General features: G+C 67.0%; 49 protein-coding genes and 1 tRNA gene (2 of these 50 only partly in view). 24 read left to right on the top strand and 26 right to left on the bottom strand.

Annotated features, from left to right (window positions below; genetic code table 11):
• Positions 1 to 2,287, bottom strand: partial view of a DNA polymerase III subunit alpha gene (gene dnaE / locus LCM32_RS09765; RefSeq protein ID WP_224820858.1) — the 5' portion only. The gene continues 1,223 nt to the left of window position 1, outside the view; only the first 2,287 of its 3,510 coding nucleotides appear in the window; its start codon is at positions 2,285 to 2,287; its stop codon lies off the left edge, out of view.
• A gap of 127 nt (positions 2,288 to 2,414) precedes the next feature.
• Here dnaE and LCM32_RS09770 point away from each other — a divergent pair, with 127 nt between their 5' ends.
• Positions 2,415 to 2,567, top strand: a complete 153-nt coding sequence (locus tag LCM32_RS09770) for a hypothetical protein (RefSeq protein WP_224820859.1) — start codon at positions 2,415 to 2,417, stop codon at positions 2,565 to 2,567.
• Between the two features lie 60 nt (positions 2,568 to 2,627).
• On the opposite strand, the gene LCM32_RS09775 is transcribed toward LCM32_RS09770, so the two are convergent.
• A complete protein-coding gene (locus LCM32_RS09775; protein ID WP_224820860.1) occupies positions 2,628 to 2,846 on the bottom strand; it encodes a SlyX family protein in 219 nt (72 codons plus the stop codon).
• A 257-nt stretch (positions 2,847 to 3,103) separates the two neighbouring features.
• Between LCM32_RS09775 and hisS the strand changes: the two genes are divergently transcribed.
• The 3 genes from hisS to hisG are packed head-to-tail and all read left to right on the top strand — an operon-like array spanning position 3,104 to position 6,396.
• Positions 3,104 to 4,603 carry a histidine--tRNA ligase gene (hisS, locus tag LCM32_RS09780; protein ID WP_224820861.1) on the top strand — a complete coding sequence of 500 codons (1,500 nt, stop codon included), beginning with the start codon at positions 3,104 to 3,106 and terminating at the stop codon, positions 4,601 to 4,603.
• Between the two features lie 12 nt (positions 4,604 to 4,615).
• On the top strand, positions 4,616 to 5,704 hold the full coding sequence (locus LCM32_RS09785) for an ATP phosphoribosyltransferase regulatory subunit (protein ID WP_224820940.1): 1,089 nt from the start codon (positions 4,616 to 4,618) through the stop codon (positions 5,702 to 5,704).
• Positions 5,701 to 6,396, top strand: a complete 696-nt coding sequence (hisG, locus tag LCM32_RS09790; RefSeq protein ID WP_224820862.1) for an ATP phosphoribosyltransferase — start codon at positions 5,701 to 5,703, stop codon at positions 6,394 to 6,396. Before LCM32_RS09785 ends, hisG begins: the two co-directional genes overlap by 4 nt.
• Positions 6,397 to 6,889: 493 nt before the next feature.
• Here hisG and LCM32_RS09795 read toward each other — a convergent pair whose 3' ends face one another.
• Complete coding sequence (locus LCM32_RS09795; RefSeq protein WP_224820863.1) at positions 6,890 to 7,978, bottom strand: Hint domain-containing protein; 1,089 nt, start codon at positions 7,976 to 7,978, stop codon at positions 6,890 to 6,892.
• 557 nt (positions 7,979 to 8,535) lie between these two features.
• On the opposite strand from LCM32_RS09795, the gene LCM32_RS09800 reads away from it, so the two are divergent.
• From LCM32_RS09800 to LCM32_RS09820, 5 genes are all read left to right on the top strand, one after another.
• Complete coding sequence (locus LCM32_RS09800; protein ID WP_224820864.1) at positions 8,536 to 9,294, top strand: tyrosine-protein phosphatase; 759 nt, start codon at positions 8,536 to 8,538, stop codon at positions 9,292 to 9,294.
• Between the two features lie 405 nt (positions 9,295 to 9,699).
• Complete coding sequence (locus LCM32_RS09805) at positions 9,700 to 11,052, top strand: ABC transporter substrate-binding protein (protein WP_224820865.1); 1,353 nt, start codon at positions 9,700 to 9,702, stop codon at positions 11,050 to 11,052.
• A gap of 70 nt (positions 11,053 to 11,122) precedes the next feature.
• Positions 11,123 to 12,358: a carbohydrate ABC transporter permease gene (locus LCM32_RS09810; protein WP_224820866.1), complete on the top strand. Its 1,236-nt coding sequence runs from the start codon at positions 11,123 to 11,125 to the stop codon at positions 12,356 to 12,358.
• Between the two features lie 115 nt (positions 12,359 to 12,473).
• Positions 12,474 to 13,688 (top strand): carbohydrate ABC transporter permease, encoded by a 1,215-nt coding sequence (locus LCM32_RS09815; RefSeq protein WP_224820867.1) that lies wholly within the window; start codon positions 12,474 to 12,476, stop codon positions 13,686 to 13,688.
• A gap of 3 nt (positions 13,689 to 13,691) precedes the next feature.
• Positions 13,692 to 14,738, top strand: a complete 1,047-nt coding sequence (locus LCM32_RS09820; RefSeq protein ID WP_224820868.1) for an ABC transporter ATP-binding protein — start codon at positions 13,692 to 13,694, stop codon at positions 14,736 to 14,738.
• Positions 14,739 to 14,859: 121 nt separating this feature from the next.
• Here the strand turns inward: LCM32_RS09820 and LCM32_RS09825 are convergent, their stop codons facing one another.
• The 7 genes from LCM32_RS09825 to LCM32_RS09855 form a co-directional block, all read right to left on the bottom strand.
• Positions 14,860 to 15,795 (bottom strand): AEC family transporter, encoded by a 936-nt coding sequence (locus LCM32_RS09825; protein ID WP_224820869.1) that lies wholly within the window; start codon positions 15,793 to 15,795, stop codon positions 14,860 to 14,862.
• A gap of 9 nt (positions 15,796 to 15,804) precedes the next feature.
• Positions 15,805 to 16,605, bottom strand: coding sequence for an MBL fold metallo-hydrolase (locus LCM32_RS09830; RefSeq protein WP_224820870.1), 801 nt, complete (start codon positions 16,603 to 16,605; stop codon positions 15,805 to 15,807).
• The gene (locus tag LCM32_RS09835; protein WP_224820871.1) at positions 16,605 to 17,411 is read right to left on the bottom strand and encodes a TatD family hydrolase; all 807 of its coding nucleotides are present in this window, start codon (positions 17,409 to 17,411) and stop codon (positions 16,605 to 16,607) included. The genes LCM32_RS09830 and LCM32_RS09835 overlap by 1 nt, the downstream gene beginning before the upstream one ends.
• 151 nt (positions 17,412 to 17,562) lie before the next feature.
• On the bottom strand, positions 17,563 to 18,687 hold the full coding sequence (locus tag LCM32_RS09840) for a DNA polymerase III subunit delta' (RefSeq protein ID WP_224820872.1): 1,125 nt from the start codon (positions 18,685 to 18,687) through the stop codon (positions 17,563 to 17,565).
• Positions 18,684 to 19,319 carry a dTMP kinase gene (tmk, locus tag LCM32_RS09845; protein ID WP_224820873.1) on the bottom strand — a complete coding sequence of 212 codons (636 nt, stop codon included), beginning with the start codon at positions 19,317 to 19,319 and terminating at the stop codon, positions 18,684 to 18,686. The genes LCM32_RS09840 and tmk overlap by 4 nt, the downstream gene beginning before the upstream one ends.
• Before the next feature lie 41 nt (positions 19,320 to 19,360).
• Positions 19,361 to 20,479: a D-alanyl-D-alanine carboxypeptidase family protein gene (locus LCM32_RS09850; RefSeq protein ID WP_224820941.1), complete on the bottom strand. Its 1,119-nt coding sequence runs from the start codon at positions 20,477 to 20,479 to the stop codon at positions 19,361 to 19,363.
• 171 nt (positions 20,480 to 20,650) lie between these two features.
• On the bottom strand, positions 20,651 to 21,622 hold the full coding sequence (locus LCM32_RS09855) for an SPOR domain-containing protein (RefSeq protein WP_224820874.1): 972 nt from the start codon (positions 21,620 to 21,622) through the stop codon (positions 20,651 to 20,653).
• 239 nt (positions 21,623 to 21,861) lie between these two features.
• Between LCM32_RS09855 and LCM32_RS09860 the strand changes: the two genes are divergently transcribed.
• The 7 genes from LCM32_RS09860 (at position 21,862) to LCM32_RS09890 (ending at position 27,735) form a co-directional block, all read left to right on the top strand.
• Positions 21,862 to 21,951, top strand: a tRNA-Ser gene (locus tag LCM32_RS09860).
• 333 nt (positions 21,952 to 22,284) lie between these two features.
• Entirely contained in the window at positions 22,285 to 24,738 is a 2,454-nt protein-coding gene (locus LCM32_RS09865) for a heavy metal translocating P-type ATPase (RefSeq protein WP_224820875.1), read from the top strand.
• A 39-nt stretch (positions 24,739 to 24,777) separates the two neighbouring features.
• Positions 24,778 to 24,942 (top strand): hypothetical protein, encoded by a 165-nt coding sequence (locus tag LCM32_RS09870; RefSeq protein WP_224820876.1) that lies wholly within the window; start codon positions 24,778 to 24,780, stop codon positions 24,940 to 24,942.
• A 48-nt stretch (positions 24,943 to 24,990) separates the two neighbouring features.
• Positions 24,991 to 25,308, top strand: a complete 318-nt coding sequence (locus LCM32_RS09875; protein WP_224820877.1) for a hypothetical protein — start codon at positions 24,991 to 24,993, stop codon at positions 25,306 to 25,308.
• 81 nt (positions 25,309 to 25,389) lie between these two features.
• A complete protein-coding gene (locus LCM32_RS09880) occupies positions 25,390 to 25,830 on the top strand; it encodes a c-type cytochrome (RefSeq protein ID WP_224820878.1) in 441 nt (146 codons plus the stop codon).
• Position 25,831: 1 nt separating this feature from the next.
• Positions 25,832 to 27,268: a multicopper oxidase family protein gene (locus LCM32_RS09885; RefSeq protein WP_224820879.1), complete on the top strand. Its 1,437-nt coding sequence runs from the start codon at positions 25,832 to 25,834 to the stop codon at positions 27,266 to 27,268.
• Between the two features lie 35 nt (positions 27,269 to 27,303).
• Complete coding sequence (locus LCM32_RS09890) at positions 27,304 to 27,735, top strand: c-type cytochrome (RefSeq protein WP_224820880.1); 432 nt, start codon at positions 27,304 to 27,306, stop codon at positions 27,733 to 27,735.
• Between the two features lie 325 nt (positions 27,736 to 28,060).
• On the opposite strand, the gene LCM32_RS09895 is transcribed toward LCM32_RS09890, so the two are convergent.
• The 5 genes from LCM32_RS09895 to LCM32_RS09915 all read right to left on the bottom strand — a co-directional run bounded on the left by LCM32_RS09895 (position 28,061) and on the right by LCM32_RS09915 (position 31,817).
• Complete coding sequence (locus LCM32_RS09895) at positions 28,061 to 28,363, bottom strand: copper-binding protein (protein ID WP_224820881.1); 303 nt, start codon at positions 28,361 to 28,363, stop codon at positions 28,061 to 28,063.
• Positions 28,364 to 28,431: 68 nt separating this feature from the next.
• Complete coding sequence (locus LCM32_RS09900; protein ID WP_224820882.1) at positions 28,432 to 29,784, bottom strand: multicopper oxidase family protein; 1,353 nt, start codon at positions 29,782 to 29,784, stop codon at positions 28,432 to 28,434.
• Positions 29,784 to 31,187 carry a TolC family protein gene (locus tag LCM32_RS09905; RefSeq protein WP_224820883.1) on the bottom strand — a complete coding sequence of 468 codons (1,404 nt, stop codon included), beginning with the start codon at positions 31,185 to 31,187 and terminating at the stop codon, positions 29,784 to 29,786. The genes LCM32_RS09900 and LCM32_RS09905 overlap by 1 nt, the downstream gene beginning before the upstream one ends.
• Positions 31,184 to 31,405 carry a hypothetical protein gene (locus tag LCM32_RS09910; protein WP_224820884.1) on the bottom strand — a complete coding sequence of 74 codons (222 nt, stop codon included), beginning with the start codon at positions 31,403 to 31,405 and terminating at the stop codon, positions 31,184 to 31,186. Before LCM32_RS09910 ends, LCM32_RS09905 begins: the two co-directional genes overlap by 4 nt.
• A gap of 58 nt (positions 31,406 to 31,463) precedes the next feature.
• Positions 31,464 to 31,817, bottom strand: coding sequence for a hypothetical protein (locus tag LCM32_RS09915; protein ID WP_224820885.1), 354 nt, complete (start codon positions 31,815 to 31,817; stop codon positions 31,464 to 31,466).
• A 983-nt stretch (positions 31,818 to 32,800) separates the two neighbouring features.
• On the opposite strand from LCM32_RS09915, the gene LCM32_RS09920 reads away from it, so the two are divergent.
• The gene (locus LCM32_RS09920) at positions 32,801 to 33,316 is read left to right on the top strand and encodes an RNA polymerase sigma factor (RefSeq protein ID WP_224820886.1); all 516 of its coding nucleotides are present in this window, start codon (positions 32,801 to 32,803) and stop codon (positions 33,314 to 33,316) included.
• Here LCM32_RS09920 and LCM32_RS09925 read toward each other — a convergent pair whose 3' ends face one another.
• On the bottom strand, positions 33,317 to 33,889 hold the full coding sequence (locus LCM32_RS09925; protein WP_224820887.1) for a hypothetical protein: 573 nt from the start codon (positions 33,887 to 33,889) through the stop codon (positions 33,317 to 33,319).
• Positions 33,890 to 34,098: 209 nt separating this feature from the next.
• Here LCM32_RS09925 and LCM32_RS09930 point away from each other — a divergent pair, with 209 nt between their 5' ends.
• The 3 genes from LCM32_RS09930 to LCM32_RS09940 all read left to right on the top strand — a co-directional run bounded on the left by LCM32_RS09930 (position 34,099) and on the right by LCM32_RS09940 (position 41,575).
• Positions 34,099 to 35,271 carry a S8 family serine peptidase gene (locus tag LCM32_RS09930; protein ID WP_224820888.1) on the top strand — a complete coding sequence of 391 codons (1,173 nt, stop codon included), beginning with the start codon at positions 34,099 to 34,101 and terminating at the stop codon, positions 35,269 to 35,271.
• A 32-nt stretch (positions 35,272 to 35,303) separates the two neighbouring features.
• Positions 35,304 to 35,741: a toxin-activating lysine-acyltransferase gene (locus LCM32_RS09935; RefSeq protein ID WP_224820889.1), complete on the top strand. Its 438-nt coding sequence runs from the start codon at positions 35,304 to 35,306 to the stop codon at positions 35,739 to 35,741.
• Positions 35,742 to 35,884: 143 nt separating this feature from the next.
• Positions 35,885 to 41,575, top strand: coding sequence for a calcium-binding protein (locus LCM32_RS09940; RefSeq protein ID WP_224820890.1), 5,691 nt, complete (start codon positions 35,885 to 35,887; stop codon positions 41,573 to 41,575).
• Between the two features lie 241 nt (positions 41,576 to 41,816).
• Here the strand turns inward: LCM32_RS09940 and LCM32_RS09945 are convergent, their stop codons facing one another.
• Both LCM32_RS09945 and LCM32_RS09950 read right to left on the bottom strand, forming a co-directional pair.
• Entirely contained in the window at positions 41,817 to 41,990 is a 174-nt protein-coding gene (locus LCM32_RS09945; protein WP_224820891.1) for a hypothetical protein, read from the bottom strand.
• Positions 41,991 to 42,209: 219 nt separating this feature from the next.
• A complete protein-coding gene (locus LCM32_RS09950; protein WP_224820892.1) occupies positions 42,210 to 42,557 on the bottom strand; it encodes an ArsR/SmtB family transcription factor in 348 nt (115 codons plus the stop codon).
• 94 nt (positions 42,558 to 42,651) lie between these two features.
• Here LCM32_RS09950 and LCM32_RS09955 point away from each other — a divergent pair, with 94 nt between their 5' ends.
• Genes LCM32_RS09955 through arsH form a run of 4 tightly spaced genes read left to right on the top strand, consistent with a single transcriptional unit; the run spans position 42,652 to position 46,695 of the window.
• Positions 42,652 to 43,659 carry a succinylglutamate desuccinylase/aspartoacylase family protein gene (locus LCM32_RS09955; protein WP_224820893.1) on the top strand — a complete coding sequence of 336 codons (1,008 nt, stop codon included), beginning with the start codon at positions 42,652 to 42,654 and terminating at the stop codon, positions 43,657 to 43,659.
• 55 nt (positions 43,660 to 43,714) lie between these two features.
• Positions 43,715 to 44,902: a MalY/PatB family protein gene (locus LCM32_RS09960; protein WP_224820894.1), complete on the top strand. Its 1,188-nt coding sequence runs from the start codon at positions 43,715 to 43,717 to the stop codon at positions 44,900 to 44,902.
• A gap of 3 nt (positions 44,903 to 44,905) precedes the next feature.
• Positions 44,906 to 45,955 (top strand): ACR3 family arsenite efflux transporter, encoded by a 1,050-nt coding sequence (gene arsB, locus LCM32_RS09965; protein WP_224820895.1) that lies wholly within the window; start codon positions 44,906 to 44,908, stop codon positions 45,953 to 45,955.
• Positions 45,956 to 45,957: 2 nt separating this feature from the next.
• Positions 45,958 to 46,695: an arsenical resistance protein ArsH gene (arsH, locus tag LCM32_RS09970; RefSeq protein WP_412070674.1), complete on the top strand. Its 738-nt coding sequence runs from the start codon at positions 45,958 to 45,960 to the stop codon at positions 46,693 to 46,695.
• A 60-nt stretch (positions 46,696 to 46,755) separates the two neighbouring features.
• Here the strand turns inward: arsH and LCM32_RS09975 are convergent, their stop codons facing one another.
• The 8 genes from LCM32_RS09975 to LCM32_RS10010 all read right to left on the bottom strand — a co-directional run.
• Positions 46,756 to 48,423, bottom strand: a complete 1,668-nt coding sequence (locus tag LCM32_RS09975) for an amidohydrolase (protein WP_224820896.1) — start codon at positions 48,421 to 48,423, stop codon at positions 46,756 to 46,758.
• On the bottom strand, positions 48,413 to 50,026 hold the full coding sequence (locus tag LCM32_RS09980; protein ID WP_224820897.1) for a GMC family oxidoreductase: 1,614 nt from the start codon (positions 50,024 to 50,026) through the stop codon (positions 48,413 to 48,415). The genes LCM32_RS09975 and LCM32_RS09980 overlap by 11 nt, the downstream gene beginning before the upstream one ends.
• Before the next feature lie 69 nt (positions 50,027 to 50,095).
• Positions 50,096 to 51,115 (bottom strand): extracellular solute-binding protein, encoded by a 1,020-nt coding sequence (locus LCM32_RS09985; protein ID WP_224820898.1) that lies wholly within the window; start codon positions 51,113 to 51,115, stop codon positions 50,096 to 50,098.
• Between the two features lie 32 nt (positions 51,116 to 51,147).
• Positions 51,148 to 51,957: an ABC transporter permease gene (locus tag LCM32_RS09990; protein ID WP_224820899.1), complete on the bottom strand. Its 810-nt coding sequence runs from the start codon at positions 51,955 to 51,957 to the stop codon at positions 51,148 to 51,150.
• A complete protein-coding gene (locus LCM32_RS09995; protein ID WP_224820900.1) occupies positions 51,957 to 52,835 on the bottom strand; it encodes an ABC transporter permease in 879 nt (292 codons plus the stop codon). The genes LCM32_RS09990 and LCM32_RS09995 overlap by 1 nt, the downstream gene beginning before the upstream one ends.
• Positions 52,832 to 53,875 carry an ABC transporter ATP-binding protein gene (locus LCM32_RS10000; protein ID WP_412070675.1) on the bottom strand — a complete coding sequence of 348 codons (1,044 nt, stop codon included), beginning with the start codon at positions 53,873 to 53,875 and terminating at the stop codon, positions 52,832 to 52,834. The genes LCM32_RS09995 and LCM32_RS10000 overlap by 4 nt, the downstream gene beginning before the upstream one ends.
• An 83-nt stretch (positions 53,876 to 53,958) precedes the next feature.
• Positions 53,959 to 56,028 (bottom strand): FAD-dependent oxidoreductase, encoded by a 2,070-nt coding sequence (locus tag LCM32_RS10005; protein WP_224820902.1) that lies wholly within the window; start codon positions 56,026 to 56,028, stop codon positions 53,959 to 53,961.
• 162 nt (positions 56,029 to 56,190) lie between these two features.
• Positions 56,191 to 56,612, bottom strand: the 3' end of a protein-coding gene (locus LCM32_RS10010) for a LysR substrate-binding domain-containing protein (protein WP_224820903.1). It continues 532 nt past the right edge of the window; 422 of the gene's 954 nt are visible here — the last part of the coding sequence; its start codon lies beyond the right edge, outside the window — the gene reads right to left on this strand; its stop codon occupies positions 56,191 to 56,193.

Consider the following 56,612-nt stretch of genomic DNA (forward strand, 5'->3'; position numbering starts at 1 on the left):
AGTTGGCGAATTTCTCCAGAAGGTCGAAGACCTCCGAGGCCTTCTTGGCGTCCACGCCGTTCTCGCCCGCGCCCTTCTCGAACTTGGGGCGTTCGGCGTCCATAGCCTCCTTGATCTTCTTACCCATGGCGCGGCGCAGAAGGTCCGCGCCGCCAAGGCTGTAGCCCGCCATGACCTGAGCAATCTGCATCACCTGTTCCTGGTAGACGATGATGCCCTGCGTCTCGGCGAGGATGTGGTCGATCGTGGGGTGGACCGAGGTGATCTCGCGCTGGCCGTTCTTGACCTCGCAGTAGACCGGGATGTTCTCCATCGGGCCGGGCCGGTAGAGCGCCACGAGTGCAACGATATCCTCGATACAGGTGGGCTTCATGCGCTTGAGCGCATCCATCATGCCCGAGCTTTCCACCTGGAAGACCGCGACCGTCTTGGCCTTGGAGTAGAGGTCGTAGGTGCGCGCGTCGTCCAGCGGGATGGCGTTGATCTGGTTCTCGGCCCCCGGTGCGGGCTCGTAAAGCCGGGTGCCGTCGGCGGCGACATGCAGGTCGCGCCCGCCCCAGTGGATCTGCTGGATCGCGTTCTGGATCACGGTCAGCGTCTTCAGGCCGAGGAAGTCGAACTTCACCAGCCCGGCCTGTTCCACCCATTTCATGTTGAACTGGGTCGCCGGCATGTCGGAGCGCGGATCCTGGTAGAGCGGCACAAGCCGGTCCAGCGGCCGGTCCCCGATCACCACGCCCGCCGCGTGGGTCGAGGCGTTCCGCAGCAGCCCCTCGACCTGCATGCCGTATTTCAGCAGCCGGTCGACGACCTCCTCGTTGCGGGCCTCGATCCGCAGGCGTTCCTCCTGCTGCAGGGCCTGTTCGATGGAGACGGGCTTCACCCCTTCCACCGGGATCATCTTGGACAGCCGGTCCACCTGGCCATAGGGCATCTGCAGCACGCGCCCGATGTCGCGCACGGCCGCCTTGGAGAGCAGCGCACCGAAGGTGATGATCTGCCCCACCTTGTCGCGGCCATAGCGTTCCTGCACGTAGCGGATCACCTCTTCGCGGCGGTCCATGCAGAAGTCGATGTCGAAGTCGGGCATCGACACCCGTTCCGGGTTCAGGAAGCGTTCGAAGAGCAGCGAGTAGCGCAGCGGATCAAGGTCGGTGATCGTCAGCGCATAGGCGACGAGCGACCCTGCACCCGAGCCCCGGCCCGGCCCGACGGGGATGTCGTGTTCCTTTGCCCACTTGATGAAGTCCGCAACGATCAGGAAGTAGCCCGGGAAGCCCATCCCCTCGATGATGCCCATCTCGAATTCGAGCCGTTCGTAATATTCCTCGACCGGCGCGGCATGGGGAATCACGGCGAGACGGGCATCGAGACCCTCCTTCGCCTGACGGCGCAGTTCCTCGACCTCGTCATCGGCAAAGCGCGGCAGGATCGGCGCGCGCTTGTAGGCCATGAAGGCGCAGCGCTTGGCGATCTCGACGGTGTTCTCGATCGCCTCGGGCAGATCGGCGAAGAGCGTCACCATCTCCTGCTGCGACTTGAAATAATGCTGCGGCGTCAGGCGGCGGCGCGGATGCGCCTGGTCGACATAGGCGCCCTCGGCGATGCAGATCAGCGCATCGTGGGCCTCGTACATGTCCGACTTGGGGAAGTAGACGTCGTTCGTGGCAACCAGCGGCAGGTCCATGGCATAGGCCATCTCGACGAAGCCGCGCTCGGTCAGGCGTTCGGCCTCGGGCAGGCCGCCCTCGCCGGGGTGACGCTGCAGCTCGACATAGAGCCGATCGGGGTAAATCTCCGACAGCCGGGTCATGAAGGCCTGTGCCTCGGGCCGGTGCCCGCTGCGCAGAAGCTGCCCCACGGGGCCGTTCGGCCCGCCCGAAAGGCAGATCAGCCCCTCCGAGAATTCCTGCAGTTGCGCCAGCGAAACCTGCGGCAGCGCGCCGCCCGCGTCGACGTAAAGGCAGGAGGAGAGCCTCATCAGGTTCTCGTAACCCGCCTCGCTCTGGGCCAGCAGCACGACGCCTGCGGGCAGCTTGGGCTTCTCGCCCGGCTGGGTTTCCAGATAGGTCACATCCACCTGGCAGCCGATGATCGGCTGCACCCCGGCGCCCGAGGCGTAGACGGAGAATTCCAGCGCCGCGTACATGTTGTTGGTGTCCGTCACGGCGACGGCCGGCATATCCATTTTGTCGCAAAGTGCCGGCAGCTTTTTCAGCCGCAGGGCGCCTTCGAGTAACGAATATTCGGTATGGGTGCGGAGGTGGATGAATCGCGGTTCGCTCATGTGCGTCAGCGTATCCTCGCCAGTCGGCGGGGAAAAGGTCGTATCACGGCTCTGCGATCTGGACGCAGGCCCCTGCTACGGGGTATCAGAAAGTCTAAGGGACAGTGAAAAACAAAGGCCTGAACTGATGAAACGAGCACTCTTCGCGGTCATTTCGACCTTCCTCATTGCTGGCTGCATGGACAGCGGCCAGCCGCAATCCGCACCTCAGCCCGATCCCAAGGACGTGCCGACGGGGCGGATCAACAAGGTCCACGTTGCCATGATTTACGCCAACTGATGGCGTGGCGCGCCTGACCGGCGCGCTTTTTCGGCATCTGGTGCAGGTCGCCCTGCGGCCTCACCAATGTGGCGGCTTCTCGTCACCCATGTAGATGGACCCGGGTGCGGCGGCTTCGCGCTCGGCTTCGCGTTCCATCAGGATCTGGACGCGGCGTGTCAGCATCGCGATTTCAGTCTCCTGCCGGGCGATAACGTCCGACAGTTCCTCGACCGTGCGCGTCAGATGCGCGAGGTGTTCTTCCAGTGCATGCGGCAACTGGGTGTGCTTCTGTGTCATCTCGGATCCCCCTGATCCAGCCGGTGTCGAGCCTAACGGGTTTCCGCAGGAAACATAATCCGCTGTTTCGGTGGCTGACGCAATGTCGCGACCGGCGCTCTCTTATCCGTCCGGGGCCGAACTTCATAGGCCCAGCCTGTCATGGCCCACTCTGCAAAGGTCCTGTCTACAAAGGTCCTGTCTGCAAAGGGCTGCGCTTGCCCCTTTGTGGCCCTTGGGCTAGACCGCGCGGCGAGACAGGCTGAGAGGACCACCCGATGGCCAAGGTGAAGAAGACCCCCCGCCCCAAGGCAGAGACGCCCAAGGGCTTCCGCGACTATTTCGGCACCGAGGTGACCGAACGCAGCCATATGCTGAGCCAGATCGCACGGGTCTACCATCGCTACGGCTTCGAGGCGCTGGAAAGCAGCGCGGTGGAGACCGTCGAGGCGCTGGGCAAGTTCCTGCCCGATGTGGACCGCCCGAACGAGGGCGTCTTTGCCTGGCAGGAGGACGCCGAGGGCGACAAGCCCGGCGACTGGCTGGCCCTGCGCTATGACCTGACCGCGCCGCTGGCCCGTGTTTACGCCCAGCACCGCAACGATCTGCCCACGCCCTACCGGCGCTATGCCATGGGCCCCGTCTGGCGCAACGAGAAGCCCGGCCCGGGCCGCTTCCGGCAGTTCTACCAATGCGACGCGGACACCGTGGGGACCTCCTCCATGGCCGCGGATGCCGAGATCTGCGCCATGCTGGCCGATTGCCTTGAAGAGGTCGGCATCCCGCGCGGCGACTACGCGGTGCGCGTGAACAACCGCAAGGTTCTGAACGGCGTTCTGGAAACCATGGGCTTGTCCGACGAGGGCGGCGCGGATCGTGATGCCGTGCTGCGGACCATCGACAAGTTCGACAAGGTCGGTGCCGATGGCGTGCGCGACCTGCTGACCAAGGGCCGCCTCGATGCGTCGGGCGCCTTCATCGACGGCGTCGGCCTCTCGGCTGATCAAGCCGAACCGGTGATCGCCTTCCTGACCTCCAAGGCTGACGATCCGGCCCGGACGCTGGCCAACCTGCGCGCCGCCGTGGGCGGCTCTGCCGTGGGGGCCGAGGGCGTGGAAGAGCTGGAAACCATCGCGGCGCTGCTGGACGGGCAGGGCTATGACACCGGGCGGATCGACATCGACCCCTCCGTCGTGCGCGGCCTCGGCTATTACACCGGCCCCGTCTTCGAGGCGGAGCTGACCTTCGAGATCCTCGACGAGAAGGGCCGCAAGCGGCAGTTCGGCTCGGTCTCGGGCGGGGGGCGTTATGATGGCCTCGTGAAGCGCTTCACCGGGCAGGAAGTGCCGGCCGTCGGTGTCTCCATCGGGGTCGACCGGCTTCTGGCCGCGCTCCATGCCAAGGGCCGCATCGGTGGCAAGGAAGCTGGCCCCATCGTGGTGACCGTGATGGACCGCGACCGGATGGCCGACTACATGGCCATCGTGGCCGAACTGCGCAACGCGGGCCTGCGGGCCGAGGTCTACCTCGGCAATCCCAAGAACTTCGGCAACCAGCTGAAATACGCGGACAAGCGTCAGAGCCCCGCCGCCGTCATCGAAGGCGCGGACGAGAAGGCGCGCGGCGTGGTGCAGGTCAAGGACCTGATCCTCGGCGCCAAGATCGCCGAGAACGCGACGCTGGAAGAATGGAAGGAACGCCCCAGCCAGTACGAGGTGCCTCGTGCAGAGTTGGTGGCCAAGCTGCGCGAGATCCTCGCCGAGAACGGGCTGGGCTGAGCCATGAGCATCGTGAACGACCGCGCCCCCTACCGGGCCGAGGCCGCGCGTCTGCGGGCCTTCTTCGAGGCGCAGGGCGCCGTCCCGGTGGAGCCTGCGATCCTGCAGCCCGCCGAGGTCATGCTCGACCTCTATGGCGAGGACATCCGCGCCCGCGCTTATGTCACCTCCGATCCGCTGCGGGGCGAGCAGATGCTGCGCCCCGACTTCACCGTGCCGGTGGTGCAGATGCACATGGCGCAGGGCGCCGAGCCCGCGCGCTATACCTACGCCGGCGAGGTCTTCCGCCGTCAGGAAGAAGACCCCTCCCGCCCCAGCGAATATTCGCAGGTGGGCTACGAGGTCTTCGACGGCTCCGACCCGGCCGCCGCCGATGCCGAGGTCTATGCCCTGATCGAAAGCGTGGTGCGTCCGCTGGGGCTGAAGGCCTCGACCGGGGACATGGGCATCCTTGCCGCGACGGTGTCGGGCCTCGACACGACGGAGCGGCGCAAGCGCGCCTTGCTGCGCCACATCTGGCGGCCGCGCCGCTTCCGGGCGCTGATCGACAAGTTCTCGGGCAAGGAGCCGATGGCGCAGACCCGTCGTGAGCTGCTGGCCTCGGCCGATCCCTTCGCCGGGGTGAAGGTCGATACCGGGCTGCGCAGCCGGGCGGAAGTGGCCGAACGGCTCGACGCGCTGCGCGAAGAGGCGGCCGCCGCGCCGCTCAGCCGCGAGCAGGTCGAGCTGATCGAGGCCGTGCTGAACGTCCGCGAGAAACTGCCCTTCGCGCTGGAGAACCTGCGCGACATCGCCGTGGACCTGCCCGCGCTTCTGCCGGCGGTGGATCGGGTCGCGGCCCGTTGCGCCGCGCTGGAGGCCCGTGGCGTGGACGTGGCGAACCTCGACTTCGAGGTCGCCCATGGCCGTGCGCAGATGGAATATTACGATGGCTTCGTCTTCAGCTTTGCCGTGGAGGGCCGGCCCGACCTGTCGCCCGTGGCCGTGGGCGGGCGCTACGACGCGCTGACCCGTGTGCTGGGCGGTGGCATCGAAATCCCGGCGGTCGGCGGCGTGATCCGCCCCGGCCTGATGCTGGACCTGATGGAGGGCCGGGCATGACCCTGAAGCTTGGCGTGCCGTCCAAGGGGCGGCTGATGGAAAAGACCTTCGACTGGTTCGGCGCGCGGGGCGTGACCTTGTCGCGCGCCGGATCGGACCGCGAATATGCGGGCCGCGTCGAAGGCGCCGACGGGGTGGAACTGGTGCTGCTCTCGGCGGGGGAAATCCCGCGCGAGCTGGCGGCCGGGCGCATCCACCTCGGCGTGACGGGCACCGATCTGGTGCACGAGAAGCTGGCCCAGTGGGACCAGCAGGTCGAGGAGCTGGCCGAGCTCGGCTTCGGGCAGGCGGACCTGATCATCGCGGTGCCGCAGTGCTGGGTCGACGTGGACACGCTCGACGATCTGGATGCGGCGGCGGCGGCCTTCCGGCGCAAGCACGGCTTCCGGATGCGGATCGCGACCAAGTACCATCGCCTCGTCCGGGACTTCTTCCGCGATCAGGGCGTGGCCGACTACCAGCTGGTCGACAGTCAGGGCGCGACCGAGGGCACGGTGAAGAACGAGACCGCCGAGGCGATCGCGGACATCACCTCCACCGGCGAGACGCTGCGGGCGAACCACCTGAAGATCCTCGACGACGGGCTGATCCTGCGCTCGCAGGCGACGCTGTTCCGGGCCCGCAAGGCGCCGATGGACGATGCGGACCGCGCGGCGATGGCGGCCTTGGCGGCGAAGCTGGGCGTGGATTGAACGGCCCTGGGTGGCGCGGGACGAAAGGCGGCTTCGGCCGCCTTTTTCTTTTGGGGCAGGGCCTTCTCGTTGGGGCAAGGCTCAGGCCGCGACTATCGCCATGGCCGGTCGAACCGCTCTGTCGGGAGCGCCGCCTCCGGGTTCAAGTCCCTGCGCCGTCGAATTTCTTCGTTTCTGCGGCGATGACACCACCCGCGCGGGACAAGGTCGCAGGCCGCCGCGCATCGCAGGCAGGCCCCCACGCGGCGGCGATTTGGTGAGGCTGGGTGGTCGCTTTCGAGAGAGGGGCGAGCTTGGCTGCCATAAAGTGGTGGCCAGCGAGGTCAGGTTCGCCCCCGCGCGCGCCGTCGATGCGCGGCTCCGTGCTTGCGGCGGGCAAGTGAGGGGCGGGCGGTTGCCCGGGGCGTGGTCCTAGCGGCCGGGCATGATGCTGCATGCGCAGGAAATCATGCCTGGCCGTGCAGCGTCTCTGCCGGTCGGCCTCCGGCCCTCCTCAGGCCGCCTTGTGCCGCATGATCGCCGCCTCGGGATGGCTCAGCAGGCGGCGGGCGTAGTGGCCATAGGAGGCCGGGTCGCGGGTCACCTGCGGGAAGACCTCCTGCAGCCGCGCACGGTCCTGCGCGCCCAGAAGCGACAGGTCCGCGCTGCCCGGGTGGAAGCTCTCGGCCTCGGTGCCGTTGGCAAAGAGGATCTGGTGGCTGTCCAGCATCAGGTGAATGTAGGTCACCTCGGCCATCTCCAGATCACGGCGCACGGACCGCCCGTCGACCAGATCGCGCGCGGCGACAAGCACTTCCTCGGTGTTGAAGAGCCGCTGCGCCACGGGGCCGCGCACCAGCATCCGGTGCCCGGGAGAGACGATCAACTCGCCCTCGGGGCGGTTCAGCCCGAAGGCGCCCGCGCGAATGCGGATCGGGCGCAGCTCCGGCATGGCCATCAGGCGCGCGCCCGACATGTGGCGGCGCCCAATCCAGCGGATCGGGGCGGCCCCGGCGTCCTTGGTCAGGACCAGTTCCCCCGGGCGGAGCGTCTCGACGGGGCGCGGGCCCTGCGGGGTGCGAATGCGGGTGCCGGGGGCAAAGCAGATCACACCTGCGCCCGGGGCATCCGGCGCGCGCCGCGCCCGGTCGAGGCCGGGGGAGCGGCTGCGCTCTAGGCTGCACCGCACGATCCACAGGTCGCGGTTGGCGGGCGGGATCTGGTCGACGAACATCAGCAGGGGCTGCAGACTCGGGCCGAGGTCGATCAGCGTGACACGGTAGGCGTGCCGCCCGTCGGTGACGTCGAAGCCGCTGTCGGCAAAGGGCGTGTCGTCCTCTGCCGGGTCGGGCTGCGCGTCCTGCCCCGCAAGGGCTCGCCCCACGAGACGGCGCACCACCGGGGCTGCCCGGCGATGCAGGGCGATCTGCTCATCCGTCCGCTCCAGCCGCAAGACCGCACCGGGACCGTCGACGCGCAACGGCTCTCCGTGCCAACGCCAGACCGTGCCCGGCGTAAGGGCGGAAACCGTGGCACCGGCGATGCCATCCACTTCTGTCTGCGACCAGGAAATGACGAACGTGCCACGAATGCACGTTCTCATGCCTGCCTCATTGTCTGCTCGTGGGGATCCTGTTGCGGATCCTCCGTTTATGGCTGCTGTATACCACGGAACGGGGCGCAGGAAAACGTCTCAGTTGCCAGACCCTGAGAAGCTCCGGCGGCCCGCGGGTGACGCGCTGTCGCCTTCGGGGGCGGATATTCAATCTGCCCGCCAAATTTGCAGCATTGGAGGGCATTTGCCCGGTTTTGCGTCGCCTGTTGTCTGGGCGATTGCCCGCATGTTGCGCAATTGCTTCAATTTTGGCGCAGAGATCGCGACACAATCCAGGGTTGTTTCGCGCGGGCCGGGTGCCGTGGTATCTTAAGGTCAGTCCCGGGATGTCTCCTCCCTGCCCGGGCCGCGGCAGGCGCCGCACGATGGACCGGGATGCGCAGCCATCCTGGTTCTCTCGTTTGAGTATCCGCGATCCCAGGACGCGCCCCGCAAGGCCGGGGTTTCTCCCCTGTCCACGGATTGCGATTGCAGGACCGTCCATGGCACAGGATGGTGCCACGGGATCACGCGGCGGTGGCCGCGCAGAGGGGGAGCCAGACCAGATGACCAAGACGCCGCGCGAGCTGCCGCGGGACCTGCATGGGGTCCACAATCTGCGCGACCTCGGGCATCTGCCGCTGGAGGCGGGGGGCCGGACGCGTCCGAACCGTCTGTGGCGTGGCGATGCCCTGCGTGGGCTGACCGCCGCCGACCGGGCTGAACTGGGGCGCTGCGGGCTCAGCCACATCGTCGATCTGCGCGGCGAGGAGGAGGCGCAGCGCGCGCCTAACCCCGCAGATCGCCTGCCGGGCATCCTGCGCGCCCATGTTCCGCTCTATGACGGCCTCGCCCCGGCCGAGCAGGCGGCACGTGATGCCGGCGACCGCTTCGACATGGCGGAGCGGTATCTGATCGCCCTCGACAGCTGTCGCCCCGGGTTCTCCTGCGCGCTGCGCACCATCGCCGCGGCAGAGGAGAGCGGGCCGGTCCTGATCCATTGCACCGCGGGCAAGGACCGCACGGGGCTGATCGTGGCGCTGCTGCTGCTGAATGCCGGGGTCACCCGCGCCGCGGTGATCGAGGACTTTGCCCTGACGGCCAGCCACGGTGCCGCGCTGATGGCGATGCTGCGTGAGAGGATGTTGGACCGGGGCACACCGGCCGAGGCCGCCGACCGGATCCTCGCCAGCCCCCCGGAGGCGATGCGCCGGGTCATCGACTGGCTCGATGCGGGGTTCGGCGGGGCGGCCGGCTATATGGCCGCAGTCGGGGTTGATGCGGAGACGCGCGAAAAACTCGCGTCTTGGTTGATCTCGGCCTGACGGTGCGGGCGCTAAGTGACGTTGGGGCATGTCGTTTTTGGCCTGCGCCCCGAGGCGCGCCGCCAACACAATCCCGCAAAAGACGGCACGCGGCGCAATGCCTCAAATTGCATGCCTTTTACCTGTAAAATCGCTCAAGCCTTTGCCGTAAATGGATAAGTAAACCTATCCGGACGGCGCTGCCCTTGACACCCCGGGCAGCCGCGTCATCTTTGACCCGCAGCCGGGCCTGCCAATTCAGGGCAGGCTGCAGGGAGGGCCAGCGTCGAAAACGACCAGTTGCCGCGCCGATGCCAAGGCTCCGGGCCGATTTCGCCTGCCCGGATGCCGCGAGTTCGCAGGATGGCCGCCCGGCGCGTCCTGAAGATTTTTGAGCACGTACCACCCGACGGGAGGAGCAAGAGAATGACATTTCAAAGACCCCACCGGCTTCTGAGCAGCGCGGCCCTTGCGCTGGTTCTGGGCGCCGCCGCCGCACAGGCGCAGGACCTGCGGTTCTGGACCACCGAGGAACAGCCCGAGCGTCTGGCCAAGCAGCAGGAAATGGCCAAGGACTTCGAAGCCGAGACCGGTATCGCGGTCGAGGTGATCCCGGTCACCGAAAGCGAGCTGGGCACCCGCGCCACCGCCGCCTTCGCGGCGGGCGACCTGCCGGACGTGATCTACCACCCGCTGCAATACGCGCTGCCCTGGGCCGAGGCGGGGATCCTCGACGCCGATGCGGCGACCGAGGTGGTCGAGGACCTGGGCGAGGACACCTTTGCTCCCGGCGCCATGGCCATGGCGGCCTATGACGGCGGCGTGGCCTCCGTGCCGGTCGATGGCTGGACGCAGATGATCCTCTACCGCAAGGATCTCTTCGAGGAGAACGGGCTGGACGCGCCCACCACCTATGCCGCGGTCGAGGCCGCGCTCGACAAGTTGTCGAACCCGCCCGAGATGTACGGCTTCGTCGCCGCCACCAAGGTCGACGACAACTTCATGAGCCAGGTGCTGGAGCATGTCTTCCTCGCCAACGGGATCAGCCCGGTGGGCCCCGACGGGTTCATGGCGCTGGACGAGGCCAAGACCATCGAGGCGCTGGAGTTCTACAAGAAGATCGCCGAGGCCTCGCCCCCGGGGGATCTGTTCTGGAAGCAGTCGCGCGAGGTCTATTTCGCCGGCCACGCGGCGATGATCATCTGGTCGCCCTTCATCCTTGATGAACTGGCGGGCCTGCGTGACAGCGCCCCGCCCACGATCAACGATGATCCCACCTCGGATGAGCTGGCCTCCAAGACCGGCATCGTGACGAACTTCGCGGGCCCGTCGAACCCCGATGGCGCCGCATGGTCCGAGATGAACATGTTCGGCATCACCGTGGACGCCGAGATCGACGATGCGATCGACTTCGTGAAATACTCCATGGGCGAAGGCTACATGAACACGCTGGCGATCGCGCCGGAGGGCAAGTTCCCGATCCGCCGCGGCACCGAGGAGAACCCGACCGAGTTCGCCGACGCCTGGGCAGAGCTGCCCGTGGGCGTGGACCGCAAGGCGCCGCTCGGCGATCTCTACGCCCCCGAGATGATCGACGAGATCGTCGCGGGCCTCGACAGCGCGCAGCGCTGGGGCGTGAAGGACGGGCAGCTTGGCCTCGCCTCCAAGATGGTGAACTCGCAGGTCATCAACCGCGCCGTGCGGGAGTACCTGGACGGCGCGCGTGATGCTGCGGCCACCGTCGAGATGATGAACGACGAACTGGCCAAGATCCAGTAACGCCGATCCTGACGCGGCCCCGCCTTCCCGGCGGGGCCGTCCTGTTTCAGCCCCAATTTCCGGCCCCCTCATGACCGACCTGACCCCTCCCACCCGCCGAGGCCCGCTGGCCAAGCGCGAGGCCCGGCTGGCCTGGGGCCTGCTGGCGCCCACGCTGCTGAGCGTCTCCCTCGTGGTGATCGTGCCGCTGCTGGCGATTTTCTGGATTTCCTTCAAGCCGGTCGAGCTGGCCGACCTGCGTCCCACCGCGCCCATTGTCCGCGAAAGTCTGCGCGGCGAGGGCGATGACATGCGTGTGGAATACCGGCTGCGCAATTCCTCCCGGACCGATCCGATCGCGGGCGTCACCCTGAGTGACACGCTGCCCGAGGGCCTTGTGCCCACGGGCGAGGTCGAGGGCGCCTGTTCCCTCGATGGGCAGCGGCTGACCTGCGATTTCGGCGATATCGAGGGCGGCTTCAACGAGCGTATCCGGGTCCCCGTCACGCTGGAGGGCGATGCGGAGGCCGTCGAGGCGGCGGCCGAGGCCAGCGAACCCGTCGTCACCGGCAAGGGCCGCAACGTGCTGACCGACGCCACCTTCACGCTCGACAACTTCCGCATGGTCTTCGATGGCGGCGAGTTCTGGTCGGTTCTGGGCATCACGCTTTTCTACGCGGTCTTCGGGACCATCGGGGCGCTTGTAGTCGGTCTCTTCGCGGCGATGCTGCTGGACAAGAGCTTCCGCGGGCAGGGCATACTGCGCGGTCTCTACCTCTTCCCCTACGTGGCCCCGGTGATCGCCGTGGCCTTCACCTGGGTGACGCTCTTCGATCCCTTCTCGGGCTCGGCCAATGCGTTGCTGGTGCAGATGGGCGTGAGCAGCCAGGCGATCAACTTCTTCGGGGAGCGGCCGCTAGCGCTGATCATGGTCACGCTCTTCGAGATCTGGCGCTATTTCCCGCTGTCCTTCCTCTTCATCCTCGCGCGGATGCAGTCGATCGACACCGACATGTACGAGGCCGCGGACATGGACGGCGCCTCGCCGTTCCAGAAGTTCTGGTACCTCTCGCTGCCGCAGCTTCTGGGGATCCTCTCGGTCCTCTTCCTGCTGCGCTTCATCTGGACCTTCAACAAGTTCGACGACATCTTCCTGCTGACCGGGGGCAACGCGGGCACGCGGACCCTGACGGTGAATGTCTACGAGCAGGCCTTCGCGCTCTCCAACATCGGGGCCGGGGCCGCCGTGGCGGTGGTGGTCTTCCTCTGCCTGCTGATCTTCTCGATCCTCTTCTTCAAGACCATGAGCCGGGAGGAGGGACTGTGAGGATGCGTTTCGCGATCACCACGGGCCGGGCGTCCGGCCGCGCCGTCGGAGCCTCCGGCGGGGATATTTTCGAACAGTGGATGAGAGGGCCCGTGCAGGCCCGGGAGGTCCGGGCATGACTGCGATCCGTCAGGGACATGTGACCGGTGCGCTGCTTGGCGTGCTCTGGATGGCCGTGGTGGCGGTGACCGTGGCGGTGGCCATGTCCTTCGCCACCGGCGCCGGGTTCCGCCCCGGGCTCATCGGCATCCTCGTGGCGGGGCTCGTCTCGGGGCTGGCGCCGCTCTACCTGCCGAACCGCTGGGCGGTGTCGGGGCTGACTTTCGTCGTGGTCGCGGCGCTGAGCTTCGCGGGCGCGGGCCCGGTGCAGATCGGCTCCGGGGTCAGCGCGCTTTCGGTCCTCATCTCGCTGCTGGTGACGGCGCTCTCTGCCGGGATCGGCATGGGCGCGATCCTGAAGGGGGTGACACCCGGACCGCTGACGCGCCATGTCTTCGAGGCCGCGGTGATCCGCTTCCTCACCGGCTTCGGCTACATCTTCTTCACCGCGATCGTGATCATCCCCTTTTACGTGATGGTCATGACCTCGCTGAAGAGCCAGCAGGCGCTGCTCCAGAACCCGCTCGACTTCTCGCTCGACCTCGGCCGGGGTGTCGATCTCTTCCGCTCCTACATCGAGCTTTTCCGGGACTTCAACTTCGGCACCTACCTCTGGACGTCCTTCTATGTCTCGGTGCTGACGGTGATCATCACGCTGGCCTTCTCGATCCCCGGCGCCTACGCCGTGGCGCGGCTGCGCTTCCGGGGCGCCAAGGCCTTCTCCCGCGGGATCCTGCTGATCTACATGGTTCCGATGATCGTCCTCGCCCTGCCGATCTACATCGGCTTCTCCATGGCGGGGCTGCGCAACACGATCTTCGGCATCGTGATCATTTACCCGGTGACCACGATCCCCGTGGGGCTCTACATGCTGCAGGGCTATTTCCGCGGCCTGCCGGCCGAGGTGGAGGAAGCGGGGCTCATGGACGGGCTCTCGCGCCTCGCCGTGATCTGGAAGATCACCCTGCCGCTGGCGCTGCCGGCGCTGGCCTCGGTCTCGCTCTACGTCTTCATGATCGCCTGGAACGAGTTCCTGCTGGCCTTCATGCTGCTGGACGACCCGTCGAAATTCACGCTCACCCGCGGGGTGACGATGCTCAATTCCTCCGAGATCCCGCGCCAGCACCTGATGGCCGGGGCGGTGATCGCCACGCTGCCGATCATGGTGATCTTCCTCGGGCTGGAACGTTTCATGACCAAGGGCCTGACCGCAGGCTCGGTGAAAGGATAAGACATGTCTGCAATCACGCTGTCTGCGGTGGAGAAATGGTATGGCGACGTGGTCGTCATCAAGGGCATCGACCTCGAGATCGAGCCGGGCGAATTCGTGGTCTTCGTTGGGCCCTCGGGCTGCGGCAAGTCCACGCTCTTGCGGATGATCGGCGGGCTGGAAGAGACCAGCCGCGGGCAGATCCTGATCGACGGGCGCGATGTCACCGATCAACCGCCCTCGGGGCGGGGCCTCTCCATGGTGTTCCAGTCCTATGCGCTCTACCCCCACATGTCGGTGGCCGAGAACATGGGCTTCGCGCTCAAGACCGCCGGCGCGCCCAAGGCCGAGATCGAGCAGAAGGTGGCCGCGGCGGCCGATGTTCTCAAGCTCGATGCCCTGCTGGACCGGCGGCCCAAGGACCTCTCGGGCGGGCAGCGCCAGCGGGTCGCCATCGGCCGGTCCATCGTGCGCGATCCCACGGCCTTCCTCTTCGATGAACCGCTCTCGAACCTCGACGCCGCGTTGCGGGTCGAGATGCGCTACGAGATCGCCAAGCTGCACCAGCGGCTCGGCAAGGCGATGATCTACGTCACCCATGACCAGGTCGAGGCGATGACGCTGGCGGACCGGATCGTGGTGCTGGAAGGGGGCCATATCGCGCAGGTGGGCCGCCCGCGCGACCTCTACGAGAACCCCGCCAACCTCTTCGTGGCGCAGTTCATCGGCTCGCCCAAGATGAACGTCATGCCCGTGACCATGTCCGCCACCGGCTACAGCCTGCCCGGCGGGCGCGGCGGCGCGGCTGCGGGCAAGGGCGCGGCCACCCGCCTCGGCATCCGGCCCGAGCATATCACCCTCTGCGCCCCCGGGGAGGGGCAGCTGGACGGCACGGTCGACGTCGCGGAATACCTCGGCGCGGATACGTTCCTCGTGCTCGACTGCGGGCTGGAGGAAAAGGTGACCGTCCGGGTGATCGGCGACAGCGCGCTGCGCCCCGGCGCCACCACCGGCCTTGCCTTCGATCCTGCGCGGCTGATCTTCTTCGACGCCAACGGCCAGGCGCTCTGACCGGGACATTTTCGTTTCCGAAATATCCCTGCCGGAGGCCACGGCCCGTCAGGGCCGCAAAACATCGCGTGCGGGGGCGCCAGCCCCCGCGCCGGAAGGTCAGGCTCCGATCAATCCGTGATCAGGGCAGGACGGTGAGCCAGAACCACACGGTCAGCAGCGCCGTCGCCGTCGCCACCAGCACCGAGGAGGCAGAGACCCTAAGCGCCCGCCCGTAGATCGAGGCGAAGACGTAGGTGTTGATGCCCGGTGCCACCGAGGCCATGATCACCGCCCCGCGCAGGTCGGCGGGCGAGAGCCCCAGAAGGACCCCCATGCCGAGCGCGATCGCCGGGTGCAGCACCAGCGACAGGAAGCAGATCATCGCGATCACCCGGCCGTCACCCTCCAGCTTGTAGCGCACGAGGATGCCGCCCACGGCGAAGAGCGCCACGGGCAGGGCCGCGCGGTTCATCAGGGCGATGCCATCCCACAGCGGCTGCGGCAGCGGCAGGTTCACGATGTTGACGATGAAGCCCACCATCAGCGCCACCACCAGCATGTTCTTCGACAGCTGGCGCAGGATCTGCAGCGGCAGGCGGGCTATGCTCAGCCCGGTCTCCCGGGCGCGCACGACCTCCATTACCGTGGTGCCCAGCGTGTAGCCCACCGGCGCATGGATCGAGATCACCGCGTAGGCCGCATTCAGCTCGTCCTGGCCATAGGCCCGTTCCACCACCGGCAGGCCCAGCATCATCGTGTTGGAGAACTCGGCGATGAAGCCGATCACCACGCTGTCCTGCCAGCTGCGGCCAAAGACGAAATGCGCCACGAGGAAGCCCACGACGAAGGCCGCGAAGGCCCCGGTGTAGAAGGAGGCCAGCAGCGCCGGGTGCATCGCCTGCGCGAGGTCCAGCTTGGCCACCCCGGAGAAGAGCACGCAGGGCAGCGCGTATTTCTGGGCGAAGGTCATGAGCCCGTCGATCGCGAGGGCGGACATACCGCCCGAGCGGGTCGCGGCGTAGCCCGCCCCGATCAGCAGGAAGACGGGGAGGACGACGTAGAAGAGGGTTTCCATGGGGAGAAGTCAGGCCAGTGGGAGAGTGAGGATCATGCCATCGTAGGCTGCCGAGACATGCCCGGGCGTCTCCGCTTCGACCGTGGCATGGTCGAGGTCAATATGCATGTTGGTCAGCACGGCGCGTTTCGGGGCCATGCGGTCGATCCAGCCCAAGGATTGCGCAAGATGCGCGTGGGTCGGATGCGGATCGCGCCGCAGCGCGTCGAGCACCCAGATCTCCAGCCCCTCCAGCGCAGCCCAGCTTTCGGCGGGGATTTCCTTGACGTCCGGCAGGTAGGCAAGGCCCCCGACCCGGAAGCCGAGCGCGTCGATCGACCCGTGGTTCACCCGGAAGGGGGTGAAAGTCAGCGGTCCGCCAGGGCCGTCGATGGTCACGTCGCCGTCGATCGTGTGCAGGTCGAGGATCGGCGGGTAGGGCGAGCCTTCGGGTTGGACGAAGGCATAGCCGAAGCGCTGGATCAGCGCGTTCTGCGTGTCGCCATCCGCCCAGACCGGCAGGCGGTTCTTCATGTTGAAGACGATCTGGCGCAGGTCGTCGATCCCGTGCACATGGTCGGCATGGGCATGGGTGTAGAGCACCGCGTCCAGACGCCCGACACCGGCGTCCAGCAGTTGCGCGCGCATGTCGGGCGAGGTGTCGATCAGTACCGAGGTCATCCCCTCGGGGCCCACCCGTTCCACCAGCATCGAACAGCGCCGCCGCGTGTTCTTGGGATCGTTCGGATCGCACTCGCCCCAGAGCCCGCCAAGGCGGGGCACGCCGCCGGAGGAGCCGCAGCCGAGGATCGTGGCGCGCAGCTCGTCCATCAGGCAGCCGCCTCATAGGCAGCGGCCTTCCAGAACAGCCGGTCGAAATTCTCCTGCGTGCGCGCCGCGAAGTCTGCGTAGTCGAGGCCGAAGGTCTCGGCCCCCACGCGGGCGGTCAGGGCGGAATAGGCGGGTTCGTTGCGGCGGCCGCGATGGGGCGGCGGCGCGAGGTAGGGGCTGTCCGTCTCGACGAGAATCCGGTCGAGCGGGGCAGCGGCAAAGATCTCGCGCAGCTCCTTCGACTTGGGGAAGGCCGCAATGCCGGACATCGAGAGATAGAACCCGAGGTCGAGCGCCGCCTTCGCCAGTTCGGCCGAGGAGGAGAAGCAGTGCATCACGCAGGAGAAGGACGCATTCGCGTGTTCCTCGGCGAGGATGCGGGCCATGTCCTCGTCCGCGTCCCGGGCGTGGATGATCAGCGGCAGGTTGGTGCGGGCCGCGGCCTCGCAATGCAGCCTCAGGCTGGCCTGCTGCACCTGCGCCGTCTCGGGCGTGTAGTGGTAGTCGAGCCCGGTTTCCCCGATGCCGACGAATTTGGGATGGGCGGCGAAGCCCACCAGCTGGTCGACGGTCGCCGGGGGCTGTTCGGTCACCGACATCGGGTGGATGCCCGCGGCGTAGAAGACGCCCGGGTGGGCCTCGGCGATGGCGCGGACCTTGGGCTCCTGCGCCAGCTTGGTGCAGATGGTGACCATGCGCGTCACCCCGGCCTCCGCCGCGCGGGCGATGACATCGGGCAGTTCGCCGTCGAAGTCTTTGAAGTCGAGGTGGCAGTGGCTGTCGGTGATCTGGATCGGGTCGGTCATGTCTGTCTCGGAGGGGGCGCGCCCGGATGGCGTCGCCCGGATGGATGTGCCCGGATCGCGTGGCCCCGGTCGGGCCCTGCCGGTCTGCGGGATGCTCGGCCCCGTCATGCCCGGACGGGCAGGGGCCGCGGTGCGGAGCGCGCCACAGGCCTCAGCCCGCGGCGGTTTCCTGTATCTTGAAGACGGTATCAAGGATCAGCGCGGCAGGGTCAAGGTTGACCGCCAGCCCGTGCTGCACCCGTCCGCCGATGCTCTGTGCCGCCTCGGCCCAGCGACGCGCTGCATGGGGATTGGGCGCCAGACGCAGCAACAGTTCGCCCTCGCCCCGGGCGGCCTGCGGTTCGGGCGGCAGGCCCGTGGCGCCAGTGCGGGCGATGCGCATCATCAGCAGGTCAAGGAGGGCCACCAGCAGGGCGCGTTTTTCCTCCGCCCCGCGGGCGGCGGCGGCATCGGCAAGGGCAAGCGCGCGGCCCCGGTCCAGCCGCGGCAGGTCGTGGAAGAGCGCCAGCAGGTCGCGGTACATCTCGACCCCGCCCATCTGCGCCAGCCGCACCGCCTCGCCGACGGAGCCCGCCGCGAGGGCGGCCAAGGCCTCTTCCGCGCCCTCGGTGGCGATGCCCGCCTGCTCCAGCGCAGCGGCGATCTCGTCGGGCGCGAGCGGCGTCAGGCGCAACTCGCGGCAGCGCGAGCGGATCGTGGGCAGGATCGCGGAGGGGCGGTGGCAGACCAGCAGCAGCACGGTGCGCGCGGGCGGCTCCTCCAGCAGTTTCAGCAGGGCGTTGGCGGCCTGCACGTTCATCTCATCCGCCGCGTCCACGATGATCACCCGGCGCCCGCCGTCGGCCTGCGACATCTGCAGGAAGTGCTTCACCCGCCGCACGCTGTCGACGTTGATCTGCTGGCCGACGCGGCCGGTCTTCTCGTCCACCGGGCGGGTCAGCCGCAGCAGCGCGGGTTCCGATCCGGCCCGCATCCGGGCGGCGACGGGGTGGTCTTCGGAGATGTCCAGCGTCTCGGGCGGGGGCGGCGCGCCGAAGAGCCCGCCGCCGTCATCCTCGGGGGTGGCCAGCAGGAAGCGCGCGATCCGCCATGCCAGCGTCGCCTTGCCCACGCCGCGCGGGCCGGTGATCAGCCAACCATGGTGCAGCCGCCCGCCGGTATAGGCGGAGAGGAAGCCTGCCTCGGCCTCGGCCTGACCGAAGAGGCGCGGCGTGTCGCGCGGATGGGGGGCGCCCTCGATCCGGTCGGGTTCGGGCAGGTCTGCGGGATCGCTCATGCCGGGGTCTCCGCCAGCCGGGCCTCGACGGCCTGCGCCACGTCGGCGGCCACGGCCTCCAGCGTGCGGTTGCCGTCGATCACCACGAAACGGTCGGCGTATTCCTCCGCCAAGGCGAGGAAGCCCTGCCGCATCCGGCGTTGCAGGTCGGCGCCGAAGGTCTCGAACCGTTCCTCGGTGCCCTGCCGCCCAAGGGCGCGGGAGAGGCCGGTTTCCGGGTCCATGTCGATCAGCAGGGTCATGTCCGGCTCGCGCCCGATCATCAGGGCGTGCAGCTTGTCCACGAGGCCGCGCAGGTCGCCCCGCGACAGGCCCTGATACATCCGCGTGCTGTCGGCGAAGCGGTCGCAGACCACCACGGCGCCGCGCTCCAGCGCGGGCAGGATGGTGCGTTCCATGTGGTCGCGGCGTGCGGCGGTGAAGAGCAGGGCCTCGGTCTCGGCGGACCAGCGGTCAGGATCGCCTTCCAGCACGAGGCGGCGGATTTCCTCGGCCCCCGGCGAGCCGCCGGGTTCGCGGGTCAGCACGACCTCGCGGCCCTGCGTGCGCAGATGCTCCGCCAGCAGCCGGGCCTGCGTGGATTTGCCCGACCCGTCGATGCCTTCGAAACTGAGAAACAGGCCCTGTGTCATGCTCCTGCTCTAAGCTGCGCGGGAGCCGCTGTCAAAACCCGTCAAAAACCGCCCTCGGGCCCATCGCGCAGCTGTTTGACCAGCTTGGTCGATGCGGTCCGCAGTCGGACGCCGAAGCCCCCGGTCGGCACGTCCGACATGGCCACCAGTGGCAGGCTCTTCTCGGGCAGGCCCTCGGGCTTGAGGATCAGCTGGGCGACCTGATCGCCCGCCTTGATCGGGGCCTGAAGCGGGCCGTTGTAGACCACCTCGGCCGCCACCTTCTCGGCGTCGAGCACGGGCAGAAGGGCCACCTGATCCTGCGCCACCGTGAGGCCGACGGAGGGCTGCGCGCCCATCCAGACATCGGCGCGGGCGATCTCGGTGCCGGCCTTGGCTATCTGCGCTTCGCCAAATTGGCGAAAGGCCCAGTTCACGACCGAGCGCGCCTCCTCTGCCCGGGTGCGGGTGCTGTCCATGCCGGAGAGCACGAAGATCACCCGGCGGTCGCCCTGCTTGGCAGAGCCCACGAGGCCATAGCCCGCTTCCTGCGTGTGGCCGGTCTTGAGCCCGTCGGCGCCGATCCCCATGCTGAGCAGCGGGTTGCGGTTGTGCACGTTCTGGGGCGCGCGGCCGTCGAATTCGAACCGCTGCTCCGAGAAGAACTTATAGTACTCGGGGAAGTCGGTGATGATGTGGTTGGCCAGCAGCGCAAGGTCGCGGACCGACATCCGGTGTCCATCGGCGGGCCAGCCGTTCGAGTTCGCGAAGGTGGAATTCGTCATGCCGAGCTGCTGCGCCCGCTGCGTCATGTAGCGCGCGAAGCCCGCCTCGGTGCCGTCGGGGCTGAGAGCTTCGGCGATCACGGCGCAGGCGTCGTTGCCCGAGAGCACGATGATCCCCTGCAGCAGGTCCTCCACCCGGACCTTGTCCGTGGTGTCGAGGAACATGGTCGACCCGCCGTAGTTCATCGCATGGGTCGAGACCGGCAGCCGTTCGTCCATGGTCAGCCGCCCGTCGCGCAGCGCCTCGAAGGCGACGTAGAGCGTCATCAGCTTGGACATGGAGGCCGGCGGGATCGGTGTGTCAGCGTCCTTGGCCAGCAGGATCGTGTTGGTCGTCTGGTCGAGGATGAAGGCCGCCCGCGCGGAGGTGTCGAAGGCCCGCGCCGGCAGGGCCATCGTCAGTGCAAGCGCCGCCCCGGCAAGCAGCGTGGCGGCACGGCCAAGCGCAGGCTTCGGCAGGGCGGGCTTCCGCAGGGCAGGGCGGGGGAGCAGGGCGGTCATCATCGTCATCGGCCTCTTTCTGAAAGCCGCCCGGTGCCGCCACTGCGGCGCCGGGCCATGGTCAGGCTAGTTTGTCACGGCGTAGGCGTCGGTGAAACCGGTGGCCTTGATCTTCTTCAACAGGGCATCGCGTTCGCCGGTGGTGGTGGCGGGGCCCACGACCACGCGCCAGAAGGTCTTGCCCTGGGTGGTCTGCTTGCGGATCGTCGGAACCATGCCAGCATTGCTCATCTGGCCCGCCGCATTCTTGGCGTTGGCCTCGACCGAGAAGATCCCGATCTGGAGATAGGGCTTGGACAGCGAGGAGGCGGGTTTCGCCGCCGGTTTCGGGGCTGCGGCAGCGGCAGCGGCGGGTGCCGCGGCAGCCGCAGGCGCGGTCATTGCCTCGGGCGACATGCTGGGACCGGGCCGGCTCTCGGCCTCGACTGCGTCGAGCGCCGCTGCGGCGCCGGGGGCGGGATCGAGCGTCGTCGCTTCGATCGCATCGGGCGCGGCCAGGGTCTCGGCCTCTGCCGGGGCGGGCACCGGGTCCTCGACCACTTCCTCGCGGCGCAGGGCGGTCACGTTCAGTTCCACGGGCTTCCCGGCCAGCATGCCCAGCGTCGAGGCCGCGTCGGACGAGACCTGCAGGCGCGGGCCCGGCATGTCCCGCTCGCGCCGGAAGAGCGCGCCGATGACGAATTTGTCGTTGCTCTCGTTGCGGATGATCACCCGCTCGGGGTCGGTCACGTCGGGGTGGGCCACCCAGACACCGCCCAGCGAGGGCCGCCCGTCCCAGAGACCGGCCTCGGTCACCTGGAAGACCTCGGGGGCCTCGACGTCGCGTTCGATGAGCTTGGTGGCGCGGGCCGGGCCCGCCGCCTCTGCCGGGGCGCCCTTGGGGCGGAAGAGCGCGAAGTCCCCGCCATCCTGGCAGGCGGCCAGCAGGGTCACGGCGCAGGCGGCCGTCGCGAGGCCGCGCCAGTGGCGTCTGGTCCGCGGGTGGTTCGTGACGGTACCGATGGTTTCGGAACCCGTCGCGCGCTTGTGGAATGTCATGCCTCGCCCTCTGCCCGTTCGCGGTCTTTGCCGCCTGTGCGCCGTTCTCCGGCTGTCCTGCCTCTGATGCGGCCCCATGCCGCCTGCCCGGCAGTGTAGCGGCTTGCAGGGATCAAGGAAAGCAGGGGCTGGGCTGTCGGCAGATAATCCCTTCGTGATCGGCGGTCTTTCAGAATCATTTGCCGCCGCTTAAGGACAACCGGACCCGGCCCCACGACCCGCCGGAGGCGCCCGACCGTGGAGGAGTGGCAGAGTGGTCGATTGCACCGGTCTTGAAAACCGGCGTGCGTGAAAGCGTACCGTGGGTTCGAATCCCACCTCCTCCGCCACGTCGTGATCTTATCCACTTTGATGCACTGCCGAGAAGTGATTTGTTTCCTTTGTTTTTCTGGCGAATTTCGGCCTGATACTGTGCTTTCAGTTCTGTTCGATGGTCCGTGTTTGCGCTCGCTGTGTGGTATGTCCCAGAGGCGCTGACGGGGGACAGGCGTGGGGAGTGCATTCAAATCAGAACGAACCTACCTCCATCTGTGCATGAAACGATCGAGAACCGCTACGAACGTTTCGTCGTGTTTCGACGACCCGAATTGAGCCATCTCATCAACGCAACTGGAAACCCCACATCATCGGTCCATCCTCCTAAGTGACGGAAAGGACAGGCGATGGACCACGATCATTCCCATGACACCGCCAGCCAGGGCCTCCTCCGCGATCCGGTCTGTGGCATGGTCGTGGACCCCGACGCGGGAAAGCCCTCGGCCGAACATGCGGCGCACAGCTATCATTTCTGCTCTGACCGGTGCCGGTCGAGGTTCCTCGACGATCCGGAGGCCTATCTCACGGCGGTGGACCCTGTCTGTGGCATGGAGGTGGACCGCGCCAGCGCCGAGCACATGATCAAGCACGAGGGGGCGCGGCTCTACTTCTGCTCCGCCAAGTGCCAGTCGACGTTCGAGGCCGCCCCGGAAGACTACCTTGGCGACCGGCCGGCCGCAGAGCAGATGCCGGAGGGCACGAAATACACCTGTCCGATGCACCCGGAGATCATTCGCGACCAGCCGGGGGATTGTCCGAAGTGCGGCATGGCACTGGAGCCGATGACGCCCTCGGCCGAGACGGGACCGAACCCGGAGTACGTCGATTTCAAGCGCCGGCTCTGGATGGCTGGCCCGCTGGCCCTGGCCGTCTTCGTTCTGGAGATGGGCAGCCACATCGGCATCCCCTTCGCGGAATGGATCGGCCACAGGGTCTTCGGCTGGCTCCAGTTCGCGTTGGCCACGCCGGTGGTCTGGCTGTGCCGCACCTTCTTCAAGCGCGGGTGGGCCTCGATCGTGAACCGCTCGCCGAACATGTGGACCCTGATCGCTCTCGGCACCGGGGCAGCCTATGCCTTCTCCATCGTTTCGCTCGTCGCGCCGGGATTGTTGCCCGCGCAGATGGCCGACGGCATGGGGATGACGCCGGTCTACTTCGAGGCGACGGCGGTGATCCTCGTCCTTGTGCTGATCGGGCAGGTGATGGAGCTGGCGGCGCGGGAACGTACCGGGGACGCCATACGTGCCCTGATCGACCTTGCGCCCAAGACGGCCCGCCGGGTGCGGGACGGCAAGGAGGAGGACGTGGAACTCGCGGTGCTCGCCGCCGGGGACATCCTCCGCGTCCGTCCGGGCGAGAGTATTCCGGTCGACGGGGTGGTGACCGACGGGCGCTCCTCCGTCGATGAAAGCATGATCACCGGCGAGCCGGTCCCGGTCGAGAAGACCGAGGGCGACGCGGTGACGGGCGGCACGCTCAACAAGTCCGGCAGCTTCCTGATGGAGGCACGCAGCGTGGGCGAGGAGACAACGCTCAACCTCATCGTGCAGATGGTTGCCTCGGCGCAGCGGTCGCGTGCCCCGATCCAGGCCGTGGCCGACCGGGTGGCCGGCTACTTCGTACCGGCCGTGGTGGCCGCGGCGCTGCTGGCTTTCGTCGCGTGGTGGGTCTTCGGGCCGGCGCCGGCGCTCAGCTATGCCTTCGTCGCGGCGGTCTCGGTGCTGATCATCGCCTGCCCCTGTGCACTCGGCCTCGCCACGCCGATGTCGATCATGGTGGCCTCGGGGCGCGGGGCCCGTGCCGGGGTGCTGATCCGCGACGCCGAGGCGCTGGAACGTTTCGCCAAGGTCGACGTGTTGATCGTGGACAAGACCGGCACGCTGACCGAAGGCAAGCCGACGCTGACGGATGTCGAAACGGGCGAGATGGACGAGGCCGAGTCCCTGTCGCTGGTCGCCGCGCTGGAGCGCGGGTCGGAGCATCCGCTGGCCGAAGCTCTGGTTGCCGGGGCCGAGGCGCGCGGGGCACGGCAGGTGGAGAGCCGTGATTTCGAGGCGGTGACCGGCAAGGGCGTGACCGGCATGGTCGACGGGCGCCGCGTTGCGCTTGGCAATGCCGCGCTGATGGCGGACCTCTCGGTCGATCCCGGCGCACTCGCGGAGCGCGCCGAGGCCCTGCAGGCCGAGGGCAAGACCGCGATGTTCGTGGCGGTGGATGGGGCTGCCGCCGGGCTCGTCGCCGTGGCCGACCGGATCAAGGAGACGACGCCGGAGGCGATCCGCGCCCTTCACGGCCTGGGCCTGCGCATCATCATGGCCACCGGCGACGCAAAGGCGACCGCACAGGCCGTGGCGGGCGAATTGGGCATCGACGAGGTCCATGCAGAGGTCAGCCCCGAGGACAAGAACGCCCTTGTCCGCAGGCTCAAGGACGAGGGGCTGTCGGTCGCAATGGCCGGGGACGGCGTGAACGATGCCCCGGCCCTCGCCGAGGCCGACGTGGGCATCGCCATGGGCACCGGGGCGGATGTGGCGGTGGAGAGCGCGGGTATCACGCTGGTGAAGGGCGACCTCGGCGGCATCGTCCGGGCACGTCGGCTGGCAGAGGCGACGATGCGCAACATCCGTCAGAACCTCTTCTTCGCCTTCGGCTACAACACCGCCGGCGTGCCGGTCGCGGCGGGGATCCTCTATCCCTTCCTGGGCGTGCTGCTGTCGCCCGTCGTGGCGGCCGCGGCGATGAGCCTGTCTTCGGTCTCGGTGATCGGCAACGCCCTGCGCCTGCGGGCCAAGCGGCTCTGAGGTGGGGCGGCCGGATATGGTAGCGGGGCAGGTGCCATCGTGCGGGGCTTGCAGCCTGCGGCCTGCGGCGTCCGGGGCGCGCGCGGCGGCGTCGTCCCGGTCGCGGCCCGTCCGGTGACCGAGGCCCGTCCTGTGATCGAGGCCTGTCCTGCGATCAAGGCCCGTGCGGCGATCAAGCCCCGTCCGGCGATCTCGCCGGATTGACCGCGCCCCCGCAGCCACGGCATAGTTTCCGTCAGAACCGGAGGTCCCTTGTCGCGCATCCTTGCCATCCTCTTGCTGATCCTCTCCGCCTGGGTCCTCGTGCCCGGCGCGGCGCAGGCCCATGAGGCCGCGCCCAAGATGGCGCATGCGATGGCCTGCGACGCCTGCGCCGACATGGCAGGGGCCGCGCAGGGCGACCATGCGAAGGATTGCCTGCATGGCGCGGGCTGTCTCGGCTACGTGCTGGTCCCGCAGGAGGTCTCGGTCACGGTGTCGCGCCTCGTGGTTCGGATCGTCCGCCCCCATACGCCGCTGGCCCTGTCGTCGGTCTCCCTCAGGCTGGATGTGCCGCCTCCGCGCGCCTGACGTCATCCCCTGCCAGCCAGCGGCGCTGCCGCGATGATGACACCCAGCACGACACCCGCGTCGTGCGTCAGGACAAGACCCATGAACAAGCTTATTCCGGCTGCCCTCGCAGCCGCCGCCGTTGCCATCGGTGCCTTCTACATGACACGCCCGCCGCAGACCCCGGCAGGGCCCGTAGAAACCGCATCGCCCGGGATGGGCGATCCGCTCGTCTCCATTGCTCTGCCCGACAGCCTCAGTGCCGAGGCGGCCCTTGGACAGCGCGCCTTCGAGGCGACCTGCGCGGCCTGCCACGGCGTGAATGCGACCGGCAAGATGGGCTTCGGCCCGCCGCTGGTCCACAAGATCTACGAACCCTCGCACCACGCGGACATTGCCTTCCAGATGGCGGTGCAGAACGGGGTGCGGGCGCATCACTGGCGCTTTGGCGACATGCCGCCGCAGGAGGGGCTTACCCCGGCGGATGTCGCCAACGTGGTGGCCTATGTCCGGGCGCTGCAACGCGCCAACGGGATCGAGTGAGATGAGCACGACACTGACACGCCGCGCCTTCTGTGCCGGAACCACCAGCCTTGCGGGGCTGGCCGCAGCCCCGCTGCGCGCGCAGGCGCCTGCCGCTCAGGGACTTGCCGGGCAGGGGCTTTCCGGTCAGGAGCCTGCGGCGCTGACCGCCCGCGTGGCCACGGCGCAGATCGCCCCCGCCGGCTATGCCCCGACCGAGGTCTGGGGCTATGACGGCCTGCTGCCCGGGCCCGTCCTGCGCGTGCCGCAGGGCGGGCGGCTCACCCGGCGGCTGGTCAACGAACTGCCGGTGCCGACCTCGATCCACTGGCACGGCATCCGTATCGACAACGCCATGGACGGTGTCGCCGGGCTGACGCAGGAGCCGGTCCCACCGGGCGAGAGCTTCGACTACGAGTTCACGGTGCCGGATGCCGGGACCTATTGGTATCACGCCCACACCAACTCGATGGAGCAGGTGGCGCGCGGGCTGGCAGGCGCGTTGATCGTCGAGGAGGCCACGCCGCCCGAGGTCGACCGGGACGAGGTTATCCTCTTCGATGACTGGCTGCTCAACCCCGAGGACGCGCAGTTCGTCGCGCCCTTCGCCCACCCCATGAGCCTGAGCCACGCAGGCCGGACCGGCAATCTGCTGGGCGCGAACGGGACCTATGACCCGGTGATCGGCACCCGCCGGAATGAGCGGCTGCGCCTGCGGCTGATCAACGGCGCCAACGCGCGGATCTTCGTGCTGCGCCTGCACGGGCTGACCGGCTGGACCGTGGCGCTCGACGGGATGCCGCTGGCGCAGCCCGAGACGGTCGAGGGCGAACTGATCCTCGCCCCGGCACAGCGCCTCGACCTGATCGTGGATGTCACGGCCGGGGCAGGGGAGGAGGCGGGCCTTATCCACCTTGGCGATGACGACAGCTGGCAGGTATTCGTGCGGATGCCGGTGGAGGGCTCGGCCGCCGCAACGGCGCGCGGGGCCCCCGCCGCGCTGCCGCCCAATCCCCGCATGGAGGTGCCGGGGCTCGACACCGCGACGCGGCTGGAGATGACGATGGAGGGCGGCGCGATGGCTGGCATGGCCTCGGGCCGGTTCGGGGGACAGGAGATGGAGTTCCGTTCGCTGATGGAGCGGGGGCAATTCTGGGCCCTGTCAGGGCAGGTCGGACGGAGTGACACGCCCTTCGCCCGTCTCAAACTTGGCGAGACGGTGCGCCTGACGCTGACAAATGCGACGGTCTTTCCCCACGCGATGCACCTGCACGGGATGCATTTCCGCGAGGTGCGGCAGGACGGAAGCCTCGGCCCGCTGCGGGACACGATCCTCAGCCTGCCCGATGTGCCGCTGGAGATCGCTTTCGTCGCGGACAATCCCGGCAAATGGTTGTTCCACTGCCACATGCTGGCCCATGCCGCTGCGGGCATGACCACCTGGATCGAGGTCGCATGACCCGCCAGATCGTTTCAACAGGAAGGAGACCAACAATGAAGACCCCTCTCGTCATGGCCATGATCCTGGCCGGCACGGCCGCGCTTGCCCATGGCGGTGTACAGAACGCGGACGTGATGAACCGCATGATGGGCATGTCGGAGCTTGCCAAGCAGATGAAGGTCATCGGCACCATGGCCAAGGGGGCCACGCCCTTCGATGCCGAGGCCGCGAATGCGGCCCTCGCCCGGATGGCCGAGGAAGCCTCCTACATTCCCGCGCTCTTCGAGACCGAGGCCGACGATCCGAAATCCGAGGCGCTGCCCCTGATCTGGCAGGACTTCGGTACCTTCACCACCCGGGCCGCGGAGCTTGAGCGCCTGACCCGGGATTTGAGCGGCACCGTCGCCACACAGGCGGACCTGCGACCTGTCATGCAGCAGGTCGGCAAGGCCTGCAGTGCCTGCCATGGCACCTTCCGCGAGTGAGGCCGGAACCTGAGGCGCGCGATTGCGCTGCCCCTTTGCGCCACGACGACGGCGCAGAGGGGCCATCAGGCTGAAGATCAGGCCCGGTCGGTTGCCGTGGCCCTAGTTTGTCATGTGGTCGTACCCGCCCTAATTCCCGGGATCGGCCAGGGCGGGCTGTGCGCGTAGGAAGAGCCCGAGCGCGAGACATCTCACGGTGGGGCCCCTTGCGGGATACACCCGGAAAGGCTGCGCCTGTGCCCAGATGCGCAGGTTGATTTGCCCCAATCATACGTCGTCTTGATGGCGTGGCGGGATGGCCCCCGCCACGCCGCTTTCGAGGGGCTTACTCTGTCACGATGTCCGTCACGGTCAGCTTGCCCTTCACGCGGTCGGCCACGAAGTCGACCTCCTGTCCTTCGCTCAGCCCTTCCATCATGGCCGGGTCCGCGACCTCGAAGACCATCTTCATCGCGCCCATGTCGAGCGTCTCGAGAGGGCCGTGGTCGATGGTCAGCCGGTTCCACTGGCTGTCGATCTTGGTGATCGTGCCGCGGGCCATGGGCATGTCGCCGTGATCATGGCTCGTCTGGGCAACGGCAGCGGTTGCGGTGAGGAGGGCGAAGGCGCCTGCGATGAGTGTTTTCATTCCGGGTGTCCTTGTTTGAGGGGAAAGGCCGAGGGGGGCAGCGCCCGCCGCGGCGGACGCCGGGGGTGTCATCCACGGGACAGGTGGGAGCGTGGGGTCAGTCGCGTTTCGGGGCTGTCGTTGCGCGCCTCGTCGGGAAGTTCGCCTGTCCATTCCCAAGCTTGCGTGCCGGGAGGGTTCTCGTACCAACCCGGATCGGCATAGTCGTCGGGGGCAATGCCTTCGCGCACCTTCACCACGCTGAACATGCCGCCCATTTCGAGCGGGCCGTAGGGCCCCCAGCCGGTCATCATCGGCACGGTATTGTCGGGCAGTTCCATCGACATCTCGCCCATGTCGGCCATGCCGGCGGTGCCCATGGGCATGTAGCCGGGCGTCTGGCGCCGGATCATCTGGGTCAGCTTGCGCTTGTCGGTGCCGATGAAGGTAGGCAGGTCGTGGCCCATGGCGTTCATCGTGTGGTGTGACTTGTGGCAGTGGATGGCCCAGTCTCCTTCGTGGACGGCATCGAACTCGTAGGCGCGCATCGCGCCCACGGGGATGTCGATGCTGACCTCGGGCCAGCGGGCGCTTTCGGGCACCCAGCCGCCATCGGTGCAGGTCACCTCGAAGTCGTAGCCATGCATGTGGATCGGGTGGTTCGTCATGGTCAGGTTGCCACAGCGCACCCGCACCCGGTCTCCCTTGTTCACCACCAGCGGGTCGATGTCCGGGAAGATGCGGCTGTTCCATGTCCACATATTGAAGTCGGTCATCTCGGCCACGCGGGGCACATATGTGCCCGGGTCGATGTCATAGGCCGCGAGAAGGAAGGCAAAGTCGCGATCCACCGGCATGAAGGCCGGATCGCGGGGATGGACGATGAAGAGGCCCATCATGCCCATCGCCATTTGCACCATCTCGTCCGCATGGGGGTGGTACATGAAGGTGCCCGACTTGGTCAGGTCGAACTCGTAGACATAGGTCTTGCCGGGCGGGATCGCCGGATGGCTGAGCCCGCCGACGCCGTCCATGCCCGAGGGCAGGATCAGTCCGTGCCAGTGGACTGACGTATGTTCCGGAAGGCGATTGGTGACGTAGATGCGCACCCGCTCGCCCTCGACCGCCTCGATGGTCGGGCCGGTGGATTGGCCGTTGTAGCCCCAGAGCCGGGCAATCATGCCCGTGGCCATGATCCGTTCCACCGGCTCGGCGACGAGGTGAAATTCCTTCACGTTGCCGTTCATGCGCCAGGGCAGCGACCAGCCGTTGAGCGTGACGACAGGGTTGTAGTCCGGACCCGAGCCGGGGCGGGGCGGCACCTGCGTGGCCGGGCTGTCATAGCTCGCGGCTTCGGGCAGGTCCCGGAAGCGGGTCTGCGCCTGCGCGGCCCCGGCCAGCACGGCGCCGGCCCCCGCGGTGAGGAGTTGTCTGCGGTTCATCACTCTGTCCCTCCGGTGGGGCCGCCCCAGATGACGGCGGTCATGTCGGCCTCGGCGCGCCAGTAATCAGCCTTGGCACCGGCGGCCCCCAGCTGCGCGTCGAGCCCGTCGCGCGCATCACTGATCAGTTCGAACGTGGAGGTGAGCATCCCGTTGTAGGATCGCAGCGCCTCCTCGTCGATCACGCGGCGTAGCGGCAGGACCTCGTCCCGCCAGTGCACCGCGACGTTGTATTTCCCGGTCACGGCGGCATGGGCGGACCGCGCCTCGGACCGGGCGTTGATCGCGTCCTGCGCCAGTTGCTGCGCGGCGCGCAGATAGGCCAGCTGGCCCCGGCGCGAGACCAGCTTGCCGGTATCGTAGATCGGGATCTCGAAGCCCAGATCGACGATCTGAGTGGTGTCGAACGCGTTGCCCGAACCGCCGTCGACGCGGTCCGCTTCCAGCGAACCCGCCAGCGAGATGTCGGAGACCATCCGCGTCTGTCCCTCGAGGCGGTATTCCCGCGCCACGGCCTCCAGCTCCAGCCGGCCGATGGCGAGGTCGGTCCTGTGTTCCAGCGCCAGCCGCTCCACGTCCGACCGGCCCGGCCTGCGTCCGGGTAGCCCCGGCAGGCGGTTCGGCACGTAGTAGTCGATGTCCGTCCCCCAGAGCCCCATGAGCCGGGTCAGCTTCTCCTTCGCCAGCTGTGCCTCCAGCCGCGCATCGGCGCGCTCGGCGGCCAGTTCCGCGGTGAAGACGTGTTCGCGCGCCTGATCGGCGCGGTTCATCGCCCCCGTGCGCCCCAGCTCGGCCGCCAGTTCCGAGGCGGCATCTGCCGTCTCCTGCGCCTGCGCGACCAGCCCCGCGGCCTCGAAGGCGGCGACGGCGTCGATCCAGGCGCGCCGTGTCTCGGCGGCCAGGGCGACGGTCTCTTCCACCGCTTCGAGCTGCGCCTGCCGGAAGCGGGTCTCGGCAATCGCCTTGCGCGGCTTGAGGGTGATCGTATCGAGGATCGCGCCGGTGACATTGGCTTCGAGGGAGCTCGCCAGCCCGACCTCCCCGATGCCGGAAATCGTCAGGCTGACGGTCGGAATCGGGCCGAGGGCCACCTCCCAGAGATCGGTCGCGGAGAGGCCGAGGTCTGCATAGGCGGCCTGCAGTCCCCGGTTGTTCATCAGGGCGACCTGCACGGCGGTGTCCGGCCCGATGGTCTTGCGGTGGATCAGGGTGCGGACGCGGGCCTCTGTGGCCTCGACCTCGGCGGCGGACTGGGACCAGACGCTTTCCGACCCGGTGGCGCGTCGGGTGCTTTCGGACACCAGCGCAAAGCCCGGCCTCGGCGCGGATGCCTCGCCCACGAGGGCGGCGTCGGCGCAGGCGGAAAGCGCCAGCGGCAGGACAAGAAGGGCGGGACGGATCATGATGATGCCCCTCCCGGTGCCTGCGCATCATTCAGGTTGCGCCAGTCCTCGGGCGCCGCGATGCCGCGTGAGGTATGCAGGACGGGCGGGCCGGACGGTGCAGGTCCGGCGACCACAGGGTCGGCTGCGCGCGTGAGTGGCGAGGCCACGGGCGGCGCGTCGGGCAGGGCACAGCCCGCGAGCGCCAGCGGCACGGAGGCCGCGATCAGAAATTTCATGATATGCTCCGAAGGGGATCGACGATGCGGACGCGGAACGCGCCGCGCGACAGGTCGATCAGGCCTTCGGGGGTCTCTTGAGGCCGTCCGGCTGCGTCAGGGCGATGAGGTCCGCGGCCCCCCAGGGATGGATCGCACGTACCCCGCTAAGCGCCGCGTGGGCGACGAAGGACAGTGTCGACATATCGATGAGGCAGGCGTGATCGCAGCAGGTCGGGGGCGGCTGATCCGGCGCCTGTGCCGGGTCCGCCGCCCTATCGTGCTGAGCGTGAGCGGCATAGTCTGCCATGGTGTCCTGCGGCACGCTGGCGCTGGACTGGTGCGCGCAGACGATCGTCGCCGCGACCGGGGAGGCCACGACCATGAAACCGGTCACTGCCAGCATCACGACAAGGAGACAACGCAACACCATGGCGGCATCCTTGCTCCGATATTCGGCGCTCGGCAACTCACGAATGTATCAGCGTGAGGGGGAAGGGCGGAGCCATCGGCCATGAGGCCTACGGCAAGCACAGCTGGCAATGGGATCGTGCTGAGCCGCAGTCGAGAGACCTCGGCGATCAGCCGACGCGTCTCAGCCCGCTCTTGCTCCCATTCCTGGCCGCGAGTTCGAACTTCTCCGTGGAGTTTCTCTAGTTCGATACGCAAGTAGCCATCGCACCTCTCTTGCTCCATGCCAGCTCCCAAGCACATTGTTGCGTGCAGGATGGGTGTCAGCCCCAGAAAGGCGATCACCACCGCGCCCAATCGGGCCTGGGGAACATCCCGCTTGTCGAGTTCGTGGCAAAGAAGGGGCTGGCAATGAGCGCCGCGTAGGCCCAAGATTCAACCTGCGGACTCTCCGAGAATCTGGAGGAGAGTCGGGTCTCAGGTCAGGGCCGGAGTGTCGGTGCGACAGACGTTTTCAGCGTCCCTCTCCACGTCACGACGTAAGCCCTAGCGGCCTCGCGTGTCATACCGTGCAGGAAAACCTGATGAGGTCCGGAGCTATGGACGTCGGAATATCTTGAGGCTCCGCGCGTTTCGGCCGGTTGCGGACCGCGCCAGACTTGAGACAGCGACCCGAGACGTTCGCCAGTCCGAGGAAATTGACAGGCGTCGATGCCGGGGCCAACCTGCCTGAGGCCGAGGCGGTCGAATGAGATGGGGAGCGACACGACAGAATTCGCCCTGATCTTGATCCGATTGGCTCTCAGGCTGAAAGACGCGAATAGCTTCGCTGCGCAGGGCATCGGCCACCTTCGGTCTCATGCGCGGCAATGACCTCGATATTCTCCCCTCTTCGCAGATCGGAAGAGGCCATTTCTGAACAAAAGCCAAGAGAAGCGTCACGTGGTCTTCAACCGTCCTCCGCCCCCGGCCGACACGCTGTTCCCTCGTGACCGCGAGCGAGAATTGCTGGCGGATGCAGCGCGCGGCGACAAGGCCGCGATGCGGCAGCTCTATGAACGCCACCACGACGCGCTCTTCGCCTTCCTGCGAATGCGCTGCGACGATGACGCCACAACGATGGACGCCGTTCAGGACACCATGCTGGAAGTCTGGCGCAGCGCGGGCAAGTTCTCGGGCAAAAGCTCTGTCCGGACGTGGATCTTTGCCATCGGGCGCAACAAGCTGATCGACCGTGTGCGGCGGGTGTCGCAGCTCTCCTTCGTGGAGGAGGTGCCGGAAGAGATCGACGATACGCCCGACGCCGAGACGGTGATCACCGCCTCCCAGAACGCGACCCTGCTGAGGGCCTGCCTCGACAAGCTGAAGAAGGCCCAACTGGCGGTGATCCGGCTCGCCTTCTACGACGAGCTGCCCTATGGCGAGATCGCGGAGATCGAGGGTGTGCCGGTCGGTACGGTGAAGACCCGCATCTTCCATGCGAAGCAGGCGCTGATGCACTGCCTCGGGCGGAGCGCCTGATCAGGGGCGCGAGACGTCGGTGAACAGCTCGGGACGCCCGGCAAGGAGCGCCTCGGCGGCATCGCGTTCGGCCTCGGTGGCAAAGGTCAGCGTGTAGAGGCCAAGCGCCCCGGGCCCGTCGGTCAGCCGCGCGCCCGTCTCCTGCAGGAGGGCGGTGATCTCGGCCATGGTGGCGCCCTCGGCGAAGGCCACCCGCAGGGCCGGGCCCTCGACGGTTGCGCTGGCGGGGACGAAGCCGCCGCCGGTGCCGGGAAGCTGCGGCACCACCGCGAACTGCCAGAAGAGGACGGTGGCCGCGACAATGGAGGCGACCTTGAGCAGGGAGACCCCGCGGTTGGTGTTGGCCGCCACTGGCTGACGCTCGGCCTCGATGGCGGAGGAGAGCCTTTCCCATCCAGCATCCCGGGCGCCCTCCGGCACCGGCCGCGCGCCAAGTTCGGCAGCGGCGGCGCTGAGGCTGGTCACCTGGGCGCGCAGATCAGGATGGGTTTCCAGCTCTGCCTCGAAGGTCGCGCGGTCCGCCGGTTCAAGGCGATCCTGCAAATAGGCCAATATGCGGTCGTCTTCATCCATTGTGCCATCCACCCATCTTCGTGTGCTACTTTCCAGCATTCCAATCGGAATGAAAGACTGCGGTCGCCCGATTGCCTCGCATGCGCGCACTCTCTGCCCCCTTGGACGCACGGCGCGGGGCTGCGGTTCAAAATACTTGATCCGAGGAGGTGAGGCCGAAAAATCGGGGAATGTTTGAACCGGTCGGCGGGAGGGCGGGACAAAGGCATATGAAACGGCACATCACATATCTCCGAGGGATCGCGGCACCGCTGCTGCTTGTGGCCCTGTCCCTGACCGGGTGTTCCTCCTACGAGCTGAACCCGCCCCCCGTCGCCATGATCAAGGCGGACGCGGGCAACGTGGTCGATGCACGCGAGATCGTGGCGCTTGTGCCGAACGCTTTCGCCGCGGCGACCCTGAAACAGGGGGCGGTGGCGAGAGGGTTCCTCTTCCGCGAGGAAAAGGCGCTGAACGGCCTCGGCCTGCAGATGCTGCGCTTTGAATTCCCGCAGCCGCTGAACGGGCCGGGGGCAATCGCAGTGCTGGAGGAGATCGAGCCGAGCGCGACCGCCGGCATCAACCATGCCTATGCGCCCGCCGCGCATGACAGCCGGCTCGACTATGCCAACGGGATGATGCACTGGCCGGACCACGCCTGTCACGCTCTCGGCCCGATCGGCATGATCGACACAGGGGTGGATGCCTCGATCCCGGAACTCAGCGGCGCGAAGGTGGTCGCCATGGCCTTCCATCGCGGAGCCCCCGCGCCGACCCGGCACGGGACCGAGGTCGCCTCGGTCTTGGCCGATCCGCGGCGGCTGAGCGGGGTCACGCTTTACAGCGCCTCGGTGATCGGCACCTCGGCCCGGGGCCAGCAGGAAAGCGGCGTCGACAGCCTGCTCGACGCGCTGGACTGGATGGCGGGCAATGGCGTGAAGCTGGTCAACATCAGCCTTGCAGGCCCCTACAACAAGCTGCTGGACCGCGGCATCGACACCGCCGAGGCCCATGGCATGACCATCGTCGCGGCGGTCGGCAATGACGGGGCCGGGGCCAACCCGCGCTTCCCGGCGGCGCTTGAGAACGTGGTGGGCGTGACGGCCGTCGATGCGGCGCGGAGCATCTACCCGATGGCGGTGCGGGGTTATCCCGACATCGCCGCCCCCGGGGTCGATGTCATGCTGACCACCGGAGGCAAGGCGCGGTTCGTGACCGGCACCTCGATCGCGACTCCCTTCGTGACCGCGCGGATCGCCTCGGACCCTGCGCTCTACCGGCAGACAGCGCACTCGCTCAGGACGGCACTTGCGGCCACCGCGGTCGACCTCGGCACGCCGGGGCGCGATCCGGTCTTCGGGGCGGGGTTGCTGATGGCCGACCCGGCCTGCCGGGCGGAGTGAGGCGGAGCGCGGGGCACAGGAGGGCAGGAGCCATGGTTGATCAGAACGGCACGCATCCCGACCCGCAGGCCCTGGCCGAGCATTACCGGACGCTGGGCGAACTGACAGAGATCGCGATGCATTCCCCGGTTCTGGCCGAGATGGAGCTGCGCCACATGGGCGAGGTTTTCCTGCGTCCGCTCGGCCTTGGCCAGCTGAGGCGCTGGCGCCGGAACGGCCGGATCATCGGTGTCGCGACCTGGGCCTGGCTGAACAACGAGACCGCCGCGCAGATGCTTGAGAACGGCGGCGTCGCGCCCGACGCATGGACCAGCGGTGATCAGCTCTGGTTCATCGACGTGATCGCCCCCTATGGCGACATGCGGGCGATTTCCCGCGATCTGCGGTCGCTTTTCCCCGGCGTGACCGGGCGTTCGGTGCGATGGAACGACGACGGGACGGTGCGCAAGGTGGGCCTGTTCCACATGTGATCCCGGGGCGCTTCCGCCGCCGCCGAAAAACTTTCTGAAAATCTTTGAACCGATCCCGGGCTGCTCCTGACCAAGGGACATGCGGCACGGAGAAGAGCTCCTCTGCCGGCTTCAGAGAAACATTGGACAGAAGGTATTCGGACATGGGACGCGCAAAGAAATTCTTCCAGAAAGTGGGCAGCTTCGTCACCGATCAGTTCGTGACGACCCAGCATGGCAACGACGGCAACAACACCATCGACGGCCACAACCTCGTGCTCAACAAGCTTTACGGCGAGGGGGGCGACGACAAGCTTTCGGCCTTCGGGGCCCGCAACGAACTCTACGGCGGGACGGGCAACGACACGCTGCGCGCAACCGGCGCGAGCAACAAGCTGGATGGCGGCGATGGGGACGACCTGATGATGGGTCTGGGCCTGCGCAACAGCATGAACGGCGGCGCCGGCGACGACGTGATGCAGGGCTACGGCGCCTGGAACGACATGGACGGCGGCGAGGGCAATGATCACCTGATCGGTCTGGGTGCCTATAACCGCATGAAGGGCGGCGCGGGCGACGACCGGATCGAGGGGATCGGCGCCTACAACGACATGGACGGCGGCGAGGGCAACGACCAGCTGTTCGGCCTTGGCGCCTACAACCGGATGAACGGCGGCGAGGGCGACGACGTGCTGACCGGGCTTGGCGCCTACAACGCGATGGATGCTGGCGCCGGAAACGACCACCTGTTCGGCCTCGGCGCCTACAACCGGATGAACGCAGGCGAGGGCAACGACACGATCGAGGCCATCGGTGCGGTCAACGAGGTCGACGCCGGGGCGGGCGACGACGTGATTGTCGCGCTCGGCGGCGTCAACGTGCTGAACGGCGGTACGGGCAATGACATCATCACCGCTGTCGGCGGGGTGAACACCATCAGCGCGGGCGAGGGCAACGATATGCTGCTGGCGCTCGGTCAGGCCAACTTCATCGACGGGGATGATGGCAACGACATGATGATCGGGGTCGGGGGCCTGAACTCGATCAATGGCAACGCGGGCGATGACATCCTGGTCAGCGTCGGTGGCGGCAACGTGCTGGACGGCGGCGAGGGCAACGACCTGTTGATCGGCGTCGGGCTGGCCTCGAGCCAGCAGGGCGGCGAGGGCGATGACATTCTCATCGGCGTCAGCGTCGGGAACCTGCAGGAAGGGGGTGACGGCGACGATCTGATCTTTGCCGCTGGCGAAGGCAATTTCCAATTCGGCGACGCGGGCAACGACATCATGGTCGCTCTGGCCCTGCAAGGCGGCAGTTCGCAACACGGCGGCGAGGGCGACGACATGCTCTTTGCGCGGAGCAACTTCAACGTCCAGCACGGGGACGACGGGAACGACCTGATGGTGGCCTCCGGTACGCTCGGGAACCTCCAGTTCGGCGATGCCGGAAACGACAAGATGTTCGCGGCCAGCACGCTCAACGTGCAGCACGGCGGCGCGGGCGACGACCTGATGGCGGCCTACGGCACCCAGCTGAACGTCCAGATCGGCGACGAGGGCAACGACACCCTGATCTCGGTCAGCAACCGGAACGTGCAGCTCGCCGGGGCCGATGACGACATGCTGATCGCCTATGGCAACACCAACATCCAGCATGGCGGCTCGGGCGACGATATCATCCTGTCCCACGGCAGCCACAACCTGCAGATGGGCGCGGCGGGCGCGGACGTGATGATCGGCTCGGGGGCCGCGAACCTCCAGTTCGGCGGCACGCTGGCCGACCTGTCGATCCCGTTCGAGGCCGCGGGCGAGACCTTCGAGCTGCCCGACATCGACGTGGTCGGGATGTTCAACGACCATGTCACCCATGTGGAGGCAGACAACGCCTCCAACATCCTCGTCGGCGGCGGACACACCAACCTTCAGGTCGGCGGCGCGGGCGACGACTTCGGCATCGGTCTGGGCAAGTTCAACATCCAGATGTTCGGCGACGGGGACGACGTGGCCGTGGCTGGCGGCGAGAAGACGCTCCAGCTGGGCGGTGAGGGCAGCGATGTGATGATCTCGGCCCAGCACGCCAAGAAGGAGGGCGGCTCGGTCCAGCACGGCGGCGCGGATGGCGACGTGATGATCACCTACCTCGACATGGTCGGTGCCGACAGCGCGCCCAAGGGCTTCCAGTTCGGGGATGACGGCGACGACGTCATGGCGATGATCTCGACCGATTTCCGCTATGGCGACTTCAGCGGCGTCAAGGATGCCGGCAGCTTCGGCGATGCGGTCTTCGTCGACGGGGCCACCTTCCAGATCGGCGGCGGCGGCGATGACGTGATGATCAGCGCGGTTGCCGACATTGCGATCCGCAGCGGCGGCGAGGGCGACGACACCTTCGTCAACCTTCTCGAAGGCGGCTTTGCCTCGGGCGGCGATGGCAGCGACCTGATGGTCAGCGGCTGGATCCCCACCTCGCTCTACACCGGCGGCGACGATGGCGACGTGATGATGGACTTCGCCTCGTGGATGCGGATCGCCTTCGGCGCGTCGGGCGACCTGGCGGACAAGGCGACCGGCGAGGTCGAGACCCTGACCGCGATCATCGGCGGCGACTTCGCGCAGGCCGACCTCTTCGGCTATGACCTCGACGGCATCAACGCGGTGCTGGGCAAGATCGGCGATGTCGCGGCCTTCGTCGAGGGCTTCAACCCGCTCGGCATGATCTCCGAGCTTGCGACGCAGTTCGTCACGACCTTCGTCCTGCCGACCGGCAACACCTTCATCGGTGGCGAGGGCGACGATGTCTTCGGCATCGCCAGCGAGATCACCACGGCAATCGGCGGCGCGGGCGACGACACCTATGTCGTCCATCTCGACGCGGTGACGGATGTCTCGCTCTCCGACGCAGGCGAGCTGGCCGAGGTCGCCGATGTGGCGCGCAGGGCGCTCGACAGGCTCGACGAGATCGAGAGCGGCCAGACCTCCGGCCTTTCCGTCGCAGGCGGCCGGGACGTGGCCGACCTGCGCGGCGCGGATATCCGGACCGGGGACCTGACCTTCCAGCGCATCGGCTCCGACCTCATGGTCACCATCGCCACGGCGATCGGGATCAAGACGCTGACCTTCGCGGCCATGGATGATGCGGAAGGCCGGGTCGAGCTGCTGCAGTTCGGCGCGGAAACCAGCACCCGGATCGACCTGGGCGCGGCCTTCGACGCGGGCCTCTTCGGCGAGGGTGAGACGGATGAGGCGGGCCTGCCGCTGGATACCCCTGTCACCTTCGACGCCAGCTTTGCCCCCTTCACCACCGAAGGCGCCGAGATCGTGACCGAGGACGGCAGCGCGCTGGAGACCTTCCTCGAGGCCCGGACCGATGACATCGTCGCGGGGTTCGAGGCGGTCAAGGAGGGCTTCGAGGCCTTCATCGAACAGGGCGCCGAGGCCATCGCCCGTGTCCTCGGCGTCGAGATCGCCGAAACGCCCGACCTGCCCGAAGAGGCGCCCGAGATCACCGACGAGCAGCAGGCGCTGATCGACGAGAACCGGGACCGGACTCCCGAGGCCGAGATCGGCACCGTCGAGGCGACCTTCGAAACCGGTGACGTCATCGACCTGGAAACCCTCGGCGATGTCGCGGCCTTCGTCAGCAGCGCGCAGGGCGTGGTCGCCCATGACACCAAGACGCTGGCGCTCTCCGATGGCAACGTCCTTGTGCTCTACGGGGTCGAGGACGAGGGCGGCAAGGGCGCCGTCCAGGGCCAGCTTCTGAACCAGAACGGTGAGCCGGTGTCACAGGTGATCGACTTCGTCACGAGCGGGGCCGACATGGCCAGCTGGGACGCCCGGGTCATCGACGGCAACCGGCTCGCGATCCTGGCCGACAATGGGACCATGGAGGAACAGGGCTTCATCTTCACCTCGGGGGGCGAGGTCTACCGCACCGGCACCCTGTCGACCTCGCTGAACTTCAAGGCGAACATGGTCGGTGCCACGGCGACCAACGGCAACACCGCCTTCGTCTCCAATGCCGAGGGCATGGGCGTGGCCAACGGGCGCTACACGCTCCAGGTGAACGGGCCGAATGGCGAGAGCCTCCTGACCACCTCCCCGGGCCACGGCAAGCGCCACAACTCCGACGCCAATATCGTCGGCCTCGCCACCGGCGGGTTCGCGATGGTCCATACCGAGAACTATTACGGCGACAAGGACCTGATCCTCAGCATCCTCGACGCGAACGGGAATGCCGTGCACGATTACCTGCGCATTGCCGATGCGAAGAACGACGTCAGCAACGTACATACCGACGCGCAACTGGCTGCGCTGGACGACGGCAGCTTCCTGATCATCTACACCGATGGCGACGCGACCCCCGGCCTGCGCGGCCTGCGGGTCAGCGACGAGGGACAGGTGATCTCTGACAGCCACCACTTCACCACGAAGGTCGCCGGGGCGACGGCGCCGAACGGCAGCTTCCTGATCCAGTCGGGCGCGGTCGACGATGTCTCGGCCACGACGCTCGCCGATGGCCGCGTCGCGATCTCCTGGGTCGAGGAGGACGGCACGGTCCGGACCACCATCAAGACCTTCGAGCTGGATTTCGAGGGCGGCGACGGGGACGAGATCTTCGAGGGCGGCGTCTCGGACGACGTGGCCGATGGCGGTGCGGGGGCGGATGCGCTCTTTGGCTCGGCCGGCGAGGACACCCTCGACGGCGGCGAGGGGGATGACCTGCTGAACGGTGGTTCGGGCGATGATGTCCTGAACGGCGGCGCGGGCGCGGACCTTCTGATCGGCGCCTCTGGCGACGACATCATGACCGGCGGCACCGGGGCGGATACCTTCGTCTTCTCGACCTCGGACGGTGCGGCCTTCGGTCAGGATACCATCGCCGACTTCGACGTCTTCGAGGACGTGATCGACCTTCTCGGCCTGAACAGCGTCGCCAGCATCGCGGATCTCGACATCCGTCAGGAGGGTGCGGATGCGGTTGTCGCCATCGGAGAGGACAGCATCACCCTGCAGGGCGTCGATGCCGGGACGCTCGGCTCGGGCAACTTCGCCACCGCCGACAACACCGTGGGTGAACGCGGCACCGTCGAGCTGACCCATGACGCGGTGACGGTCGAATTGCTGGGCGACTACGACAATCCGGTGGTCGTGGCCTTCGTCAAGACGGCCAACGGTCTGGAAATGGTGGAAACCCGGGTCGACAACGTGACCGGCTCCAGCTTCGACATCCGCCTGCAGGAGACCGAGGGCTCGGACGGCATCCACAAGGTCGAAACGGTCAGCTACATGGTCGTCGAGGCCGGTCGCCACGAATTGGCGAACGGCGCGGTGATCGAGGCCGGGCTGGTCGAGACCGACCGCGTCTACCAGAGCACCCTGAACCAGGGCATGACGGACGTGGCCTTCGAGGGTGCACTCTCGGGCGCCGACACTCGGATCTTCGCGACGCTCAACACGATGAACGACGCGGAATTCGCCACCGCCCGCATCCACAAGGTGACGGCGGAGGGCTTCCGGCTCTCAATGGCGGAACGTGAGGCGGACACGAGCGGCCACGGTATCGAAACGATCGGCTACGTGGCCTTCCAGAACGGCGACTTCGGCGATTTTGCCACCGGTGCGGTCCAGCTGAACCACCAGAAGCTCCAGCTGACCGATGCCGTCGCGGATGAGTTCGACTTCGCCCAGATCACGCAGATCGGCGGCAACGACCCGGCGGTGATCCGGCAGGATTTCGACGCCGGCCAAATCTACCTGCAGGAAGAGCAGACCTACGATGCCGAGGTCGAGCATCTCTATGACACGGCCTCGTTCATCGACTTCCAGAACGACGATGGCCTGTTCCTGATCTGAGCGGGTCAGAGACCGACGTGCGGCCGGGCGGTCCTCCGCCCGGCCGTATCGTGTGAGGAAGCGATCTTCACAGGGAACCTATGACGGCGCAGGGGCGCTTCCGATTGATTGCCTTGTGACCCCGGTACCCGGTGGCGTCCCAAGGACAGCGGCCCGCGAGGCGACCTGCCGGGCCTTGCCCGCGCGCCGCCTCTGTACGCGACGCGCTCCCGGGTTGCCGCAATGGGCCGATCGCAGGGGCTCAGCCCCCGTGGCGGGCGTAGAGGTCGAGCGGCGTGCCCGGGAACCGGTACAATCCCCCCGCCGTGGTCTCGTGCTGCTGGAAGCCATGGCGGTTGTAGAACGCCTCCAGCTCGGCCTTGCTGAGGCCCTCGTCCCCGAACGGATCATGGTAGAGGGCGATCCCGCAATCCACCGCATCCGCAGCATCGACCAGCCGGCGCAGCAGATGTCTGCTCCTGCAAAGTTGTTGCAGACTCTACACTACGGTGAGGAATTTCGCGGGGGGCAGGTCAGAGGGCCGAAAATCCCGTCGAGCATGTCTCGTGAAGCGAAGCCGTCCCGCCAAGAGAACATTCGACAAATGCCATTGACGGCGCAGGCTTCCTTTCACTGAGAAGCTCAGAAGAAGAGCTTAGCTCTCCTTCACTACCATGAGCCCTGCGGCCGTTGAGGCGTCTGATCCGCAGGCCGTGGCATCGCCACCACAGCAATCCTGCAACAGGAAGCGGACCAGCAAGTCCACGGAGGCGAAATTCGGCGCGTAGAGGATTTCCTTCTGGCGCCGTGTCGCCGTCACGAGCTCTGCCCTCTTGAGAATGCCCAAGTGCCCCGAGAGGGTCGAGGGCTTGACGGCAAGTCGGCGCGCGATCTCCAGCGCAGGCACGCCCTCTGGTCCTTCGCGAACCAGCAGTCGGAATACCGCGAGGCGGGTTTCGTGGGCAAGCGCCGAAAAGGCGTCAATGGCGTCTTCCTGCTTCATTATTCGTCAATGCCCGAAATGACGAAGCTTGACAAGCGGCAGGCGTGTCCGTACCCCGATAGTCAATTCGGAAGTTTCCGAAATGAGGGCTGGGATGATCGCGACGCCGATAGCAACTGACGTGGATTTCGATGCGCCGGGCAAGCAGCAGGGATACCTGCGTGTCCCGCATTCTGTGCATCGCTCGGCCTATGGCTGGCTGCCGGTGCCGATCACGGTGCTCCGCAACGGGGACGGGCTGACGCTGGTCCTCACGGCCGGGTGTCACGGAGACGAATACGAAGGTCAGATCGCCGTGGCGGAGCTTGCCCGCGAGTTGCGGCCCGAGGATGTCCGTGGCCGTTTGATCCTGCTGCCGATGCTCAACTTTCCCGCCGCCGAGGCGGGCACACGGGTCTCGCCGCTCGATGAGGGCAATCTCAATCGTCTGTTTCCGGGGGACCCAAAGGGCAGCCCCAGTGAGATCATCGCGCATTGGCACGAGGAGGTGCTGATGCCGATGGCCGACTATGCGGTCGATCTGCATTCCGGAGGCTCATCGCTGCTCTATCCCACGACGCTGCTGCGCGGGCCGGCGCATAGCCCGGAGGAGGCCGAGGCGCTGGCGCAGCTGCAGGAGGCCTTCGATCTGCCCTATGCCTGGGTCTTCACCTCCGGCGGCGGGCGCGGCAGCACGGCAAGGACTGCCATGGGCGCCGCGAACCGCAAGGGTGTCGTCAACGTCATGGCAGAACTGGGCGGCGCTGGCATGGTGACACCTGATGTGCTGGCGCGCACGCGGCGGGGCCTTCGGCGCATCCTGCACAGCCTTGGGATGCTTCCGGGATACACAAAGGATGCGGCGCGGGGGACGCGTGAGCTCAATGTGCTGGGCTCGATCTACGCCTATGAGCCGGGCCTCTTCGAGCCGCTGAAAGACATCGGCGTGTCAGTCGCCGTAGGAGAGACGATCGCCCATATTCATCACCCAGAGACGCCGGGCCGGATGCCCACCGAGGTGGTCTCTCCTTTCACGGGGCTGGTCCTTTGCCTGCGGGCCATGGCGCAGGTACGACGGGGTGACGCGCTCTATCAGATCGCCAAGGAAGCGACGCCTGCATGAAGGTGCCTTTTGCACTTGATGATGTCCGCCGCGCTGCTCAGGGAGGACCCGCGGGATGTATGATTTCGACGCAGAGATCGACCGCCGCGCCGTGCCAGCGCTGAAGACTCATCGCATCGTGCTGGGTGAGGATGGCGCAGACCTCTTCCCTGGCGGTGTCGCCGACATGGATTTCCCTGCCGCGCCCTGCGTGCAGCGGGCCATCGCCGAGCGTGCGGTGCATGGCATCTTTGGTTACGAGGCGGTCCCCGACGGTCTGATGCCCGCGCTGACCGGATGGCTCGCGCGCAGGCACGGCTGGCATGTCGATCCCGCCCATATTCTGCGAGCACCGAATGTACTCAATGCGCTGTCGATGGCTGTGAACGCCTTCACCGATCCCGGTGACGGCATCCTGATCCAGCCGCCGGTCTTTTTCGATTTCGCCGACATCATCCGCGAAAACGGCAGGCGGATTGTTGAAAACCCGCTGCTGCTGCAAGGCGGGCGCTACGAGATGGATTTCGATGGTCTCGAAGACGCCGCGCGTGATCCGGGCACGAAGCTGCTGCTTCTGTGCAACCCGCACAACCCGGTGGGACGTGTCTGGACCCGTGCCGAGCTGACCCGGCTGGGCGACATATGCCGCAGACACGGCGTGCTGGTCGTCTCCGACGAAATCCATGCCGACATCACTTTGCCGGGGCATGGCTACACGCCTTTCGCCTCCCTGTCCGAAGCGGATGCCGTGAACAGCGTCACCTGCCTGTCGCCCGCCAAGAGCTTCAATCTCGCCGCCTGTTGCTCGGCCTTCACCGTGGTGCCCGACGAGGCGCGTCGCCGTGTGCTGCAGGCCGCCAATTCGGCGCTGACGGTCAACAAGAACAATGCCTTCGCCAATGTCGCCATGGAGGCAGCGTGGCGCGAAGGAGATGGCTGGCTGGATGCGGCGCTGACCTATCTCGCGGACAACCTCGCGCTGGTGCGCAGCGCGCTTGCGGGCAGCCCGGTCAAGCTCATCGAGCCCGAGGGCACCTTCCTGCTCTGGCTCGACTTCCGGGCGCTGGGGCTTTCGCCCGAGGCGTTGCACCTGTGGCTGCGACGGGAGGCTGGCTGGGCGATCACCCGCGGCGTCTCCTTCGGGCCGCAGGGCGCGGGCTTTGGCCGCCTGAACATCGCCTGCCCAAGGTCCAAACTGTCACGGGCGCTGGAAAACCTGCGCCGCGCGCTGGCGCAGCGCGACATATCGACCAAAGAGAGCTGAGACATGACCGACACCGCAGCCCCCGCCCATGAACCGTTGGGTCGTTTCGAACGCCTGCTGACCCTTTGGGTGGCGCTGGCCATGGTGGCGGGTATCGTCATCGGGCTGCTCGCGCCGGGGCTGGTGCAGGCCATTGCCGCCGCCGAGATCGCCTCAATCAACCTCGTCGTCGCGGTGCTGATCTGGGCGATGGTCTATCCGATGATGGTGGGTGTGGACTTCGGCGCGGTTGCCGGGGTCGCGCGCCAGCCCAAGGGGCTGCTGGTGACGCTGGTGGTCAACTGGCTGATCAAGCCCTTCACCATGGCGCTGCTGGCGGTGCTGTTCTTCGAGCATGTCTTCGCGCCGTGGATCGCCCCCGGGGATGCCGCGCAATATATCGCCGGGCTGATCCTGCTGGGGGCGGCGCCCTGTACGGCGATGGTCTTCGTCTGGTCGCAACTGACGCGCGGCGACGCGACCTACACGCTGGTGCAGGTCTCGGTGAACGATCTGGTCATGGTGGTGGCCTTCGCGCCCATCGTCGCCTTCCTGCTTGGCGTGACCGAGATCGCCGTGCCGTGGAGCACGCTGGTGCTGGCCACCGTGCTCTATGTGGTGCTGCCCTTGCTGGCCGGTCTGGTGACGCGGCGGATGCTGGGCGGGCAGGAGGCGATCGATGCCTTCACCGCGCAGATCAAGCCGCTGTCGATGATCGGTCTGATCGCCACGGTCGCCATCCTCTTTGGCCTGCAGGGCGAGGTGATCCTTGCCAAGCCGCTGGTGATCGCGCTCATCGCCGTGCCGATCCTGATCCAGAGCTACGGCATCTTCGCGCTGGCCTATGGCGCGGCCTATGCGCTGAAGGTGCCGCACCGCATCGCCGCGCCCTGCGCGATGATCGGCACCTCGAACTTCTTCGAACTAGCGGTGGCCGTGGCCATCAGCCTCTTCGGCCTCAACTCCGGCGCGGCACTTGCCACCGTGGTCGGCGTGCTGGTCGAAGTGCCGGTGATGCTGTCGCTGGTGGCATTCGCCAACCGCACCCGCGCGCGTTTCCCGAGCGCGCAATGACGATGACCAAGGAACCAGACATGGCCGAGACGCCCAACATCTCCGAAGAGTGCTTCCGCCCGGTCGATCCGGCGGCGCTGTTCCCGGCAACGCGCAGCACGCATAAGCCGCGCATCCTCATCCTCTATGGCTCACTGCGCGAGCGCAGCTTCTCACGCTTTGCGGCAGAGGAGGCTGGGCGGCTGCTGGAGGCGTTCGGCGCCGAGGTGCGCATCTTCGATCCGCGTGATCTGCCGCAGACCGACACCACCGGGCCGGATCACCCCAAGGTGGCCGAACTGCGCGATCTGGTCACGTGGTGCGAAGGCATGGTCTGGTCCTCGCCCGAGCGGCACGGCTCGATGACCTCGATCATGAAGGCGCAGATCGACTGGATTCCGCTTTCGCTCGGCTCGGTGCGGCCGACGCAGGGCAAGACGCTGGCGGTGATGCAGGTCTGCGGCGGCTCGCAGTCGTTCAACACCGTCAACCAGTTGCGCATCCTCGGGCGCTGGATGCGGCTGCTGACCATTCCGAACCAATCATCGGTCGCCAAGGCATGGGACGAGTTCGACGAGGCGGGGCGGATGAAGCCCTCGCCCTATTACGACCGCATCGTCGACGTGATGGAGGAACTGGTGAAATTCACCCTGCTGACCCGCGACATCAAGGAGCACCTCGTCGATCGCTATTCGGAGCGGGTGGAGAGCCATGCCGATCTGTCGGCGCGGGTGAACCAATCCAAGGCTGCCTCGGAATGACCCGTTAGATCAGGCGCGCATGCCCATGACACATCCGCAGGGCGGGGCTCTCCGCGGTCGTCATGTGGCCTCGTGGGTGACGATCCCGTCGCAGATGGTCAGCGTCGCACGGACCATGTGGCCGCCCGGGGAGGTGAGGCTCTCCAGTTCGCCCTCCAGCAACACCATATCCGCCAGCATGCCCGGTGCAATCCGGCCCAGGCGGTCTTCATCGAAGGCCGCGTATGCGCCCTGCAGGGTATAGGCCTCGAGGCATTCGTCCAGGGTCAGGCGCGGGTCGGGAAGGCCTTCGGCCCAGGGCCGGCGCGTCAGGGCGCAGTGTATCGCGTGGAGCGGGTCGAGAGGCGAGATCGGCCAGTCGGTGGCGAAGCATATCGGCACGCCGGCGTCGCGGATGGCACGCCAGTTGAACGCCCAAGGCCAGTTCTCGCGGCCCATGAGCGTCACCGTGGGTTCCAGCGGCAGGCCGGCGCTGCCCGGCGGATGGACCGGCTGCATGGAGGCGATGACGCGCAGGTCCCGCAGGCGGAGGATGTCGTCAGGGTGGATATTGTCGATATGCTCGATGCGGTGGCGGCTGTCGCGGGGCCCATTGGCTTGCGCGGCCGCTTCGTAACCGTCGAGCACATGACGCACGGCACCGTTGCCGACGGCGTGGACCGAGATTTGCAGACCTGCCGCGTCGGCCTCTGTGCAAAGGCGTGCGAAGAGGTCGGGCGGCACGATCGGCTCGCCTCTGAAGCCGGGGCGGTCCGGGTAGTCCTCGAGCTTGAGGGCGGTCCAGCTGTCGAACACGCCGTCCATGAACATCTTCACGCGCCCGCAGGAGACCTTCTCGGTCGCGAAATCGCGGGTCATCTCCACGGCCTTGGCAATCGGATCCCCCTCCGCGTCGATCGGGATGCGGTAGGGCACCTCGATCCGGCAGGGCAGGGTGCCGCGCCGCTCCATCTCGGCCAGCAATTCAAGCTGGTAGCGGTTGCCGTCCATGTTGATCAACTTGGTGATGCCGTGGCGGGCGCAATACTCCATCCCGGCCAGCAGGCAGGCGATGTCGGCCTCGCGCTCGGCCTCGGTCAGCGGCCCCGGCTCCAACCCGGACATGCCGAGGGTGTCGCGGGTGCCGCCGGACTTCAGCGCCATCAGAAGGTCCATCGCCCCCGCCTCGCGCAGCTCGCCGGTGGCGGTACCGTCCGCGCCCATGACGACCTCGGATGCGGGTCCCACATCGCGGCCGTGGAGCAGTCCTGCTTTCTCCATCGCGACGGTATTGGCCCAGCCCGTGTGGTAGTCGCAGGCGATCATATAGAACGGCCGGTCGGGGATCACGGCGTCGAGGTCGTGGCGGGAGATGCGGACATCATCGCCCAGCATCGTGTAATTGGCACCGAAGGCGACCAGCAGGTCCGCCTCGGGGTGTGCGGCGGCGAAGGTCCGCACCGCCTCGCGCAGCGCCTCCGCCCCGAAGATCGCTGCGACGTTGAGCTGGCCCAGAGAAACGCCGCCGGGAAACAGGTGCAGGTGGCTTTCGTAGAAACCGGGCATCAACGTGCCCCCCCGCGCATCGATCACTCGGGTCGCGGGCATGGCGAGGGCCATGACCTCGGTGTTGGTCCCCACGGCGAGGATGCGGTTGCCGGCCACCGCCACCGCCTCTGCGGTCGGGGCATCGGATACCATGGTGCGGACCGCCGCGTTGTACAGGATCAGGTCGATCTCAGGCGGCATGCATCTGGTCCTTGCGGGCGGCCAGAATGGCGCGGGCGGCGCGTTCGCCGATCATCATCGAGGGCGCGTTGGTGTTGCCGCCGATCAGGGTCGGCATGACCGAGGCATCGGCAACCCGCAGGTTGGCGATCCCCCGCACGCGCAGCCCCTCGGGGTCGACCACGGCCATGGGATCGCTGCCCATCTTGCAGGTCCCGACAGGGTGGTAGACCGTCAGCGCCTCGGCGCGGAGGTAGGCGAGGATCTCATCGTCGGTCTGCACGGCCTCGCCCGGCAGCATCTCCTTGCCCCGGATCGCGTCAAAGGGCGCAGCGGCAAAGATGTCGCGGGCAATCTTGATGCCCTCGATCAGCACCTTCGCGTCCTGTTCGTCGGTGAAGAACCGGTGGTCGATCTCGAAGCCGGTCTCACCCCCCTTCGGTCGCAACTCGCCAACAGAGCCGGGGCGCAGGACGCAGGTGTGGATCGCATAGCCGTGGCCATATTCGACCAGCCGCCCGCGATGGCTGCGGTAGCCGGGGACGAAGTGGAACTGGATATCCGGGCGCGCGTCCGCGTATTTCGTCCGCGCAAAGCCGCCCGCCTCGACGTAGTTCGTCGTCAGCATCCCGCGACGTGCGCCTACATAGCGGAAGGGCGCGGCGATCATGGCGGGCAGGTTCGGAGCCGAGAGGCCGAGCGTCTTGGTCGAGGAGGAACGTGTCGTGATCATCCCGTCGATATGGTCGCGCAGGTTCTGGCCGACGCCGGGCAAATCATGGGTGACCGCGCGCCCGGCCTCTTTCAGGGCCGCACCCGGGCCGATGCCGCTGGCCAGCAGCAGCGCAGGGGAGCCGATGGCCCCCGCGCTCAGCACCACTTCGCCCCGGCAGGTCAGTGTCTCCTCCGTTCCGTCACGGCGGATGACAACGCCGGTGACGCGGCCGCCTTCGACCACCAGACGACGGCTTTCGGCCCCGGTCAGGATCGACAGGTTCGCGCGGCCCCGGATCTGTTCGACATAGGCGCGGTACGCGCTGAACCTGCTGCCCTTGTCCTGCGTGACGTCGTAGATGCCGACGCCCTCCTGCTCCGGCCCGTTGAAATCGCTGTTTTCCGTCATCCCGCGCGTCTTGGCGGCTTCGACGAAGATCCGGCTGACAGGGTTCGGATCGCGCGGGGTGTCGACCAGCAATTCTCCGTCGGTGCCGTGATAGGCCGGGTCCTGACCGAGCAGGTTGCGCTCAAGGTCGCGGAAAACCGGCAGCACGTCATCGTAGCCCCAGCCGGTGCAGCCGAGCGCGGCCCAGTCGTCATAATCGCCCGCATGGCCGCGGATATAGATCATCGAGTTGATTGCCGACGAACCGCCGAGGGCCTTGCCCCGGTTCACCGGGAGCTCGCGGTTGTTCAGTTCGGGCTGCGGCACGCCCGTGAATCCGTAGTCGTACTGCGGATCGCCATAGAGCGAGAGGATACCTGCGGGCACCTTCACGCGCAGCCCGTCCGACGTGCCGCCGGCCTCGATCAGGGCGACGCGAACCGCCGGATCGGCGCTGAGCCGGTTGGCAAGGACGCAGCCGGCCGACCCCGCGCCGACGATGATGTAGTCGAATTCGGACATGGAAACCTCTTCAAAAGGGACAGGCCAATGGGAGAGGGCCCGTGTGCGCGCCCTCTCCCCCTGCAAGGCTTACTGGAGCAGCTGGGTCCAGACCTTGGTCACCAGATCCTGTGCCGCGGGCGAGCAGGCCTTGGAGAACTCCACGGGGACGGTCGGGAAGAGTTCCGGCGCGTTCTCGGGGGTGTATTCCGCTTTCTCGAGGTCCAGTTCGACCGGCGAGGAGTGGGCGTAGTAGTTGTACTGGATCGTCGCGTTCTCAGGCTCGGACATGAAGTTCATGAAGAGCTTTGCGTTTTCGACATTGGCCGCGCCCGCAGGCACCACCATGGAGTCGAGCCAGCCGACGAGGCCTTCTTTCGGCATCGCGAATTCGATCGGCGCGCCGTCGTTCTTGCGGGTCCGCAGGGAATTTCCGTCCCACCAGAAATGGGCCCCGACCTCGCCCGAACCGATCCGGTTTTCGATGTTGTCCGAGGCATAGACCGCCACGTCCGGCTTCTGTGCAGCGAGCAGGTCGTAGACCTTCTTCATCTCGGTCGGGTCTTCCGAGCAGAACTCCACGCCGAGGTAGAGCTGTGCCGCGCCCACCACCTCGTCCGGGTAGTTCAGGCTGGCGATCTTGCCCTTCAGCGCGTCGGGGGCCTCGAAGTAGGTGGCCCAGCTGTCGACCGGCCCGTCGTAGACGTCACGGTTCACGGTGAAGCCTGCGGTGCCGTATGCGATGGGGATCGAGTAGTCGTTCTCGGGGTCCCACCACTGGCCGCGCCATTTTTCGTCCACCTGGCCATAGGCGGCGAGGTCATGGGCCGAGATATCCTCGAGCAGGCCCTCGTCGATCAGGATCTTCACGAAGTGCTGCGACGGGGTCGCGAGGTCGTAACCCGAAGCGCCGGCCTGCAGTTTGGTCAGCAGGTCCTCGTTCGAGTTGTAGCCGTCGACGGTGACATCCACGTCATACGCCGCCGAGAACTTCTCGATCAGCTCCGGCGCGATACTGTCGGACCAGACGTAGACGTTCAGCTTGCCTTCGGCCTGAGCGGCCCCGGCCAGAGCCAGCATGGCGGCGGTGGTGAGTAGGGTCTTTTTCATTGGTCTCTCCTGTTGGTGTTTGGTCACGAAGGTCAGTCGTCGATCATCGACCCGCCTCCGCGGCTCTGGATGAAGAGCGCGAGGGCGGCGACAAGAAGCGAGACGAGGATGATGATGGTCGAGATCGCGTTCAGCTCGGGCGTGGTGCCCTGCTTGATCAAGCCGAAGATGTAGACGGGCAGGGTGGTCGCACCGCCGGAGTTCAACATGTTCGACGTGATGAAATCGTCCATTGAGATGACGAAGGCGAGCATCGCACCGGCGAAGACACCCGGCGCAATCAGCGGCAGGGTGACACGCTGGAATGTCGTCCATTTTCCGGCGTAGAGGTCGGCAGAGGCTTCCTCGAAATCCATCTCCATACCCTGAAGACGGGCGCGGATCGGCAGGAAGGCGAAGGGCGTGCAGAACGTCGTGTGGGCGACGACGAGCTTCAGGAAGCCGTTGGAGAAGCCGATCTGGCTGAACAGGATCAGCACGGCCACCGACAGCACGATCTCGGGCAGGATCAGCGGCAGGTTGATGATCGTCTCTGACAGGCGCCTGAACTTCACGCCCTTTGCCCGGACCAGCACCAGCGCCGCCATCAGCGCGATGGCGGTCGCGGCTATGGTCGCAATGGCGGCGACCGAGAGCGAGGTCTTTACCGCGTTCATGAGGTTCTGGTTCTGCAGCGCCGCCGCGTACCATTTCAGCGAAAAGCCGGACCAGACCGAGACCAGGCGGTTCTCGTTGAACGAATAGATGATCACCACGAGGATCGGCAGGTAGAGCCAGAGAAAGAAGAGGGCCGCGAAGGGGCCGAGGCCACGGTAGCGGCGGACATCGGTTCTGTTGGCCATCAGGTCATCTCCTCCATCGCGCGGCGGGTGGCGCGCAGGCCGTTGAGCAGCAGGAAGACCATGACGAGGACCATCAGCAGGATCGCGATGGCCGCGCCGAAGGGCCAGTTGCGGGCGCCGCCGAACTGCATCTGGATCAGGTTGCCCATCATCATGATCTTGCCGCCGCCCAGCAGGATCGGTTCCAGCACGGCCCCAAGGCAGGGCACGAAGACGAGGATCGCGCCGGCTGCCAGACCCGGCCAGCAGAGCGGGAGGATGACGCGGCGCAGGGTCACCGCGCGGGAGCCGTGAAGGTCGTGGGAGGCTTCGATCAGCGCCGGGTCCAGTTTCTCGATCGAGGCGAAGACCGGCAGGATCATCAGGGGGATGTAGGAATAGACCATCCCCACCAGCATCGCGCCGCTGTTGAAGAGCAAGGTGTCGATGTCGGTGACGAGGCCGGTGAGCTTGAGCGCCTTTTCGATCACGCCCTCGTTGCCGAGGATGATGAGCCAAGCATAGACCCGGACGATCATCGAGACCCAGAACGGCAAAGTGACCATGAAGAGCAGGATCACCCGCGCGGTTCTGCCCTGCAGGGTGATCCAGTAGGCCACCGGGAAGGCGAGCGCCATGCAGATCAGGGTGGTCAGCGCGGCGAGGATCACCGTGCGGCCGATGATCAAGAGGTACTGCGGATTGAACTCGAGCTCGCCGGTCCAGCCCTCATTGAAGAGAATTTGGCGGTAGGCCTCGGTGGAAAAGGAGAATTCGAACCCGCCATAGGCGCCCCGCGTGGCGAAGCTGACGGCGACGATGATCAGGATCGGCACGATCAGCGTCAGCGCCATCATGACGTGGGCGGGCAAGAGCCCCCAGAAGCGGAAGTCCTTCATTGGCCGAGCACGCGGGTCGCCGCCGGACTGAAGCCCAGCTTGACGGTCGCGCCTTCGGCCAGTGTCGGCGTATCGCTCAGGTCGTTGCGGCGCGAGACGCGGATATCCGCGTCCCCCACGCGCACGACGTAGTGGGTGAAGCCGCCGAGATAGTTGGTCGAGGTGATCGTTCCGCTCAGGATCTGGCCCGAGGCCTGGTCGTCGAGGCCGATCTTCTCGGGCCGCAGCGACAGGGTCGCCTGCTTTTGGCCGGGGCGGACGTGCTTCTGCGTGGCGGTCAGCTCCATCCCCATCGGGGTGCGGACCTTCGCTTGATCCCCTTCGACCGACAGAACATCGACGTCGAAGAAGTTCGTCTCGCCGATGAAATTGGCCACGAAACGGTTGGCGGGGTTCTCGTAGACCTCGCGGGGGCTGCCGATCTGCTGGATGCGCCCGTCGCCCAGAACGCAGATGCGGTCGGACATGTCGAGCGCCTCCTCCTGGTCGTGGGTGACGAAGACGAAGGTCAGCCCGGTCTGGCGCTGCAGCGCGCGCAGTTCCTCGCGCATGGCCTGGCGCAGTTTCAGGTCAAGGGCCGAGAGGGGTTCGTCCAGCAGCAGGACCTCGGGTTCCGGGGCCAGCGCCCGGGCCAGCGCCACCCGCTGCCGCTGCCCGCCCGAAAGTTGCTGCGGCCTGCGGCGCGCGAATTTAGACATGTGGACGAGGTCCAGCATCTCGGCCACGCGGGCGCGGACCTTGTCCTTCGGCCAGCGCAGGTTCTCAAGCCCGTAGGCGACGTTCTGTTCCAGCGTCATGTGCGGAAAGAGCGCGTAGCTCTGGAACACCGTGTTCACCCGCCGCTTGTGCGGCGGTAGCGACTGGATGTCGGACCCGTGGAGGACGATCTGGCCCGTCGTCGGTTCCTCGAACCCGGCGATCATTCGCAGGAGCGTGGTCTTGCCGCAGCCCGAGGGGCCGAGCAGGGTGAAGAATTCATTGTCGTAGATATCCAGCGACACGGTTTCGAGCGCCTGGAAAGTGCCGAAGGTCTTCGACACCTGCCTGATTTCCACTGCCTTCTTGCGCGATTCCACTTCAGTCCCTTTCCTTTTCGGGCCGGTCCCCGCCCCGATACCTCGTGTCAGTCCAGCGCCAGTTCGGTGATCTCGCGGCGGAAGGGCAGGGCGTCTCCGATGTCCTCTCCGTCGAGCTCCCGCGCGAAGCGGTGCCCGGCGTAGGTGGCCCATGCGATCGGGCCAGGGGCGTTGGCGTCCCCGATCAACCGGATCGTCTTGATCCCCGCATCGGCCCAATCCGCCTGCCGTGCCTTCAGCGCCTCGTAGATGGCGTCGTTGCCCTGGCGCGAGGCGACCATGACAACCGCGTCGCAATCGTGGCTGCGCGTGGTATCGGTGTAGACACAGTTCGACACGACATGGCCTGCGTTGATCTGCGCCACGCCCCGGTTCAGCACGATGTCGACACCCATCTGGGCCAGACGGCGGTGGACGGTCGCCTGTTCCAGCGTGTTGTTCGTCCAGTCCGAGACGAAGGCCGACGGGGTGATCAGGGTGACTGTGCAGCCCTCCTTCACCAGCAGCTCGGCCAGCACGCCGCCCATGTAGTAATGATCGTCGTCATAGAGGACGACATGGCCTGAGGGACGTTGGCCGGACATGATGTCATCCGGAGTGAAGAGCGGCATTGCCGCATTGATCGCCATCGGCACGACGTGTTGGCGCGCGACGCCGTCCCGCCGCCATGTGGCGCCGGTGGCGATGGCGACGTTCTCGAACCCGAATTCCAAGATATCCTCGGCGGAAAGCCGGCTGTCGAAATAGGTCTCGACATTGGTTTTCTGGCTGAGCTGGTACTTGCGGTAATCCGCGACCCGGCCCCATGCCGAAAGCCCCGGCAGCTTGCTTTCTCGCGCGACCCGGCCCCCAAGCTCGGTCCCGGCCTCGGCCAGGGCGACATCATAACCGCGTTCGGCCAGCGCACGGGCGGCTTCCAGACCGGCGGGGCCCGACCCCACCACCAGCACGTTGGAACTCGGGCCCTTTTGGTTCATCCGCTCCGGGTGCCAGCCCTTGCGCCATTCTTCCATGAAGGTCGGATTCTGGGTGCACCGCGAGATCGACATGGTCATGTCGCCAGTGATGCAGATGTTGCAGCCGATGCATTCGCGGATGTCCTCGATCCGGCCTTCTTCCACCTTCTTCGGCAGGAACGGGTCGGCGATCGAGGGCCGCGCGCAGCCGATGAAGTCGAGCGTGCCGGAGCGGATCATCTTCGCCATCACGTCGGGCGAGGTGAAGCGACCGACGCCCACGACGGGTTTGTCGGAAAGCTCCTTGATCCCGCGCACGAGTTGCTCCTGCGCGGCTTCCTCCTTGAAGCGGGAGGGGCCCGAGCAATCCTCCCAGGTGCCCTGCGCGAGATCCCAAAGGTCGGGCAGATCGCGGTTCATCTCGATGAAATCGCGGACCTCGGCGTTGGAGAATCCCAACTCGCCGATCGTCTCGTCGAGGCTGACGCGAAGGGTCAGGGCCATGGTCTCGCCGACCGCCTCGCGCATGTCCTCGATCACCTCGCGGGCAAAGCGCGAGCGGTTCTCGAGCGAGCCGCCATATTCGTCCGAGCGCTGGTTGGTCGCGCGAGACAGGAAGTGCTGGAAGATGCCGAAGCCATGTGCGCCGTAAAGGCAGATCAGGTCGAACCCGGCCATCTGCGACCGCTTCGCAGCGTTTACGAACCAGCGACGCAGATCGCGGATGTCCTGCTTGTCGAGCGCGCGCGCCTGAACAGGATCGTTGGTGAAGGTCCGGATCGGCAGCGCGGAGGGCGCCAGCGGCACCTCTTTGGTGTAGAGGTTCGGGCCGTTGATCCCGGAATAGGCCAGCTGGATACCGGCAAGCGCGCCGTGTTCCTTCATCTTGCCCGCCATCTTGGCGAGCTGCGGGATGTCCTTGTCTTCCCACAGGCGCAGTTCGATGAACGGCGTGATCTCTGACGTGTGGTGCATCTCGCACTGCTCGGTGAAGATGACGCCCCATCCGCCTTCGGACTTGATGCCGCGCATGGCCGCCGCCGCCGAGGGATCGCGATAGCCGCCGCCGTTGCAATGCGGCACCTGATAGAACCGGTTCTTCGCGGTGAGGGGACCGATCTGCATCGGCTCGAAGAGGATGTCGTAGCGCGGATCACGCAATTGGCTGGTTCCCTTGCTCTGGTCGGACCTTGCGCGCTCCGGTGAACTGGAGCGCACCGAGACAAGATCCCCGAGCAGGGGCTTCGGGTAAATTAAGCTTTGCGGAAGTCCGGGTTAGGACGGGCCTATTTCGCGGCGGTCGTCACGCTGCTGCTTTTCCGGTCATTCGTCGTCATAACTGCTGCTGACGCGCACTCTCAGGCCCGGCGTGAGCTGCGGCGTGATGGTTTCGCGGCAATGGTCGATGAGGGCCCGGACGGTGAGCGTGTTCTTCGCCCCGCTGGCGGACATCAGCCCCATCCGCATAGGCCGCATGTTGCCGGTCAGGGGCACGAATCGCAGGCGTTTGCCGTCTGCCGCGCAGTCCGAGGAATGGCGGATGTTGGCGATGGAATAACCGAAACCGTTGGCGACGAGAGACTTCATCACCTCCATGTCGCGCGTGCGCTCGACCACGTTCGGAGTGACACCGGCGTCCGAAAAGACGGACAGGAAGTAGGGGCCGGAATAGGGCAGGTCGAGCAGGATCATCGGATAGGGGGCAAGCTCCGCCACGCTGATCGAGCGCCGGTTGGCGAGGTCGT

The organism is Pseudooceanicola nanhaiensis, from assembly GCF_020171315.1.
Taxonomy (GTDB): Bacteria; Pseudomonadota; Alphaproteobacteria; order Rhodobacterales; family Rhodobacteraceae; genus Pseudooceanicola; species Pseudooceanicola nanhaiensis_A.

What these genes read in the sequence shown, in the direction of transcription:
- LCM32_RS09890 (WP_224820880.1), top strand. Translation starts at nt 27,304, where the DNA reads ATGAAGACCCCTCTCGTCATGGCCATGATCCTGGCCGGCACGGCCGCG.
- LCM32_RS09830 (WP_224820870.1), bottom strand. Translation starts at nt 16,605, where the DNA reads ATGGACGAGCTGCGCGCCACGATCCTCGGCTGCGGCTCCTCCGGCGGC.
- LCM32_RS09865 (WP_224820875.1), top strand. Translation starts at nt 22,285, where the DNA reads ATGGACCACGATCATTCCCATGACACCGCCAGCCAGGGCCTCCTCCGC.
- LCM32_RS09880 (WP_224820878.1), top strand. Translation starts at nt 25,390, where the DNA reads ATGAACAAGCTTATTCCGGCTGCCCTCGCAGCCGCCGCCGTTGCCATC.
- LCM32_RS09955 (WP_224820893.1), top strand. Translation starts at nt 42,652, where the DNA reads ATGATCGCGACGCCGATAGCAACTGACGTGGATTTCGATGCGCCGGGC.
- arsB (WP_224820895.1), top strand. Translation starts at nt 44,906, where the DNA reads ATGACCGACACCGCAGCCCCCGCCCATGAACCGTTGGGTCGTTTCGAA.
- LCM32_RS09885 (WP_224820879.1), top strand. Translation starts at nt 25,832, where the DNA reads ATGAGCACGACACTGACACGCCGCGCCTTCTGTGCCGGAACCACCAGC.
- LCM32_RS09775 (WP_224820860.1), bottom strand. Translation starts at nt 2,846, where the DNA reads ATGACACAGAAGCACACCCAGTTGCCGCATGCACTGGAAGAACACCTC.
- LCM32_RS09985 (WP_224820898.1), bottom strand. Translation starts at nt 51,115, where the DNA reads ATGAAAAAGACCCTACTCACCACCGCCGCCATGCTGGCTCTGGCCGGG.
- LCM32_RS09910 (WP_224820884.1), bottom strand. Translation starts at nt 31,405, where the DNA reads ATGAAATTTCTGATCGCGGCCTCCGTGCCGCTGGCGCTCGCGGGCTGT.
- LCM32_RS09915 (WP_224820885.1), bottom strand. Translation starts at nt 31,817, where the DNA reads ATGGTGTTGCGTTGTCTCCTTGTCGTGATGCTGGCAGTGACCGGTTTC.
- LCM32_RS09905 (WP_224820883.1), bottom strand. Translation starts at nt 31,187, where the DNA reads ATGATCCGTCCCGCCCTTCTTGTCCTGCCGCTGGCGCTTTCCGCCTGC.
- LCM32_RS09855 (WP_224820874.1), bottom strand. Translation starts at nt 21,622, where the DNA reads ATGACATTCCACAAGCGCGCGACGGGTTCCGAAACCATCGGTACCGTC.
- hisS (WP_224820861.1), top strand. Translation starts at nt 3,104, where the DNA reads ATGGCCAAGGTGAAGAAGACCCCCCGCCCCAAGGCAGAGACGCCCAAG.
- LCM32_RS09935 (WP_224820889.1), top strand. Translation starts at nt 35,304, where the DNA reads ATGGTTGATCAGAACGGCACGCATCCCGACCCGCAGGCCCTGGCCGAG.
- LCM32_RS09900 (WP_224820882.1), bottom strand. Translation starts at nt 29,784, where the DNA reads ATGAACCGCAGACAACTCCTCACCGCGGGGGCCGGCGCCGTGCTGGCC.
- LCM32_RS09805 (WP_224820865.1), top strand. Translation starts at nt 9,700, where the DNA reads ATGACATTTCAAAGACCCCACCGGCTTCTGAGCAGCGCGGCCCTTGCG.
- LCM32_RS09850 (WP_224820941.1), bottom strand. Translation starts at nt 20,479, where the DNA reads ATGGCCCTGCCGGCGCGGGCCTTCGACACCTCCGCGCGGGCGGCCTTC.
- tmk (WP_224820873.1), bottom strand. Translation starts at nt 19,319, where the DNA reads ATGACACAGGGCCTGTTTCTCAGTTTCGAAGGCATCGACGGGTCGGGC.
- arsH (WP_412070674.1), top strand. Translation starts at nt 45,958, where the DNA reads ATGACCAAGGAACCAGACATGGCCGAGACGCCCAACATCTCCGAAGAG.
- LCM32_RS09770 (WP_224820859.1), top strand. Translation starts at nt 2,415, where the DNA reads ATGAAACGAGCACTCTTCGCGGTCATTTCGACCTTCCTCATTGCTGGC.
- LCM32_RS09810 (WP_224820866.1), top strand. Translation starts at nt 11,123, where the DNA reads ATGACCGACCTGACCCCTCCCACCCGCCGAGGCCCGCTGGCCAAGCGC.
- LCM32_RS09930 (WP_224820888.1), top strand. Translation starts at nt 34,099, where the DNA reads ATGAAACGGCACATCACATATCTCCGAGGGATCGCGGCACCGCTGCTG.
- LCM32_RS09950 (WP_224820892.1), bottom strand. Translation starts at nt 42,557, where the DNA reads ATGAAGCAGGAAGACGCCATTGACGCCTTTTCGGCGCTTGCCCACGAA.
- LCM32_RS09835 (WP_224820871.1), bottom strand. Translation starts at nt 17,411, where the DNA reads ATGACCGACCCGATCCAGATCACCGACAGCCACTGCCACCTCGACTTC.
- LCM32_RS09825 (WP_224820869.1), bottom strand. Translation starts at nt 15,795, where the DNA reads ATGGAAACCCTCTTCTACGTCGTCCTCCCCGTCTTCCTGCTGATCGGG.
- LCM32_RS09820 (WP_224820868.1), top strand. Translation starts at nt 13,692, where the DNA reads ATGTCTGCAATCACGCTGTCTGCGGTGGAGAAATGGTATGGCGACGTG.
- LCM32_RS09795 (WP_224820863.1), bottom strand. Translation starts at nt 7,978, where the DNA reads ATGAGAACGTGCATTCGTGGCACGTTCGTCATTTCCTGGTCGCAGACA.
- LCM32_RS09980 (WP_224820897.1), bottom strand. Translation starts at nt 50,026, where the DNA reads ATGTCCGAATTCGACTACATCATCGTCGGCGCGGGGTCGGCCGGCTGC.
- LCM32_RS09960 (WP_224820894.1), top strand. Translation starts at nt 43,715, where the DNA reads ATGTATGATTTCGACGCAGAGATCGACCGCCGCGCCGTGCCAGCGCTG.
- LCM32_RS09940 (WP_224820890.1), top strand. Translation starts at nt 35,885, where the DNA reads ATGGGACGCGCAAAGAAATTCTTCCAGAAAGTGGGCAGCTTCGTCACC.
- LCM32_RS09995 (WP_224820900.1), bottom strand. Translation starts at nt 52,835, where the DNA reads ATGAAGGACTTCCGCTTCTGGGGGCTCTTGCCCGCCCACGTCATGATG.
- LCM32_RS09990 (WP_224820899.1), bottom strand. Translation starts at nt 51,957, where the DNA reads ATGGCCAACAGAACCGATGTCCGCCGCTACCGTGGCCTCGGCCCCTTC.
- LCM32_RS09815 (WP_224820867.1), top strand. Translation starts at nt 12,474, where the DNA reads ATGACTGCGATCCGTCAGGGACATGTGACCGGTGCGCTGCTTGGCGTG.
- LCM32_RS09925 (WP_224820887.1), bottom strand. Translation starts at nt 33,889, where the DNA reads ATGGATGAAGACGACCGCATATTGGCCTATTTGCAGGATCGCCTTGAA.
- LCM32_RS09800 (WP_224820864.1), top strand. Translation starts at nt 8,536, where the DNA reads ATGACCAAGACGCCGCGCGAGCTGCCGCGGGACCTGCATGGGGTCCAC.
- LCM32_RS09840 (WP_224820872.1), bottom strand. Translation starts at nt 18,687, where the DNA reads ATGAGCGATCCCGCAGACCTGCCCGAACCCGACCGGATCGAGGGCGCC.
- hisG (WP_224820862.1), top strand. Translation starts at nt 5,701, where the DNA reads ATGACCCTGAAGCTTGGCGTGCCGTCCAAGGGGCGGCTGATGGAAAAG.
- LCM32_RS09895 (WP_224820881.1), bottom strand. Translation starts at nt 28,363, where the DNA reads ATGAAAACACTCATCGCAGGCGCCTTCGCCCTCCTCACCGCAACCGCT.
- LCM32_RS09975 (WP_224820896.1), bottom strand. Translation starts at nt 48,423, where the DNA reads ATGCCGCCTGAGATCGACCTGATCCTGTACAACGCGGCGGTCCGCACC.